This window comes from Dinghuibacter sp. (assembly GCF_035492835.1).
Classification (GTDB): domain Bacteria; phylum Bacteroidota; class Bacteroidia; order Chitinophagales; family Chitinophagaceae; genus Dinghuibacter.
In genome coordinates this window covers 1-56,062 of the sequence record NZ_DATJIY010000219.1, presented here as the reverse complement: position 1 = coordinate 56,062, position 56,062 = coordinate 1, and the positions used below count along the sequence as shown (strand labels likewise).

Below are 56,062 nucleotides of genomic sequence, written 5' to 3'. Positions count from 1 at the left end.
CAGCACAATATCGTCCCACCTACCATCAACCACTTCACGGATGATCCGGAGCTGGACAGTCGCTTTAATTTTACCTTCAATAAAGCCCAGGAACGGACGGTCAACGCCGCGCTGAGCAATACCTTCGGTTTTGGAGGACATAATGCGTCGGTGATTGTCAAAAAATTCGTAGATTAAACGTGTGAAGTTCCCTCTACTACGGCACATATTTCCTGCACGGTCGGCTTTTGAAAAGAATCTGCGTAATGTATTGGGTTTCAGCCCCCGTCATCTCGCCCTGTATAAAACGGCGCTGAGCCACCGCTCTATTAAGGAGGGCAGCGATCAGAACAACGAGCGATTGGAGTTCCTGGGGGACGCCGTTCTCAGCACCGTCGTCGGTGACTTCCTGTTTAAAAAGTATCCCTATAAGGGGGAAGGCTTCCTGACGGAAATGCGGTCCAAGATGGTGAACCGTTCGATCCTGAACGAGGTGGCCCTGAAAATGGGGCTCAAGAAGATCACGCTCTATAACAAGCACGACAATTCACTCAAGATTTCCCAGATATTCGGGAATACCCTGGAGGCCCTGATCGGGGCCATCTACCTGGACCTCGGGTACCAAAGCACCAAGCGCTGGATCATGAAGCGGGTCATCCTCCCTTATTTCTTTTTGGACGAGCTCGAAAACCTCGAGATCAACCATAAGAACAAGCTCTATGGTTGGGCCTCCAAAAATGGCAAGGTCCTCGAATTCGAGACAGTAGACGAGCGTTTCGAGAACGGCCGCCGGTTATTCACCGTAGCCGCCGTAGTCGATGGGGCCGTCATTTCCGAAGGAAAGGGCTACAATAAAAAGGATGCCAGCCAGATCGCCGCCCAGGTGGCGGTGGAGAAGCTGGGATTGGCGGACAAGGTTGAGTAAGGTTGCGTACGCTTTGGAGCTCACTCCTGCGGGAAGTCCATCAATTTCGACGGTGGCAGGTCGAGCCCTTCCGCGAGCTTTCGGAGCGTCGTCAGTGTCAGGTTAGCCTTATTGTGAACGATCTTGTTGATCTTGCCCAGACTGACGCCGCTGAGCGTCGCGAGTCTGCGTTGACCAACCCCCTTTTCTTCCATCAGGCTTACCAGGTGCACTGCAAACTTCCCCAGCCAGATTAAATCTTTTTCCTCCATGAGATCGATTTGGATGGAAGGTTATTCTTTTTTAGAAAAAAAGTGTACCCCGATCTATGTACACGTTGCAAATCGTTTTACCTTTATGCGAGGTAAAAAAGGGTTGCATCATGGCTGCTATTACTCCCGGAGACCTTTCCATAGACATAGAGCTGGCCAAACGTATAAAGGCCAGGGACCTACAAGCCTACCGGGTGCTGATCGACCGGTACTATCCCTTTATATACACCGTTGCCTATGCCCTTCACCGGGACGATGACGTAGCCAATCAATACGTCATGGATGTATTGTCCCATGCGTGGAATCACGCAGACGCCCTCCGTTTCAAGGGATCGCTCCGGCCGTATTTTTTCCAGCTGATCTATGCGAAGTATCAGCGCTATCTATCCTTTTTTCCCACGGTAAAAGAAATCATATGAAACCTGCATTTCAGAAGGACCCCGAAGCCGTATTGACGGGCTTTTTCGGGAGCTATACCCTTTCGGAGGCCCGGCTGTTGCTTTGGGAGATGGCATCACAGGCGTTGTGCGCCTCCGACGACGAGCTGGGCGAATTCAGCCGTAAGGAATTGCTCGCGGGGTACGAGGCGCTGGATCTGCTGCTCGAGGCGGCGCATTGTGTGAGTGGGATCTATAACTGATCTACGCGGACCCATTGCATGCCTGCGGCGATGGCGGATTGGACGCCGGCGTCGCCGTCTTCGAAGACCATACAGCGGGCGGGATCGACGCCTAGCTCATGGGCGGCCTTGAGGAATGGATCGGGGGCGGGTTTGCCGTGTTCCGTTTCGCCGGCGCATACCATGACTTCCACGAGACCGGTTATGCCGAGGATGCCCAGGGTGCGCGTGACGGTGGCCCTGCGGCCCCCTGAAACAACGCCTATCCGAACTTTACCGGCGTGATCGATCAGGTGGCGGAGCACGAAGTCGACCGGCTTGGTTTCGTGTATATACTTGTCGTAGTACAACTGGGATTTCATGGAGGCGAACTGGGCTGGGTCCAGTGTTTTGCCATAGCGATGGGCGATTTCGGTGCAGACCCTTACGGTGGGCCAGCCGGCCAGCTCGTCGATAATAGCGCCGTCCAGGTCTATATCGAAATGGGTCCGCGCCACCTCCACATATGAAGCGGTATGGGCCTTCATGTTGTCGGCCAGGGTGCCGTCACAGTCGTATAAAAAGGCCTGAAAATCCCCGCTGGTCAGGGAGCAGAGCTTGTCGTAACGGGTAACGGGGGACAAGGCGGAAACGTCCATATCTCAAATTTGAAAGCGCAAAGATACGAAACTCTAGGTCGACGCCCCGGCCTTTTCCGTATCGGGTGTCGCGTCGGTATTGGCCGCCGCGGCAGCCTTTTCGACATCCCGGATTACCAGCTCCGACAATTTCCTGAAGTCTATTCCCGTCAGCTGCGCAAGGTTCAGCACGTCGCGGTAAGCCAGCGTATCCGGCTTCAGGACCTTTTTGGTAAAGCGTTCGTAATTGAGGTGCAGGTCGGCTGCCACGACGGAACGCGGGATGATGTTGAATATTTCAGCGAACGAATTCAGGTCGCCTGCCTGCCAGACGCTCCGGACATACTTGTAGCGATGGTCGATTTCTTGCATTAGAGAAAATTTAAGAGAAAACAAAATTAGCCTTTGTATATATAAAAAATGAAATTATTTATTTAGTAAAATGTATGTTTGTGTGGAAGAATATAGGAACATATTCCAACAGGAAATTTGCCGTTCATTGCGCGAAAATTCACGCACCTGCTGCGCTGGCGGACTTTTGATTGTTCAAAGAAAGTGTTGGGGAGATCAGGCGGATGGAGCCGGGTCGATGCCCTTTATGGCAAGTTCGATCAACGCGGGGATCGGTATTCCTGTCAAATCGGATAACCCTACCATGTCAACCAATAGAAATTGATCCGGTCGACTCATTCTTCTGATAAAACTGTTATAGTGTAAACCAAGATCGGCGGCAACCACCGATTTGGGAACGATTTCAAAGATTTTGGAGAAGGATTTCAGGTCTCCAGACATCCATATGCTTTTAACATGCTGGTATCTAACATCTTGTTTCATTGAAGTGTGGGATAATAAGTGAAGTAAACCCTTGCTCGTATGTAGATCGGACAGCACAAATTTAGTTAAAAAATGAAGTTATTTACACATAAAATCGTCGGTTTGTAGTGGGTGATATTGGATCGATTACTTAACATTGTATATAAACGGATTTCAAGGTATGCTATCATTTAGGCGAAAAAGCAAAGATGCCAGGTACGTGCATGTAAGGTTTGCATGGCAGGCAGGTGAATTCAAACATCTGCTACAGATAACGGACTTCGTGCCAAAGACCGTGCTGGGGAGGGACATGCGTATTTCGGGAAATAAGATCGTCAAGCTATTGGAGGATCCAAGCTTGTTGAGTCTGGCAGATTGTATCCGGTTAGCCGAATTGACCGAGGTACCCCTGTACGAACTGATAGCCGTAGGGGTCGATGATATTGGATCTTGAGCGGTAGATTATACCTCCGCCAGGTATTTATGAACGAAACTGATGGCCATCGAGCCTTCGCCGACGGCGGAGGCCACGCGGTTCATCGCGCCGGCGCGGACGTCCCCCGCGGCAAAGATGCCGGGGCAGCTGGTTTCCAGGAGATATGGGTCGCGGTTTTGCTTCCATATTTTCCGGAACGAATCATAGGCGGCAAGGTCCCGGCCGGTTTCGATGAATTCTTTGTCATTCTTGATGATGTCCAGCTGTATCCAGTCCGTGAAGGGCTTGGCGCCGATGAAGATGTAGAGCGCGGCGGCATCGAAGGTTTTTTGCTCGTTCGTTTTCAGGTTTTGCAACACGAGGCGCTCCAGGCAGCCGTTGCCCTGGGCTTCCTCGACTTCGGTGCAGGGCATCACTTCGATGTTTTCGGTGGCGGCTATCTGGTTGATCAGATAAGCGGACATGGTGGCGGTCAGGTCTTCGCGGCGGATGACGATATAGACCTTTTGGGCGTATTTTGACAGGTACATGGCGGCCTGGCCCGCCGAATTTCCACCGCCGATGATAAACACCTCTTTCCCTTTGCAGGCGGCGGCTTCGGTGGTGGCGGCGCCATAGTAGATGCCCGCGCCGGTGAAGTTTTCGACACCTTTTACCTCCAGGCGGCGGTAATCCACCCCGGTGGTGATGACGATGGCCCGGCTGTTGATGGCCGGCCTGTCATCAAGGACGATAGTTTTGTATCCGTCCTGCTGGCGGATTTCCTTGACCTCGCTGGGCGAAAGGAATTCGGCACCCAAACGGGTGGCCTGGCTGATCGCGCGACGGGTCAGGTCGGCGCCGCTCAGACCCGCCGGAAAACCAAGGTAGTTCTCGATCCTCGAGCTGGTCCCCGCCTGGCCTCCGGGCGCCCGGCGTTCGATCAGCAGGGTCTTCAACCCTTCGGACGACCCGTACACGGCGGCGGCCAGACCCGCGGGACCGGCGCCGATGATGACCACGTCATATATTTCGTTTTTGACCTGGCTGTTCAACCCGATCTTGTCGGCTATTTGCCGGACGGTGGGGCGGGCAATAAATTGACCATCCTCGAAGAGGATCAACGGGAGATCGGTTGTCGTCAGGTTGTTCATCTCCAGTTTTTTCTTGGCCTCCTGGTTGGTCTCTACATCAAACCAGGCGTAGGGGATGAGGTTACCCGCCAGGTAGTCCTTGATCTCATGAGACTTGGGGGAGAACTGATAACCGACCAGCTTGATGCCCCTGAATCTGGGTTTGTAGTGGCTTTGCCAGTCATCCAACAGGTCGTCGATGACCGGGTACAATTTTTCCTCCGGGGGATTCCAGGGCTTTGTCAGGTAGTAGTCCAGCTGGACGTTGTTGATCGCCTTGATGGCGGCCTGGGTGTCGGAATAGGCCGTCAGCAGCACGCGCTTGGCGTCCGGGTAGAACTTCATCGCCTCGTGGAGGAAGTCCACGCCCTCCATTTCGGGCATGCGTTGGTCGACCAGGAAAAGGGCGACTACGTCGCTCGCGTTCTGGAGCTCGACCAGGGCCTCCAGCGCCTCTTTTGCGGAGGAAGTGCTGATGATCTTGTAGTCCTGGTTGTATTTCGTCTTCAGGTCCCGGCCTATGGCGCGTAGGACCTGGGGGTCGTCGTCGATGGAAAAGATGATGGGTTTTGTCATAGATTAAGCATTAATGGGGAAACAAACTGTAAAGGCCGTATGTCCGGGTGCGGAGTCTACTTTTATCCAACCGTTGTGCATCTTGACGATGCGAAGGACTACTTCCAGTCCCATACCGGTGCCTTTGCCTATTTCCTTGGTGGTAAAAAAAGGATCGAATATGCGGGACTTGATGTCATCCGGTATGCCGGGTCCGTCGTCGATCACGCTCACCAGGACGTTGTCCTTGACCCTTTGGGTCTTGATGGTCAGGTTTCCCTTGTGGGACGATTCCATGGCGTCCAGGGCGTTGTCGATAAGGTTGGTCCAGACCTGGTTGAGCTCGCCGATGAGGGCTTTGACGGGCGGCAGCGTCGGGTCGAATTCCTCGTGCAGGGTGATGTTCCCCTTTTTGACCTTGTACCCAAGCATGGTGAGCGTATTGCGAATCCCGACGTGAATATCCGCGAATTGCTTGTCGGGCGCCTGGTCCATATGGGTGTATGTTTTGACCGAGGCTACGAGGTCGGCGATGCGCCTGGCGGACTCGGCGATGTCCTGTACCATGCGATCGGTTACCAGCAGGTTGTTGATCCAGCCGAATACGGCGGGCAGGTATTCCCTGGGAATATGGGCGTTGAACGAACGGATGTCTTCGGTCTCAAAGCCGAATTCCACGAGGTTCTCCACCAGCTCGTACTGGCCGTGCACACCCAGCTCCTCCAGGATGTCTTCGATGTCGTTTTCTTTTTCGCTGCGTTGCTTGAGGCTCAGGGTCACGGTTTTCCGATCGTTGAGGATGCGGAAAAGCTCGTTGGACACCGCGTCCACCTGCTCCGGCTCCATCCGTACGGAGATGACCGATTTGAAGTCTTCCGGCTGCAGCTTCAGGTGCTTGAGCAGCGAGTCGGAGTCCCGGACGATCGCGGAGGCCGGGTTGTTGAGCTCGTGCGCCATCCCGGCGGATAGCTTGCCGAGGGCCAGCATCTTTTCGTTTTGCTGCTGGAGCGCGGTAAACGTCCGCACCCGGTTGGTCATGACGTGCACCAGCGCCTGTGTCAGCTCGAATTGGGAACGGATCAGGTCGTTCATGTGCTCGGAGGGGAAGGTCATCAGCTGCGTGTCACCGACGATCACGGCGTACCCGGACGCCATCTTCCCGCGGGAGTAGGGAAGGTAGCCCGTTATGTCCCCGGGTAGGAAGGTGCCGATCTCCTGTTTGATACCGCCGATGGGCATAAAGACCTTGAGGGAGCCGCTGATGACGAGGTGCGTGCCTGGGAGGGGTTTCCCGGGCTCGCTCAACAGCTCGCCGTCCGGCAGCATGCGGCACTCGCTGCGGTCGATCATCCATTGCAGCTGGTCTTCCGGGACGTCCTTGAGGGCGTCAAAGGTTTTTAGGAGGGAGGGGGTGCAGGGGATCATGTGGGCGAAATTACTTAAAGTAACCTTTTGCCGTTTGGGCGGTAGTTACGATTATGAACAATATCGCGTTATTTTTTGGTTGGTGGATGGCGGCGTTCCCTGCGGCGCTTGCCGGCCCGGGGGAGCCGGCGCCGGCTTTCACAATGAAAGACCTGGACGGCCGGGCGGTTTCCCTATCGGACTACCGAGGTAGGGTGGTCGTCATCGACTTTTGGGCTACCTGGTGCGTACCCTGCCGGGAGGCGTTGCCCGGGATCCGGCTGGCGGTGGAAAAGTATAAGGCCGACACGTCGGTCGTTTTCCTGTTTGTGGATACGCGGGAAAAGGTTTCTGACCCGAGCGGTCTTATTCGTCAATTTTTGTCGGAGAACAACTATCCGTTCAGGGTTCTGCTCGATCCTCACGGGAACCCGTATTATCAGCAGTTTGGCATGGCGGGAATACCTACCCAATTTGTCATCGACGGGCGCGGTGCGGTGCGGTTCAAGCACGAGGGATATGACCCGCGGCTGACGGACCAACAGGCGGCCAAGGCATTGGTTGGGATGATCGAGGCTAGTCGGCTGCCAGAAAGGCCTTGATGCCTTTTTGGACTTCTGGGACGCTAAAGCCTGGCGCCAGGTGACCGGAGGGGTTGTCTATGACTATCAGTTGGGCGTGAACCAGTTTGGAGAATTCCATGGCGGGGTGCGGATTAACGAGGTGGTCCTGGAGGGAGGAGATAATCAGCATTTTGCCTTTTATCCTTTTTGCTGCTGCGTCGAGCCCGCCATAAGGCTTGCCGATGTCGTGGCCGATGACGGCGTCGATCTGTGTAAGCTGGTCGTTCCAGTCGACGCGGTTGTTGTTCTCTACGTTTTTCATCCAGTCGTCATAGTTGGTTGTTAACCGGTCCGTGGGTGTCGTGATGCCCAGGTCCATCAGCATATTGGCGGCGACGATGTTCGGGTTTTTTGTATAGCGCCCGTGGTTGAAGGCGCTGTCGTTTTCGACGATCCGCTTGAAGAGGTGGTAGAGCATCAGGTCATAGGCCGTTGGTTTGGGGCTGCCGACGATGGGGATCAGCCGGTCGGTGAAATCCGGATAGCTGACAGCCCATTGGAAGGTCTGGATACCGCCCATGGAGATACCGATGATGGCGAAGGCTTTTTCTATTTTTAATTGTTGGGCTAGCCGGTGCTCGCTTTCGACCATGTCCTTTATGGAGATTTGTGGGAAATCCGGACCGTGCTGCGTTTCGCTGTTCGACGGCGAGCTCGATACGCCGTCGCCCAGGGCGTCGATGATGATCAGGCAGAAACGGGTGGTGTCTATGACGAGCCACGGGTTTGTGTATTCGATGCTTTTGGCGGTGCCGCCGTACCAGCTGGGGAAGAGGATGGCGTTGGTGCGTTGTTCGTTCAGCTTTCCGTGGATGCGATAGCCCAGGTGGCAGGATTGCAGGGTTTGGCCGGAGGTTAGAGGGAGGTCGCCCAGCTGGGCGGTGTGTTGCTGGGCGCTGGCGCTTTGGGTGAGGAGGAGGAAGAGGATGAGGCGGTTCATAGGGTGAATATAAGGCGGTTAGCGTCTTCCCAGGCGACAAATAATGAAAGCGCCAGGAGCACGACGTTGATGGCCAGGAATAGCTGCCGGGACGAACAAGTTCGCCCAGTCTGCTGCGAAATAAAAAACGCGACCGACTACGTCGGCCGCGCTACGGCATTTTGGGCTGGCGGAGAGGGAGGGATTCGAACCCTCGATAGGATTTCTCCTATACACACTTTCCAGGCGTGCCAATTCAACCACTCTTGCACCTCTCCTTTGGGAAGGGGGCAAAGGTAGGGGTTTTGGGGTTATATGGCGAATATTTTTTGGGCGTTGGCGGTGGTTGTGGAGGCGATGGTGGCGGCGGGAAGGTTGTAGATGGTAGCGAGCTGGTCGATGACGTAGCGGAGGTAGGCGGGCTCGTTTCGTTTGCCGCGGAAGGGGACGGGGGTCAGGTAGGGGGCGTCGGTTTCGAGGACGAGGTGCTCGAGGGGGATTTGGGTGAGAACGGTGGGGAGGGTCGAGTTCTTGTAGGTGACGACGCCGCCGATGCCGAGGTAGAAGCCGGCGTCTATGATGGCGCGGGCGGATTCGTAGGTGTCGCCAAAGCAATGGAAGATGCCGCGGAGGCCTCGGGCGGTGTATTCCCGGACGACGCGGAGGGTCTCGGGCATCGCGTTGCGGGTGTGGATGACGATGGGGAGGCGGTGGGTGAGGGCGAGCTCGATCTGGGCGCGGAAGGCTTCGTATTGCTGGGTTTCGTAGGTGCGGTCCCAATAGAAGTCGAGACCTATTTCGCCGACGGCGGCAAAGGGGCGGCGGGCGAGCCAACCTTCGACGATGTCGAGCTCGGCCTGGTATTCCGCGTTGACGGAGGTGGGGTGCAGACCCATCATGGGGATGCAGATACCGGGGTATTGGGCTTCGAGGGTCAGCATGTCGTCGATGACGGTGCTGTCGATGCCGGGGAGGTAGAACTTTTGTACGCCTTCGGTTTGGGCGCGGGCAATGACCTGGGCGCGGTCGGAGGTGAACTGCTTACCGTATATGTGGGTGTGCGTGTCTACAATGGATACCATGGCGGGGCAAAGGTAAGCGAAAACGGGGGCGGTGGGGAGAAGCTGGACAATTTTGGCAGCGGCGCAACGTTTTATACAAAACAAAAAAACCTACTAATCTGAATCTTTATGAAGAAAACGCTTTTTAAGGCTCCCCTCGTATTGCTTGCCTGCAGCGGTCTGATCTGGGCGGCTTGTACCAAAAATTCGGCTAACAACAAGCCGGCGAATGTCTCCAATACCACGACGTCGGCCCAGGCGGACGCCAGCGCCGACCAGGCGTTTAACGGGGTTACGGCCAACGTTATGACGCTAAACGTAAACGGCGAAGCGCTGGGGTCGGTCAACGATTCGACCAGCTCTTTTAGCCAGGCAATCGGCAAGGCGCACATCGCGGGCGTGACCACCTTCGGTCCCGGCGGCGATACGAGCTCGCTGTCCATCAGCGTGACGCCGACTACGCCCGGCGTTTTCCCCAAAACAGTCACGATCAGCTTCGGGAACGGGTTTACCGATCTATGGGGCAATGTATATACGGGTTCGATTTCGATGGTGTTTACGGGGCCGCTGTCGGTCGCCGGCAATTCGGCAACGACGACATTTACCAACTATTCGGTGAATAGCATCGGGCTGAGCGGTACGCACGTAATCACCAATGCGAGTGCGGGTAACAAAATCGCCTTCAACATCCAGATCGAGAACGCCAAGATCACGGTCGGCACATTCTGGGTTACCTGGAGCGCCAACCACACCTGGACGATGACAGCCGGCGCCTCGACGCCCTGGTATCCGTTTGATGATACCTACTCGGTAACGGGTCAGGGCGGGGGAAGCACCTCCACCAATTTCACCTGGACGTCCACCATACAGACCGCGTTAACCAAGGCATATATCTGCCCCTGGTTTGAGGCTGGAACGGTCCAGGTCGTGACGAATTACGGCACCGGCGTTTTGGACTTCGGTTCGGGAACCTGTGATAATCAAGCTACTGTAACGGTTGGGGATAGCACCAGAACGATCACTTTGGGTCGTTAACTGATTGTTATTTTTAAATTTAGTTTGGTAATTCGAAAATCCGCAGTAATTTAGTACAGTTTTCATAGGGTACGGATTAAAAACGGGCCAGGGTATCTACCCAGGCCCTTCTTTTTTCCAAGACCAACCCAATTACCTGACCCTAATATTGTTATATACTTATTTTTTCCATCATATAACCGTTTTCCGTGAGGTATTGAAGCACCCTCGGGAGGGCAAAGGTTACATGCGGGAAGGCTTTTTCACTATCGTGAAAGACGATGATCGCCCCCGGTTTTACGGCGTGAATCACATTCGAAACACATTTTTCCCCAGAAATTTTCCGGTCGAAATCGCCGCTTAGGACGGTCCACATGATGGGCGTCATTTGGAGCGCGGGCTTGGACAATTGCGCCAGCTGGAACCTGGTGATCCTGCCGTATGGCGGGCGGAACAGATGGGAGTCGACGAGCTTGGCGGTCTTAAGTATGTCGTCGAAGTATTGCTTGTCGGGGGTCTTCCAGCCATTGAGGTGGTTGTACGTGTGATTGGCGGTGCGATGTCCTTCCGCAAGAATACGGTTGTAGAGTTCCGGATATTGGGTTACGTTCTTGCCGATGCAAAAGAACGTGGCCCTGGCTTTGTATCGCCTGAGCTGTTCGAGGATGAACGGAGTGGCCTCGGGATGCGGTCCGTCGTCGAAGGTGAGGTATATCTTTTTTTCCTTGCCGGGCATCCGCCAGACACAATCCGGATAGACCTGGCGGAGGAGCCAGGATGCGGTAGTCAAATACAACATGACATAAAGGTAATGATATACCTTTGCGCCATGAGTTCTGCGCAAAAAGTAAGGGTACGATTCGCGCCCAGCCCCACGGGGGGCTTGCACCTGGGTGGCGTCCGCACGGTTTTATTCAACTATCTCTTTGCCCGCCGGCATGGCGGGGATTTCGTTTTGCGCATCGAAGACACGGATCAAACGCGGTTCGTGGAGGGCGCGGAAGAATACATTCAGCGCTGTCTGGAATGGTGCGGGCTGGAGCCGGACGAAAGCCCGTTCAAGGGCGGTCCCTACGGACCCTACCGGCAAAGCGAACGGAAGCCGATGTACCGGGAATTCGCTTTGCTGCTGGTGGAATCGGGGAAAGCTTACTATGCTTTCGATACGCCGGAAGAGCTGGAATATATGCGATCGAGCCTTAAGACGGCCGAAAACCCCAATCCCCAATACGACCACCGGCTGCGGATGCAAATGCGCAATTCCCTTTCTTTGCCCCAAGAGGAGGTCGACCGGTTGATTCAAGGGGGCGCCCCGTATGTCATTCGTATCCGGATGCCTGAGGGCGAGACCATCGGGTTTAGGGATATGATCCGCGGCGAGGTTACGTTTCAGACGGGGCAGGTGGACGACAAGGTCCTACTGAAGGCGGACGGGATGCCTACCTATCATCTGGCGGTGGTCGTGGACGATTACCACATGAAAATAACCCATGCTTTCCGGGGCGAAGAATGGTTGCCCTCGGCGCCGGTGCATCTGCTGTTGTGGAAGTACCTGGGATGGGAGGAAAGCATGCCGCAATGGGCACACCTTCCCCTGATCCTGAAACCGGACGGGAATGGGAAGTTGAGCAAACGCGACGGAGACCGGTTGGGTTTCCCGGTTTTTGCGATGGACTGGAAAGATCCGAAAACCGGGGAGCTGACAAAGGGCTTCAAGGAGCTCGGGTTCCTGCCGGAGTCCTTTGTGAATATGCTGGCGATGCTGGGGTGGAATGATGGGACGGAGCAGGAGATATTTACGCTTGACGACCTGGTGGCCCGCTTCGACATGGACCGCGTGCACAAGGGCGGGGCGAAGTTTAATTTTGATAAGGCGAAGTGGTTCAATCATGAGTGGATAAAGTTTTATCCGGCAGAGGGGTTGTATGAGCTCGTGGAGCCGTTGTTTGCGGCGAAAGGGGTGGTTTCTGCGAGCGCGGGCTCCAGGGGCGCGGTGACGCGGGAACGGATCGTCGATGTGATCCGCCTCGTGAAGGAGCGCTGTACCTTCCTCACGGACTTCTGGGACCAGAGCTACTTCTTCTTCGAGGACCCGGTGGAATACGATATGGTTGCGGTGGGGCCGAAGTGGAATGAAAAGAATAAGGCGTTCTTCGAGGCGTTGTCCGCGGATATCAAACAGCTGGTCGACTTCGACGCGGCTTTGCTGGAGACCAACTTCAAGGCGCTGGCCACCGCGCATGGGATCAAGGCGGGGGAGCTGCAGATGCTTTTCAGGGTGATGCTGGTGGGGGGGAAGTTCGGGCCGTCGCTGTTCGGGATTGCGGCGTTCCTGGGGAAGGAGAAGACGGCCCACCGGATCGACAAGGCCGTGGCGGTGTTTGGATGAAGCACGCGGGAGAATAAAAATTGCTTTCTATGTATACTACGCTTCTGACGGAGGTAAGGGACGGTATTTGTATCATTACGATCAACCGGCCGGACAAGCTCAACGCCCTCAACCGGACGGTGATGGCGGAGCTGGACCAGGCGGTGGCCGCGCTGATCGCGGACCCGGCGGTCCGGGGCGCCGTCATTACGGGGGCGGGGCCCAAAGCCTTTGTGGCGGGAGCCGACATCAGTGAGTTCGTGGGGTTGTCGGTAGAGGAAGGGAAGGCGCTCGCCAAAAAAGGACAGGACATATTTGCCCGCATCGAACAATCGCCTAAGCCTATCGTGGCGGCGGTTAATGGGTTCGCCCTGGGGGGCGGATGCGAGCTGGCCATGGCCTGCCACTTCCGGATCGCCTCCGACCTGGCAAAGTTCGGTCAACCCGAGGTGAACCTGGGGTTGATCCCGGGCTACGGCGGGACGCAGCGGCTCACCCGGCTGATCGGGAAGGGCAGGGCGACCGAGCTGATCATTACCGGGGCGACGATAGACGCGACCCGGGCGTCGCAGTATGGTCTCGTGAATGATGTCGTGAGCCCGGAGGCCCTGTTGGAAAAGACGTTATCCATTCTTCAGGTGGCGTGCGGCAAGGCGCCCCTGGCCGTCGCCCATAGCATCGCGGCGATCAACGCATCCTACGAGCCGGGGGGATTCGCCGCGGAGATCGAGGGGTTCGGGGCTTGTTTCGGGACGGAGGACATGATCGAGGGGACGGCGGCGTTCCTCGAGAAGCGCAAGGCGCATTTCCAGGGGAAATAGGGCGCAGCCCATGGCAGGGTCGCGGCCGTCGGTGGCAGGCGGAGGCCGGCTGCCCCGGAGGCACCAACGATCGTTAGCTTGCCCGGCGGGAACCCGCGCTGGGCCTTCCTTTTTAGATAGTTCACAAAAATGGTGGGTTTTTGTTTGAAAAAATCAACGAAGGCGCTATATTTGTGAAGTCTACTTAAATGGTAGGGATATGAAGCGTCATAATAAACACATGATGGAGTGCTGTTGTTCCCCTTGTAACCGGGGACGGGGCGTTTGCATGCTTACGGATCATTAGTCAAAAAAACTGATTATACAACGTGCAAAGGCCTTCGGAAATACCGAAGGTCTTTGTTTTTCGGCGGCAAATTCTTTAGGAATTTAATTCGCCGCCGAAAAATATCAATGATGGGCCTTCGGCCGGCGGGCCCGTGGTCCGCCATAAAACAAAAACCAGCGTTATGCAGAGTTTCAGGACTGAACTGGAAAACCCGATCGTCGAAAAAGACATTATCGACCTGGAGAAAAAGATCAAGCTCTTCCGGGACGGGAAGATTCCCGATGAGAAATTCCGGAGCCTCCGATTGGCTAGGGGTATTTACGGACAACGTCAGCCGGGCGTGCAGATGATCCGCATCAAGCTTCCCTTCGGGAAGATGACGTGGGCGCAATGGAAGCGGATCTCGGACATATCCGACGAATATGCGACCGGGAACCTGCACCTCACGACCCGCCAGGACATCCAGATCCACTTTGTGAGCCTCGACCGGACGCCCGAGCTTTGGGCCAAGCTGGAGGAGGAGTCCATAACGATACGCGAGGCGTGTGGGAATACGGTGCGCAACATCACGGCCTCCGACCAGGCCGGGATCGACCCGCTGGAGCCCTTCGACGTGACGCCTTATGCGCACGCGGCCTTCACCTATTTCCTGCGCAATCCGGTTTGCCAGGACATGGGTCGCAAGTTCAAGATCGCGTTTTCTTCGAGCGAAAAAGATACCGCCTTTACTTTCATCCACGATATCGGCGTCATTCCCAAGGTGCGCTACGAGCAGGGCAAAGAGATCCGCGGATTCAAGGTCCTGTTGGCCGGGGGGCTCGGGGCGCAGCCGATGCTGGCCTATGTGGCGCACGAGTTCCTCGAGGCCGACCTGCTGATCCCCTACATCGAAAACGTGCTCCGGGTATTTGACCGGCATGGCGAACGGGCCAGCCGGCACAAGGCGCGGTTGAAATTCCTGCTCCAAAAGATCGGGCTGGAGGAATTCAACCGGCTGGTGGAGGAGGAACGCGTGGCGCTCAAGAATCACCGGGTGCACGTCGACGCGGATGTGTGGCCGGCGCCGGAATTGCCCGCCCTCTATACCCCCATACCCGCCTATTCCATCAAAAACCCGCTCCAGTACGAGCTATGGAAGCAGACCAATGTTTTCGAGCAGAAACAAGAGGGGTACTTCGGCGCTTATGTTCGCGTGAGCCTGGGGGACCTGCCGTCCGAGACCGCCCGCCAGCTGGCGGACCGCCTGAAATTGGTGGCGGCGGACGACGTCCGGGTAACGGTCAACCAAGGCTTGCTTTTCCGGTATATCCGGCCCCAGCACCTGCCCTATTTCTTCAGCGTGCTGGAGAGCTATGGGTTGGGCGCGCCCGGTTTCGACAGCGTAGCCGACGTGACGGCCTGTCCAGGCACCGACACGTGCAACCTGGCGATCTCCAGCAGCACCGGCATCGCGGCGGCGCTGGAACAGGTCGTGGACGAGGAGTTCCCGGAACTGCTCCACAATACCGACATCAAGATCAAGATCAGCGGATGTATGAACTCCTGCGGCCAGCATAGTATGGCAGGGATCGGTTTCCATGGGTCTTCGCTGAAGAGCGGGGGCAATGTGGTGCCGGCGCTCCAGGTGTGCCTGGGCGGTGGTGTCGTAGGGGACGGCGTTGGCCGTATTTCCGACAAGGTGATCAAGATACCCAGCCGCAGGGGGCCCCAGGCGCTCCGGGTGCTGCTGACGGACTACGATGCCAACAAGGAGCCCAAGGAGCGTTACCACGAGTACTTCGATCGCCGCGGGAACAAATATTTCTACGAGCTGTTGAAACCGCTGGCCGACCTGTCCGGTATCCGGGATGAAGAGCTCGTAGACTGGGGCAGGCAGGAGAAGTTCGCCACCGCCATCGGCGTGGGGGAATGCGCCGGCGTCGTGATCGACCTGGTGCAGACGCTGCTCTTCGAGGCCGAAGAAAAACTCGACTGGGCCGCGCAGGCCTTCGAGGAAGGAGCCTATGCGGACGGTATCTATCACGTCTACTCGTCCTTTATACAGGGGGCAAAGGGGTTGCTGCTGGGCCAGCAGATTGCCTGCAATACCCAGACCGGTATCCTCCGCGACTTCGACAAGCACTTTACCGCCGAGGGACGGTTCGACCTTTTCCCCAACCTGAGCGACGTAACGCTGCAGATCAACAAGAACGAACCGGCCGCTGACTTCGCTTGGGCGTATTTACTGCAGGCGAGGGATTTTTATCACTGGGCGACGGAATTCCGAAAGGCGCAAAAAGCGCAGGAATCCGAACCCGCTCTTCAAAGCCAATAATCATGTCTACGACCCCCAAACTGACCCTCGTGGGCGCGGGTCCCGGGGACCCTTCCCTCATCACCGTGAAAGGGCTGGAGGCCATTAAAAACGCCAGGGTGATCCTATATGATGCCCTGGTGAACCCGGAGCTGCTGAAACACGCTTCAAAGGGATGCCTGATCCGTTTTGTCGGGAAGCGTTCGGGGGTGCACCTCTATACGCAGAAAGAGATCAACCTGATGATCCTGAAGTACGTTTTTTCGCTGGGGCACGTGGTACGGTTGAAGGGCGGTGATCCGTTCGTCTTCGGGCGCGGTCAGGAAGAGATCGCCTACGCCCAGAAGTACCGGATCGACACCGAGGTCATCCCGGGGATCAGCAGCGCCATCGGCATCCCGGGGATCAACCACATCCCGGTGACCGCCAGGGGCGTCAGCGAGGGTTTTTGGGTCATAACCGGGACAACCGAAGCACGCAAGCTTTCCAGCGACCTGGAGTTTGCCATCCAGGCCGGCACCACCCTGGTGATCCTCATGGGTATGGGGCAGCTGTCCAAGATCGCCGAGCGGTTCACCGCCTTTGGAAAGGAGGGCACGCCCGCGGCCGTGATACAGAACGGAAGCCTGCCCGACCAGCACATACGCGTGGCCACGATCGGCGAGCTCCCGGATATAGCGCAGGCGGAGGGCTTGAAAAACCCGGCGGTCATCGTGATCGGGGAGGTCGTGCGCTTTTATGAGGCCCACCAGCTATCTTTGCTGGCTGGGGGCCTGCGGGTCGCGGTATGAGCAACAACCTTTTTCCCATCTTCGTAAAGCTCGATCAGGTCGGGACCCTGCTGGTGGGCGGGGGGAAGGTGGGTTTGGAAAAAGCAAACGCCGTACTCGCCAACGACCCTTCAGCCAGGCTTACCGTCGTGGCTTCCGCGGTCTCGCCGGATTTGCAGGCGCTGCTGGCGGCGCACCCTCAGGTATCCGTTTTTGAAAGGCCGTTTGCGCCGGAAGACCTTGACGGGAAGCAGCTCGTTATATGCGCCACGGGGGATGCGACAGTCAACGAGGTGATTCGCGGGGAGTGCCGGCGGCGCGGCATCCTGCTGAATGTCGCGGATACACCGGACCTTTGCGACTTTTACCTGTCGTCGGTCGTGCGCAAGGGCAACCTGAAAATCGCCATCTCCACCAACGGGAAGTCACCCACCATGGCCAAACGGCTGCGGGAGCTGTTTTCAGAGATCTTTCCCGACGAAACCGACGACCTTTTGTTACGCCTGAACGCCCTCCGGGATCGCATGAAGGGCGACCTGCCGGAGAAGATACGGCAGCTCGACAACCTCACCCGCTCGCTTTTGGAGTCCAGGAACACTTCGGATGATTTGCCTTAACTTAGCGCTCGCAAATCAGTTCACTTATGGAATACCGCATCGAGAAGGACACCATGGGGGAAGTCAAGGTTCCCGCCCATGCCTACTATGGAGCCCAGACCCAACGCAGCATCGACAATTTCAAGATCGCCCAGGACATCAACCGGATGCCAAAGGAGATCATCCGCGCTTTCGCCTATCTGAAGAAGGCGGCGGCGCTCGCCAACGTCGATGCGGGCGTGCTTTCCGCGGAGAAAAAGGACGTGATAGCCGCCGTCTGCGACGAGATACTGGCGGGTAAGCTGGACGAGTTCTTCCCGCTGGTGGTCTGGCAAACGGGCAGCGGTACCCAAAGCAACATGAACGTCAACGAGGTGATCGCCTACCGCGGGCACGTGCTGCACGGGGGTAAGCTGGAGGACAAGGAAAAGTTCCTCGCGCCCAACGACGACGTCAACAAATCCCAGTCTTCCAACGATACCTTCCCGACCGCGATGCACATAGCGGCCTACAAGATGCTGGTGGAAACGACCATACCTGGCATCGAAAAACTCCGCGACACGCTGGCGGCAAAGAGCAAGCAGTACATGCACGTGGTGAAGATCGGGCGCACCCACTTTATGGACGCCACCCCCCTCACGCTCGGCCAGGAATTCAGCGGGTACGTGTCCCAGCTGGACCACGGGCTGCGGGCGATCAAGAATACCCTTCCACACCTTTCCGAGCTCGCCCTGGGCGGCACTGCCGTCGGGACCGGCATCAATACCCCCGAGGGCTATGCGGTCAACGTTGCCCGTCATATCGCCGAACAAACGGGGCTGCCCCTCGTGACGGCGGAGAACAAATTCGAATCGCTGGCCGCCCACGACGCCATCGTCGAGGCGCACGGGGCGCTCAAGACCGTTGCGGTCAGCCTGATGAAAATCGCCAACGACGTACGGATGCTCAGTTCGGGCCCCAGGGCGGGGATCGGTGAAATACACATACCCGATAACGAGCCGGGATCGTCCATCATGCCCGGGAAGGTGAACCCCACACAGTGCGAGGCCTTGACCATGATCGCCGCCCAGGTGCTGGGGAACGATGTGGCGATCAACGTCGGGGGCGCCACGGGCCACTTCGAGCTGAACGTCTTCAAGCCGATGATGATCTATAACTTCCTGCACAGCGCGCGTCTGATCGGGGACGGATGCGTCAGCTTCAACGATAAGTGCGCCGTGGGTATCGAGCCCATCGAAGCCAATATCCAGGCTCACGTCAACAACTCGCTGATGCTCGTCACGGCCCTCAATACCAGGATCGGATACTACAAGGCCGCCGAGATCGCGCAAAAGGCCCACAAGGAGGGTAAAACGCTCAAGGAGATGGCCGTCTCATTAGGATACCTTACCCCGGAAGAGTTCGACCAATGGGTCGTACCGTCAAAAATGGTTGGACAGTTGCCTAGCTAACCATATTTGATAATGTCGGCGAATTTGCGGAAATTTAATGAGCCGTTGCTAACACGCCTACTACGCTAATTAAACTGGCCGAGTTTTTAATCCGTACCCTAGCGGGTGGTTTGCATCTCGTCTACCTTTGCGCTGGATTTTTCTTCGTGCCGGTGCCTTTTGAAGAACTTCTTCTGACAGACCAGGATGGCAATCACGCCAACCGAAATGCATGCGTCAGCAATATTGAAGATGGGTTGAAAGAACGTGAACCGGGTGCCTCCCCAAAAGGGTATCCAGCCGGGCAGCAGCTTGTTGTTCACGATCGGGAAATACAGCATGTCAACCACGCTGCCATGCAGGAAACCTGCGTACCCGTGACCCGTAAAGGCCTGTGAGAAGGTATCGCGTGTGCTTTCCGTAAATATGAGCCCGTAAAAAAGACTGTCGATGAGGTTGCCCATGGCGCCCGCGTAGATCAGCGCGGCACAGACGATAAAACCGGGGTGGTATTTTTCCCGTACGATGCGCACCAGGTAGAAGCTGCCGAACACGACGGCCGCCAGCCGGAAGAGGGTGAGCGCGAGCTTGGCCCAGCTGCCGTCGCCAAAAGTGGCGCCGTAGGCCATGCCTTCGTTTTCGATAAAGTACAAACGGAACCAGGGGCGGATAACGAAGTGTTCGTCATACAGGTGAAAGTGCGTCTTTACATAGAATTTCAGCGCCTGGTCGGCTGCCAATAGCAATATAATGATGCCAAATACGTGTTTGAGCTTCACAAGAACCGGTTTTCGTCAAAGATAATGTTATTGTTCAAAATATATCCTGCGTACCCGCTGGCTGACGCCTGTCAGGATTTCGTAGGGAATGGTTCCGGCCCACCCCGCGACCTGGGAGACGGAAAGCCCCGCTCCGAAAACGACAACTTCGTCACCCTCTTCGACACCCCCTATTCCCGTGACATCCAGCATACACATGTCCATGGCAATGGCGCCGATGGTAGGCGCGAGCCGGCCCCTGACGAGCATGCGGCCCACGCCATTGCCCAACCGTCTTGGATAACCATCGGCATATCCTATACGGACGGTGGCAATTAAAGACGGACGGTCGATGGTTCCCCGGCGGTTGTAGCCCACGGTTTCCCCGGGCTCCAGGCGGTGTAGCTGGGCGATATTTGTTTTTAGGGTGGAAACTTCTTCTAATGGGAGCGTCCCCGTCCCGTCGACGCCGTACAGACCGATGCCCAGGCGCACCATATCGAACTGGAACTCAGGATGACGGAGCGCGCCGGCGGTATTGTCGATGTGTTGCAGGAAGGGATAGGGGAGCGCGGCGCGCAAAACGGCGCAGCCTTCAATGAAGCGCCCGGCCTGCAGACGGGTAAAGGTGTCTTCGGAAGGGTCCTCGCTGGCGGCCAGGTGGCTGAAGACGCTCCTGACCTCGACGGCGGGGTCCGTTTGTAACGTCTTCGCCAGGGTTGCGATTTCGACCGGCATGAAGCCCAACCGGTGCATGCCGGTATCGAGCTTTATGTGTACGGGGTATCGCTGTATGCCTTCCTCTTCCAGGTAGTCCCGGAAGGTTTTTAGCACGGAGAACGAAAAGATTTCAGGTTCGAGGTGGTGGCGGACCAGGGTCTCATAGGCGCTGGTCTCCGGGTTCATGACCATGATGGGCATGGTGATGCCCGAGTCCCGCAGGTGCACGCCTTCGTCGGCATAGGCGACGGCCAGGTAATCTACCTTATGGAATTGGAGGAGGTTCGCTATTTCATAGCTTCCGCTGCCGTAAGAGAACGCCTTGACCATGGCCATGATCCGGGTTTGCGGGCTAAGCCGTTGCCTGTGCGCCTGGAGGTTCCGGGCCATGGCGTCGAGGTCGATCTCCAATACGGTCTGATGGGCCTGGAGCTCCAGCAACCGGCTGATGCGCTCGAAGGCGAAGGCGCGGGCGCCCTTGAGGAGGATGGTTTCGTCATGGAAACCCGGGGCGGATTTCAGGAATTCTTCGGTGTCATTGTAGAAGTGCGTGTCTTTGATGCCGTCGAACAGCCGTTGCGCGTTTTTGATGCGCGGGCCGATGCCGATGAACCGGTCGACCTTGCGGTTTTTGAAGGCTTGCGAGATCTTTTTATAGACTTCCGTTTCGGGCAGCCCGGTCTCCAGCAGGTCGGAAAGGATGACCGTTTTGCGCGGATGCTGGTGTTGTTGGGAAAGAAAGTCGAGGGCGATGTATAATGAATCCAGGTCGGCGCTATAGCTGTCGTTGATCAGGGTGCACTGGTGCTGGGCCTGCTTGAGCTCCAGGCGCATGGCCACGGGCTGGAGACGGGCCATGCCGCGGTCGGGGACCTGCATGAGCAGTAACAGGGACCAGCAGTGGATGGCGTTTTCGATGGAGGCTTCGTCGGTGAAGGGGATTTCCGTGGTTACTATTTGGTTTTCATAGATGCCTTCTATCGTTGTTTTACCGTTGATCGCTTTGATGTTTGTCAAATGGAGCGTGGCTTTTGGGTTCTTGCGGCTCCAGGAGAATTTTTTCGCCGTTACCGTGTCGACCTGTATGTTCGGGTCGTCTTCGTTATAGATCAACCAGTCGGCGTGTATAAATAGCTTAAGCTTTTCTTTTAGCTTTTCTTCCCGGTTTTGGAAGCCTTCGTCGTGCGCGGCGCCTATATTCGTCAAGATGCCATATGTTGGCCGGATGATGGGCTCGAGCCGTTCCATTTCACCGGGGAGCGAAATCCCCGCCTCGAAAATGCCCAGGGTATCTTCGGGGCGGATCTGCCAGACGGACAGCGGCACGCCTATCTGGGAATTATAGCTGCGTGGGCTGCGAACGATGGTATAGCGGTCGTGGAGCAATTGATAGAGCCATTCCTTTACAATGGTTTTGCCGTTGGAGCCCGTGATCCCCACAACGGGCAGGTGGAATTGCGCCCGGTGCGCCGCTGCGAGGGTCCCAAGGGCTTTTAGGGTGTTATCGACTTTCAGGATGCCCGCGCCGGGGACTGAGCGTTCGCTAATATCGCGGGACACCACGAACTGCCGGACGCCTGCCTTGTAGGCGTCGGCGATAAAATCGTGGCCATCTCTTTTAGCGGTCTGTATGGCAAAAAAGAGGCTGCTCTCCGGGTGGATGACCCGCCGGCTGTCCTGGATAAGGTAAAGGACCCTGGTGGGCACGCCCCCTGCCAGTATTTCCCCCCCGGTGATTTGTGCTACCCGGTACAGGTCGTAGGTCATGTCGGGCGCTTTTTGATGGACAAAAGGATCGACCCGCCAAGACAGGCCCCGATCACCAACAGGGACGCCCATTCGGGCAGGTGCAGGGGGATCATGCCGGCGAGCATCTTGGCCCCGATGAATACCAGGACGGCGGCGACGCCCTGTTGCAGGTAGCGGAAGCGGTCGACCGCGCCTTTCAGCAGGAAGAAAAGCGAACGAAGTCCCATCACCGCAAAGATATTGGAACCATAGGCAACCAGCGGGATGGTCGATATGGCCAGGATGGCGGGGATGGAGTCGAGGGCGAATACGACGTCGGTGAGGGCCAGGGTTACAACGATGAGGGCGAAGGGGTTCTTGATGAGCTTTTTCAGTACCCTGTTGATTTTGCCGTCGCCGGTGTTTTGTTCATGCCCTTTTGTCGTGAACATCTTCACGCCGGTGTAGACTAAAAAGGCGCCGAAGATATAGAGTACCCAATGGGCCTTCTGTATCAGGGCAAGTCCGCCGGCGATGAAACCGATCCGGAAAACGATCGCCAGGATGATGCCCGCGGTAAGGGCGCGGGGCGTGTCCTTTTCGGAGACCTGGAAAAAGCGGAAGAGGAGGACGAAGACAAATATATTGTCGATGCTCAGCGACCATTCGGTGAGGTAGGCGGTGGCGTACTGCAGGGCGGCCACGCTGCCAAGCCTGCTCCAGACATAGACGCCAAAAGCCAGCGCCAGCAAGACCCACAACAGGGTCAGCAGCAGGGCGCGGCGGATACTCATCGCTGGTATATTTGTTTGCGGACCTGTTGATAGACAACCCCCGCCAAAAGTACGATCAGCAGGGGAACGACGATATTGATGACCTGCCACTGTACGCGTTCCTCATCCACCTTTTGCCGGTCGAGGTTGCGCAAGACGAGTTGTTTGTCCCTGGTTTCGAGCACGCCGGAGGAATCGGTGAGGTACTGCATGCAGTTCAGGAAGAAATCCTTGTTGGCGTACTCGTCCTGTGTATACGGGTTGGTGCCCATCGGCAGCGGGCCGTTCTGCTGACTTACCGCGTTCAGGATGATATCCCCGTCGGAGACGACGATCATTTTGGCGGGACCTACGCCCTCCGGGACGAAGGGTTGTCCAGCAGCCTGCAGGGCGTCGCGGAAGGCTGAAGGGAGCCGGTTTTCGTAGAAAGAATGGAAACGTCCTTCCAGGAGGACGCCTGCGGTAATATATTTCCGGGTATACTGGGCGGGATCGGTGACCTTGACGTTGTCCCAGCTGACGATTGCCGGCGTGGACAGTATCCGGGCATAGTCCGAGCTGGTCAGCAGGATCGTTTTCTGTATACCCGCGGCCTTGACGGTGTCGATAGAGTTGACGAACTGCCCCAAAACCGGATCGAGGTTCCTGGAGATCGGGTGGTTGTCGGTGGGTTCCAAGAGCGGGAAATAGGGCCAGGGAACGAGCTGCATCTGCGGTTTACCGCCAACCGTTCCGACCGCTAGCGGCATCTGGTCGCAGTGCATGTCCTGCACCAGGTCGACGTTGATCCGCACACCGTAGTGGAAAAGCTGGTCGCCGAGGTTGAGACCCCGGTCGAAGGCGACGAACTGGTTTACCTGGCGGAGGCTGTCCAGCTCCGCATACAGGTTGTCGATAAACCAGATCACGCTACCCCCGTGCATGACGAATTGGTCGATCTTCAGTTTGTCCGGTTCGGTAAAGGCCTGTAGCGGTTTGGCGATGACCAGGGCGCTATAGGAATCCGGTATGTACGGGACCCGGTAGAGGGTGAGGGTATCTACGATATAGTTGCGGGCGAGCGTCGTGATCGCGTCGTAGCTCGTCAGGTCCATGGGTTCGCCGTTGCCCAGCAGGTAGGCGACGTGGGGTACGCGTTTGCGGGACATCATATGGATGGCGCTCGCGAATTTGAACTCCAGCAAGGACTCGGCATTGTTGATCTTACTCTCCGCGTCCTCCCCCTTGTCGCTGGACAGGTCCACGGGCATCGCCTGTTCCCCGTAGTGAACCACGGCCGCGGGAAAAATGGTCCGCTGGCTGGATTCTTCACCCGGCTTTGCGCTGACGGTAAGGGTATAGGGTTTGAGACCCATGGACGCCAGGCTGTCGTATACCTTTGCCTGGAGGGAATCCGGGAGGCCCTCGCCGGGCTTTATAAAGCGAAAGGATAGTTTGCCGTCCGCCTCGTCCTGCATTTCCCTTAGAAGGTCGCTCGTGGCGTTTTGCAGGTTGTGGAAAACGGCGGGGAATTCCCCTTTCAGGTAAACTTCCACAAAGACGGGGGTATCCAGGTTTTTTAATATGCGGCGGGTTGGCCCGGACAAGGAAAAACGCTTCTCCTGCGTCAGGTCGACCCGGAAGTGGAGCTTGGACCCCAATATATTAAGGACGACCAGCCCGGCCAGGAGAATCAACCAGTTATAACGGGTGCTCGTTTTTCGGGTGTTCATTTTTTCAACAATCGGCGTTGGGTCAGGAAAAGGAAAAACACGATCAGACTGGCAAAATATAACACGTCCCGACTGTCCAGGACGCCCTTGGAAATGCTTTGGTAGTGAAAGTCGATGCCCAGCATCTGGAGGTAGTAGTCGGCGCCGCCGGAAAATCCGGGTAGCTTGCTGAGCGAGTTGAACCCGCTATAGAGGATAAAACAGCCAAAAGCGCTGCTCAGAAAGGCTACGATGGCGTTTGTGGTAAAACTGCTGCACCAGGTTCCGACGGCCGTAAACGCGGCGCAAAGCAGTCCGAGGCCGATATAAGAACCGGTGATCCCGCCCGTGTCCAGGGAGGCATTCCCGGCTTCCAGCGCCTTGATCGTGATAATATACGTGAGGGTCGGCACCAGGGCAAGGATCACGACCGCCAGGGCGGACACGTATTTGCCGGTCACGATCTGTACCCCGCTCAGGGGGCGGGTCTTTAGGATCTCGATGGTGCCCGACCGCCACTCGTCGGCAAAAAGCCGCATGGTGATGGCCGGAATCAGCAAAAGGAGCACCCAGGGAGCCAGGGAAAAGTAGTTGTCCAGGGAGGCGTATCCGTAGTCCAGAATGTTCGAGTCTCGGAATACAAACAGCATCAGTCCGTTGAGGAGCAGGAAGACTATAATGGCAACATAGCCTGTCAGCCCGCTGAAAAACTGGCGCAGGTCTTTCTTACAAACCGACCACATATAGACAAAAATAACGGAGACCGCCAAATCGGCCGGTTTTTTTTTACCGGTTAACTTTTTTTTATTTTTTTTGCTGCCCGTGCAGCAATTTTTCAAAAGTGCCTGTCTTTTAACTTATACTACATCACGTTTACTTTTGTTGCTTATATTGTTATTTTGATTTTTCCGAAACCAACTGCAGAGAATCCCCCGTATGGGGGATTTTTTTTGGGTCCTACCCGCCGGGAAAAAAAGTGCTATTTCTGGGGGAAATGCGGGGGATTATGCGATATTTAGGGCAACAAAAGGACGCATAAGGCGTTTTTTTAAGGGTTTGGGCGGGTTGGAGCGCCGGCCTGCCGGGTTTTAGGCCTGGCAGGGAGGTTTAGCCAAGGCTTCCCAAAACTAGGTGTTGATGAAAGAAGGCCTTCCGATTATCGGAGGGCTTTTTTATTGGCGGTGGGCTTGCTGCCCGGCGCGGAGACGGGTGACGGCCTGAGAGAGGTGGGTGATCGTGTAATCGATTTCTTCGGGGGTGGTGAAGCGACCGAGGCTGAGGCGGAGGGAGGCGTGGGCGAGGTTGTCGGGGAGGCCCATGGCCTTTAGGACATAGGAGGGCTCGATGCTGGCAGATGTGCAGGCGGAGCCGGAGGAAAGGGCTATTTCCTTGGAAACGGAGAGCATCAGCGACTGGCTCTCAATGTATCGGAAAGAAATGTTGGTGACGTGCGGGAGGCGATGGGCGGGGTCGCCGTTGAGGTGGGTTTCGCCGAGGGAAAGAAGGGCGGTTTCGAGTCGGTCGCGGAGGGCGATAAGTCGGGGGGCTTCGGTGTCGAGTGATGTCCGGCAGATGTCCGCGGCTTTGCCAAAGCCCACGATACCGGGGACGTTCAATGTGCCGCTGCGCATGTTGCGTTCATGACCGCCGCCGTCCATTTGGGGCGTGAGGGAAACGCGGGGGTTTTTGCGGCGGATATAAAGGGCGCCGGCCCCCTTTGGTCCATACAGCTTATGGGCGCTGCAGGCCAGCAGGTCGATGCCGTCGGCCTGGACGTCGACGGGTATCTTGCCGACGGCTTGCGTGGCGTCACAAAAAAAGAGGACGCCGTGTTTTTTTGCGATGGCGCCGACGTCGCGGATGGGATGCAGTACGCCGGTCTCGTTGTTGGCGTACATGAGCGCGATGAGGATGGTGTTTGGGCGGATGGCGGCCTCCACTGCGACCGGGTCGACGCGGCCATCGGAACCGACCGGGAGCCAGGTGACCTCTCCTCCCATTTTTTCAATGTGCTTACAGGTATCGAGGACGGCTTTGTGCTCTGTCTGACACGTGATGATGTGATTGCCCTTGGCGGTATACCGGTCAAAAATGCCCTTCAGGGCGAGGTTGCCGGCTTCGGTCGCGCCGGATGTAAATACGATTTCTTTGGGCTCCGCGCCGATGAGGGAGGCTACTTGTTCCCGAGCCAGCTCAACGGCTTCTTCCGCCGCCCACCCAAAGGCATGGGAACGGCTCGCGGCGTTTCCATATACTTCCGTGAAAAAAGGGAGCATGGCTTCCACTACGCGAGGATCGCATGGCGTGGTGGCGTTGTAGTCCAAATAAACGGGCAATCGGAGCATAGGTAATGTCCTTACGCGAAGGTAAGGCATATACCCGGGGCTCCGATTGCTATTTTGCGCGGTCTTGTTAGTCGAGGTCGGCGTGGGCGGGGCAATCGACGCGCAGGGTCTTTACGGTCAACTTTTTCTTGAATGCCTCGCAATAGTGCGTATTGTTCATGTTGCCTTTGTAGTTGCGGCAGTGAAAACACATCCTCTCCACGGCCAGCACTTCCTCTTCAAGGAGCTGACGAGACAGGCGCATCAGGGTCACCAGCAGCGTCTCCCTGTCTTTCGGGGAAAGATGGCCAAGGGCGGAGTCCAGCGCGCCGGTGAAGTTGGCGACGTGAGAGGCAATCTTTTCACCCTTTGCCGTAAGGGAAACGGTGACGCTGCGCGCGTCCTCCACGTCCGTTTTTTTGCGAACGAGTCCTTTCTGCTCCAATGTTTTCAGCGAATCGCTGATCGTGGCTTTCGTCATGTTGAACTCCCGGGCCATGTAAGCTACCTTCCGGAGGTCTTCTTCCTGGTGATAACGGACGAACAACAGCAGCTGTATCTGAATGGGGCTAAGACCGTATTCTTTGCCGGAGTCCCAAAGCATTACCCTGAAAACTTCAGAGACCTTTTCCAGGGACACGATGATTTTGCTGTTCACATTAGCATTCTGGTGAACGGGATCAAAAGCTGAAGACATAAGAAGTAGGATTCGAAAGTGAATAATTATTGATTGAGCCTTTAAGCATAGCTACTGAATTAATAATAACAGTTCATTAATTTGTCCCAACCCATCGTTAGTCAGGATAATTAACTAAATGTTTTACATGGTTAAAAAAGGAACGGTATTGGCGTCTGGATCTTTTCAGCAGGATAGGAAAATGCTCGATCCCCCAGCGGCTTGTAGTAGCGGGTTCTAAAAGAAAAATGAAGATACAGGTATTTTTACTATTGTACCAAGAGCCGTGAGGAATCATTTGTTAACGGGTCGTAAAGGGATTAACGACTTTCCAATTAGGATTCCAAGACATTTTCCATGGCTATGCCTCTCGAGCCCTTGATCAATATGGTGGCGTGATCCAGAGCCTGTTGCTTTAACCAATCGCGTGCCTGCGTCGTATCCGGAAGATAGGTGTAAGCGTGAGTAACGTGCGCAAAGTCGCCGCCAACAAGAGCTACAGCCTTCCAAGGGTAGCGGCTGATCAGGTCGACAAGGGATTGATGTTCCGACACGCTTTCGGGTCCGAGCTCTCTCATGCCGCCGAGCATGAGAACCTTATCGGGGGCATCCATGCGGGCGAAGTTCTCGATAGCGGCCGACATGCTGGATGGGTTGGCGTTGTAGGCGTCGAGGATGATGTGGTTGGTACCCCGCTCGATCATCTGCGAGCGACTGTTCGTGGGTGTATAAGCCTCAATAGCCTGGCGAATATCGTCATCGCTGACCTTGAACCACGCGCCCACGGTGACCGCGGCCAACACATTGGGTAGGTTGTAATCCCCGACCAGCCGGGTTTTCAGCAGAGGCAGCCGGGCGCCGTGGGTAATGTTGACCGCAAGGAATTCTCGGTTATCCGCCACCGTTCCCGTTATGTATTCCCCTCCCCGGGTCCCGTAGGTAACCCTGTGGGCTATCCCCTCGCTCATGTTCCGCAAATAGTCGTAGTCCCACATCACAAATGCCGTCCCCCCGGTCGATCGCAGATGATCGAACAATTCCCCCTTCCCCTTCCGGACCCCTTCCAGGCTCCCGAAACCTTCGAGGTGGGCTTTCCCCGTATTGGTAATGAGCCCGTATGTCGGGAGCGCGTAGGTACAATACCCCGCGATTTCCCCGATATGATTGGCCCCCATCTCGATGACCGCCATCTGCGCATCCTCCCTTATGCCCAGCAACGTCAGGGGGACGCCGATATGGTTGTTGAGGTTCCCCTGCGTGGTGTAGGTCTTGTACGTCGTAGACAGCACGGCGCTGATCAGCTCCTTTGTCGTCGTCTTGCCGTTGCTGCCGGTAATCGCCAGGACGAGGATGTCCAATTGCTGCCTATGGTATCTGGCCAGTTGCTGGAGCGTTTGTAACACGTCGTCGACTTTGATGAGTTTCTTGTTCGGTTCGCTTATCTCATCCACCACCGCATAGGCCGCTCCTTGGTCGAGGGCGCTTTTTGCCAGTTTGTTGGCATTGAAGTTCGGGCCCTTCAAGGCGAAGAACAGGTCGCCCGCCTTCAGCTTCCGCGTGTCCGTCTGGACGTCCGGGTGCGCCTTATATATATCGTACAATTCTTCGATGGTCATACGGCGAATATACGTCACCGTTGTGGTTCGCCGGTTCGTTGCGGCCCGGCTTGCGTCAGTGTTGCCTGGGGGCCCGCCCTGGCGGCGGACCGGTCTCCGCCGGTAGAAAAGCCGGCTGCGACCGCTCCGCCCCCAGGGCTGGCAGGCCGGCCCGAGGGGTGTTTTGCGCCCGTGTTTTGCGGAGCACCCACGGGCGCAAACCAGCCCCGAGGACCGGCCGGGCGCGAAAGGCGCAGGAAAGCGCAGGAAAGCGCCGGAAAGCGCGCGGAAAAAAGAAAGCCGCCCGGTGAGGGCGGCTTGTATGACATGCAGTTGCTTATAAAAATTACATCTTCCGGCTATTCTGCCTGCGCTTGTCGAACCAGTTACCGGTCCGGCTACCGTTGCCTTCCTGGGAGCCGTAGCGCGTCATGGCGCAACGGAAACCCACGGTGCAATCGCTGTGGTCTTCGTCGAGGAAGCGGCGGGTACCGGGGGAGAGCCAGTAGGCGCGGTCGTTCCAGCTGCCGCCCTTGATGACGCGGCTGTGGTCGTTGACGAGGGTGGTCTTACCATAGTCGTATACAACCGCGGAGCTGGAGTCACCGTCGAGCTCGTTGATCACATTACCGCGTTGGTAGTTGCGGCGGCTGAGGCTTTCGGAATCGGTTACGTCCACCATCTTGATACGGCCGAGGGAGTCACGCTCGGGCTTGCCGGTCGACATGTCGACTTTCTGCCATTTGTTACCGCGGTAGGGGTTGAAGTCGTCCATATCCTCGGAGGAGAGGGGGCGATAGACGTCCGCGCACCATTCGCTGACGTTACCGGCCATGTTATAGAGGCCAAAGCCGTTCGGCAGGAAGGACTTGACGGGGGCGGTGATGGGAGCGCGGTCGTTGAGGCCACCGGCGACACCCATGTTGTCACCGGAACCGCGTTTGAAGTTGGCCAGGAACTCACCCTGCATGCTGCCATGACGGGTATAACGGAGACCGTTTACGTTTTCGGACCAGGGATATACTTGTTTGTTGGCGATGAGTTCTTCACCGCGCTTGCCTTTTTCCTTTTTACGGGGTTCGGGGTTCTGGTTTACATAACCATAGGCGGCAAATTCCCATTCCGCTTCGGTCGGGAGGCGGTAGTCCGGGAGAATGATGCCGTCTTCGAAGGAAATATTGGTGGGCGTCTGCTTGGTGACGGGGTCCCGGTATTGCTTCATGTTCTTGCCGGGGGTTGCCTGGTATTCGCCGAGCAAATAGGCCTTGGTGTTGAAGTTTTCCTGACCGCCGCCCTGCATTTGCTTTTGCAGCTCGGCCTTTTGGTTGGTGATGCCTTTTTCAAAAAGGATTTCTTCGTTGACCCGGTCCGTGCGCCACAGACAAAAGTCGTGGGCTTGCTTCCAGGTCACCCCTACGACCGGATAGAAGTTATAGGCGGGGTGGCGGAAGTAGTATTCTACATAAGGCTCGTTAAAGGCCAGGGCACTGCGCCAGCAGAGGGTATCGGGCAGGGCGTGGTTGTAAACGGCGGTATCTTCCTGGAAAACACGGCTTACCCAGTAGAGGTATTCACGATAGTGAACGTTAGCGACTTCGGTTTCGTCCATGTAGAAGGAGGCTACCGTTACACGGCGGGGTACGTTGTTCCAGTCGCCCATTACGTCTTCCTGTGTGGCGCCCATCGTGAAGGTACCACCTTGTACGAAAACGAGACCCGGACCAGTTGCCTGTTCCTTGGCCTGAGCCACCCTGAAGCCGTTACCCTTGGGATCGTTGTAAGTCCAGCCGGTTACAGAGGATTTGTTGTCCTTCTTAGAGCTACATGATACAATGAAGAAGGAGACGGATAAAAGCAAAACAGCGTTTTGCCTGAGCAGTTTTTGCATGTCGCTAGGATTTAGCATTGGATTTAACGAAGGTTTTTCAACAATATTGTATCGGATTTAACCCAAATTTAGGAGTTTTCCCAATATGGGCTAAGAGCGAATATAGTGCAAATAAACCGTATTCGTTAAGATTCTTTGGATAAATAACGGTTAAGAGTACGGAATTGTTGCGATAGGGGCGAGAATTAGCGAAGTTGGCGCCAAAGCGCTAATTTTCCCGCAGGGCGCTTTGGCGCCAACGCATACTGCATGAAAAAATTGATCCTTGGACTCGGGGCCGCGTGGCTGCTGGTGGTATGTCCGGCCCGCGCGCAGCGGGTATACAGGGATCATTCGATCTTGTCTTCGGGGACCTGGTACAAGCTGGGCGTCACGGCCCCGGGCGTTTACAGGATCGACGCCTCCCTGCTTCAGAAAATGGGGATGGCGGGTTTGCCCCCCGCCGCCTACCGGTTGTTTGGGAATGGCGGGTCGATGGTCCCGGAGGACAACAAGACGCCCCGCCCGGACGACCTCCAGGAAGTCGCGATACAGGCGGGGGACGGCGGCAGCCTCCTCTTCTATGCAGCAGGGCCGCATACCTGGACGGTGGACTCGGTAAGCCGGACGTTTCACCACCAGAAAAACCTGTATACGGACACGGCCTACTATTTCCTGAGCGCGACGGTGGGCGGATCCGGGCTGAGGATCGGCACCCAGGTGGCGACCGCCGGGCCGACGGAGCAGGTGACGGTCTACCAGGACCACGTCTATCATGAGCTGGACAGCCTGAACTTCCTGGCGAGCGGCAAGGCCTGGTACGGGGAGGAGATGGCGGACATGCCCGGGAGCACTACCCGGCTGGACTTCAATCCCGTCGTGCCGGGGCTGGCAGGGGGCGGGACGATATTCCTGACGACGGACGTGCTGGCCAGGAGTATCGGCACCCCCGGCGTCGTTACCGTCCGGGTGGACGATTCGCTGCTCCAGACGCTGACCATACAGCCAACGACCAACGGCGCGTACGACATCTTTGCCTACGAGACCTCGCAGCAGAGCCTCGTCCCGGCGAACCCCGACAGCCTCCACCTGCGGCTGGATTTTTCGTCCCAGGCCCTCGACGCCCAGGCGTGGCTGGGGTGGTGGGAGATGATCCTCCCCCGGAAGCTGGACTTCGAAGGCGCCGGGCAGTTCGGTTTCCGGGACTGGAACAGCGTGGGAGCGCGACAGGTGGCGGGGTTTACGATAACCGGGGCCACCCCCGGGGACGAGGTCTGGGATGTGACCAATCCCCAGGCGCCGGTGCAGATGCAGACAGCGGTGAGCGGGGCGCAGATGACTTTTACGGCATCGGCCGACCGGTTAAGGGAGTACGTCGCTTTTACGGAAAACGGGACGCTCGTGCCGGCCGTGATAGGTTCGGTATCCAATCAAGACCTGCACGGGACCGGGCCGGCCGACCTCCTGGTGGTGACCCACCCGTCCCTTCTCCCCCAGGCGCAGCGGCTGGCGGCCTTCCACCAGACGCACGATAGCCTCAGGGTGCAGGTTGTCACGACCACGCAGGTTTTCGACGAATTTTCCTCGGGTTCGCCCGACCCGACGGCCATCCGGGATTTTGCCAAGATGTATTACGACCGGGCGGGCGCAGACTCCACCAAGCGCCCGCGGTACCTGCTCCTGTTCGGGGATGCCAGCTATGACTATAAACACCGCATCCCCGGCAATGACAACCTGGTCCCCTGCTATGAGAGCGTCAACAGCCTGGACCCGTTGAACACATATACGTCGGACGACTTTTTTGGTTTTCTCCGGGACGCGGACAATATCAACGACCCTACCCAGACGCCCCTGCTGGATATGGGGATCGGGCGTATCCCGGCCGGCGTCCCGGCGGACGCGCAACACGGCGTGGACAAGGTCGTCGCTTACAACACGTCACAGACGCTGGGCGCCTGGCGCACCGAGATGACTTTCGTGGCCGACGACGGGGACCAGAACCTCCACCTGCAGGACGCGGAAAGCATCTCCGGGACGGTCGGCGTGGTAGCGCCACAGGACCACCTCGACAAGATATACCTGGACGCCTATCCCGAACAGGCGGGATCCGGGGGCGGCCGGTACCCCGAGGTAGTGACGGCGATCAATGAGGAAATGTATACAGGAACGCTGGTGATGAACTATAACGGTCATGGCGGCAATACCCGTTTGTCCAACGAGGACATCCTGGACGCTACTACAGTGAGCGCCTGGGCCAACGGCAGTCACCTACCGCTGCTCATCACGGCCACGTGCAACTTCGCGCCGTATGACGACCCGCAGGTCCAGTCCCTGGGTGAGCGCGTGGTGCTACAACCCCAGACGGGCGCGATCGCGCTGATGACGACGACCCGGGATGTATTTGCCTTTTCCAACCTCATCATGAACACCAACTATATGCAGGCGGCGCTGCAAACCACACAAGGGGGGCGCTGGCCGTCGTTGGGGGACGCGGTCCGGCTGGGTAAGAACAATACCTACCTGACCTATGCGGACGTGGTGAACAACCGCAAGTTTACGCTGATCGGGGACCCGGCGCTTACACTGGCCTTGCCGAAGGTCCAGCCGGCAGCCCTGACGGCCGGCGGCCGGCCGGTACGACAGGATACGCTCAAGGCCCTGAATAAATACACCATGACGGGCCAGCTGGCCCCGTCTTTTAACGGCACCGCGTATATAACGGTGTACGACAAACCGGCGGCCACCAAAACCCGGGGGAATAATGCGGGCAGCCTGGTGACGACTTTTACCCAGCTCAGCAGCATCCTCTACAAAGGCAAGGCGACTGTGACCGGCGGGAAGTTCCAGGCTACTTTCGTTGTGCCCAAGGACATCGACTATACCCTGGGTTATGGGAAGGTGATGTACTACGCCGAAAACGGAACGACCGACGTATGCGGGGCGGACTCCGTCCTGGTTGGCGGCACAGGATCGGCGATTTCCAACGACCATACGGGACCCGTCATCAAGGCCTACCTGAACGACGACCAGTTCGTCAACGGCTCGATCACCAATCAAACCCCCACACTCCTGCTCAACCTGTTCGATTCCAGCGGGATCAATACCACCGGAACCGGGATCGGGCACGACCTGACGGCCATATTGGATGGGAACGGCTCCAACCCATATGTCTTAAACCGGTTTTATGAAGCGGCGGCAAACAGCTACCAGAGCGGCACGGTGCAGTTTCCACTGCCTACCCTGACCCCCGGGTTCCATACGCTGTTGATTAAGGTATGGGATGTGGCCGACAACGTGTCAGAGGTGACGCTGGCGTTTGTGGTCGAGGGGGACTCAAAACTGGTGTTGTCCCACGTCCTGAATTACCCCAATCCCTTTACCACCCATACCCAGATCTGGTTCGAGCACAATCAGCCAGGCCAGCCGCTGGAAGTAATGGTTCGCATCCTAACGATCACGGGAAAAATAATAAAGACCATCAGGAAAACAATAATATCGACCGGCAACCGTTCTTCCTCTGATTTGGACTGGGATGGCCGGGACGAGTTTGGAAATAAACTCGGCAAAGGAGTATATTTGTTCGAGTTGCAAGTCCGGACGGCTAACGGCCAGACGGCCAATGCCATCAACAAGATGGTGCTTTTGTAAATGGATAACATAATGACTGCGAATGCTTTCCTCAATTGATACTACTTTTATGAAGAATTTAATTTTACGCTCTTAAAAAATCCATGTACTTGATGAACCATAGAGTAATCAACCTGAAACTAATTGCCGTCTCCCTGATTTGTGTGTTTGCAGGTTCCGGGGTATTTGCCCAGAATGGACAGTTGCCCGTAGTGACCACGGCCGTTCCGATGCTTCGTATTTCCGCCGACGCCCGCTCGGGTGGGATGGGAGATGCCAATCTCGCCACCGCTCCGGACGTCAACAGCATCTTTACCAATCAGTCCAAGATGCCCTTTATGGAAAAAAAGGCGGGTCTTGGGTTTACCTATTCCCCCTGGTTGAAAGACATCGGCGTCAATGACGTATACCTGTTGTCCGCGGCCGGTTATTACAAGCTGGGCGATGACGCGGCGATCACTACGTCGCTCCGTTATTTCAACCTCGGCACCATCCAATTCGTGGACTATTCGGGTACGCCGCTGGCTTCGCAAAGCCCCCGCGAATTCGCATGGGACGCCGGCTATTCGCGCAAGCTGTCCGACAGGATGAGCCTGGGCGTTGCGCTCCGGTACATCAACTCCAAACTGGCGACAGGGGATGTGAACAATTCCGGTGTGAACTATAAGGCAGGGACCTCCGTGGCCGGCGACATCACCTGGTACTACAACGGGGTGCACGAAGAGTCCGGCGGCTGGTCGTTTGCAGCGGCCGTTACCAACCTCGGCAACAAGATCGCGTACACCAACGACGCCTCGGCGAAGGACTATATCCCCGCCAACCTCGGTCTCGGCGCAGCTTATACCAAGATATTCGACGAATACAATAAGATCACATTCGCGTTTGACGTGAACAAGCTCCTGGTACCCACGCCGCCGTCGGACTTTACCGATTCATCCCTGACGGCTTACCGTAGCAAGGGTATCGTCAAGAGCTGGTTCAGCTCCTTTGGCGACGCCGGCGGCTTTGGCAACGAACTGAAGCTGCTTCAAATGTCCCTGGGCGCGGAATACTGGTACAACAGCCAGTTTGCGCTCCGCGCCGGTTACTATTACGAAGACCGCAGCCAGGGTGACCTGAAATATGTGTCCATGGGTATCGGTCTGAAGTATCAGGGTTTTGGCCTTAACTTCTCTTACCTGGTCCCTTCCGGTTCCGGTACTACCCGCAACCCGCTATCCAACACGATCCGTTTTGGTATCTTGTTTGACCTGGGGCCGAAAACGGACAACGGGAGCGCCGGGGCGTCCAACTAGACATCGTTTTTCCGTATAAAAAGGGCCCGTTTCGGGCCCTTTTTCGTTATCATTGCAGCCAAATGAGAATAGGCTACGGCATAGACTTTCATCAACTCGTCGCCGGTCGCGATCTTTGGCTGGGCGGTGTAAAGATACCTTCCGAAAAGGGCGCCCTGGGACACAGCGACGCGGACGTGCTGTTGCACGCGATCTGCGACGCCTTGCTGGGAGCGGCGGCCCTCGGGGACATCGGGACCCATTTCCCGGACACCAAGGCCGAATTCGAGGGCATCGATTCTAAGATCCTGCTTGCCCGGAGTATCGAACTGGTGCGCCAGGCGGGGTATGCGCCGGTGAATGTGGACAGCACGCTTTGTCTGGAGAAACCCAAGATCAAACCTTATGTGCCGGAGATGCAGGCGGTGATTGCCCGGATACTCGGACTTCAGGTGGGGGACGTATCGGTCAAGGCGACGACCACGGAGAAGATGGGATTCGTGGGGAGGGAAGAGGGGTTGGTGGCGCACGCGGTGGTATTGCTGGAGCGCCGCTGAAATTTCGACGGAGCGCCAATGGCGCAAATACCTATTTTTGCACCCATGTCGAGCGTACACATAAAGATCATCAACAAGTCGGCGAACCCTTTGCCGGCCTATGCCACCAGCGGTTCTTCGGGGATGGACCTGAGGGCCGACCTGACCGAAGCCGTGGTGCTGCAGCCCCTGGAGCGGACGCTGATTCCCACGGGGCTGTATATGGAGATTCCCGAAGGGTACGAGGCCCAGGTCAGACCCCGCAGCGGGTTGGCCATCAAACAGGGGCTGACTTGTCTGAATACGCCCGGGACGATCGACGCCGACTACCGCGGGGAGATCAAGATCATCCTGGTCAACCTGTCGGGCGAGCCCCAAACGGTGACGCCGGGTGACAGGATCGCGCAAATGGTGATCCAGAAGGTCGAACAGGCGGTGTGGCTCGAGGTAGAGGCCATAGGAGATACGGTACGCGGGGCCGGCGGTTTTGGCCATACGGGGCATAAATAATCAACTACTTTTCATGCGTTCATTCGTGGTTTTTGGGCTGGTGGCGATAGCGGCGGGGGCGATTGGGTCCTGCCGGTCCACCAAGAAGATACAGCAGGTCATCAATAAAAAAGACACCACGTCGCTGGTGATCGTTCACCGGGATGTACAGCCACCGGCGCCGGATTCGGTGAACCTGCTGAACAAGATCGTCGGGGGGATGTACGCGCATCATATCGATTTCAATACGTTTTCCGCAAAGGTCCGGGTAGACTATAGTAATGACCAGGGGCACCAGCCCGACTTCACGGCGGTGATCCACATGAAGCGGGACAGCATTATCTGGGTGGATATTTCCGGTCCCCTCGGTATCGGGGGGTTCCGGGTGCTGATCACACCCGACACCTTGCGGTTTATGGACAAGCTGGCCAATACCTACTCGGTGCGGCCGCTGTCTTATCTGCAGGATGTCGCCCAGCTGCCGCTTGACCTGCACACGCTGCAGGACTTGCTGGTGGGGAACCTGGTGTTCTTCGACAGCACGCGCATCACGTCCTACCGCCAGGGCAACAACTCCGTCTTCCTGTTGAGCGTGGGGCAGCTGTACAAAAACCTGGTGATCCTCTCGGGAGGCGACTATCGTATCACCCACGCGAAGCTGGACGACGTCGACCCTACGCGTAACCGTACGGCGGACCTGACTTATGACGACTACGTCGGGCAGGGAGGGTTCCTGTTCCCCACGACGCGCAGCATCATCCTGTCGGAGAAGACACGGGTGGATATAGAGCTCAATTTTAAGCAGTTTGAGTTTAACGTGCCGCTCACCTATCCCTACAATGTCCCGAAGAAGTACAAGCGCAAGTAGCACGGCCCGCAATTTTCAGGCGGTTTATACCGTTTAAATTAGTTAAATTGCGGTATGCGCAGACTATCCCTCGCCCTTTTCATCTTCTGTATCTGGCGGAGCGTACCGGCTCTTGGACAGCAGTCCAGGACCGAGCTGGAGAAGCAACGGCAAGACATACAGCGGCAGCTCGAAGAGGTCAACGCTACGTACAACGAGGTCAAGAAGAATAAGAAGGAAAGCCTGGGACAGCTGAACCTGGTGCAGCAGAAGATCCGCCTCCGCAACCGGGAAATAGAGAACATCAATGCCCAGATAAGGGCCGTGGACGACAGCCTGTTTTTTATCAACCGCGAAATATACCGCCTCCGGGCCGACCTGGACACGCTAAAGGCAAATTATGCCAAGAGCCTGATCTATGCGTACAAGAACCGCAGCAGCTACGACTTCCTGAACTTCATTTTTTCGGCGACGAGCTTCAACGACGCGGTGCGCCGGGTCGAATACCTCAAGTCCTACCGCCAGAACCGGGAGCAACAGGTGGCGGAGATCATCAAGACCGAAGGGCTGATTACCCACAAAGCCCGGGATTTCGCCAGTACGAAAGTGGCCAAGAACGAGGTGTTGAGCAACGACAGCAAGGCCCGCTCCAAGCTCGAAGAAGAGAAGCGGGAGAAGGACGAGGTCGTATCCGGTCTGAAGTCGAGGGAAAGGGAGCTGGCGGGGACGATCGCCGCGAAGAAACGGGACCTGGGTCAGCTGCAGCTCGCGATCAAGACGGCCATCCGGCACGAGATCGAGCTTGCCAAAAAGGCCGAGGCGGCAAAGGCCGCGAGGGTCGCCGCCGCCGCGCCCACCCAACCCGCAACGACCCCGTCCGGACGCCGGGTGGTCGTTACGCCGAACGGGGCGCCGGCCGGCGGAACGGAAACCAAGACCGTCCACACCGAAGTATTGTTGAATTCGGAAGAGGACATCAAGCTGGCCAGCAACCTCGAAAGCAACCGCGGCCGCCTGCCCTGGCCGGTAAGCAAGGGATACGTGGTCGCGCACTATGGAAAGAACCTGATCGAAGGGACCAAGCTCGACTACTTCAATACGGGGATCACCATCGGGACGGACGTCGGCGCGCAGGTTAAGGCCGTGTTCGACGGGGAAGTGTCATCGATCCCGGATGTCGAAGGGCAGTCGGCGGTTATCCTCAAGCACGGGAACTACTTCACTTCATACGCCAACCTGGCGACGGTCTCGGTCAATAAGGGAGATAAGGTTCACACCGGGCAGGTGATCGGCACCGCGGCCCAGGGGGATTCGGGTGGCGGGCAGATCGACTTCATCATGATGAGGGACCTGACGCCGCAGAACCCGGAGCCGTGGTTGCGGCCGAGCGCGCGCTAGCCCGCCGCAGCTCAAATGAATTTCTCGTAAAGCGCCTCGTACTGGGGCACAATCTGGTGGATATCGAATTTTTTGGCCTGGGCTTTGGCCTTCGCGCTCATTTCCTTGAGCAGCGGCTCGTTGGTGAGGATGTTTATGGCGTGGCCGCTCATGCCTTCCACGTCGCCTACTTTCCCCATAAAACCGGTTTCCCCCTGGATAACGATCTCCGGCAACCCACCGACGTCGGTGGATATAACGGGAACGCCGGCGGCCATGGCTTCCAGCGCGGACAAGCCAAAGCTCTCGTATTCGGAGGGCAGGATAAACAGGTCGGAGATGGCGAGGATGTCTTCCATCTGCTCCTGCTTGCCTACAAAACGGATGTCGTCGCAATAACCGGTTTCGCGGCATAAGGTCTCGGCCATGTGCCGCTCGGGTCCGTCGCCCACCATCAGCAGCTTGGCCGGCAGCGCACGCCGGACTTCGGCGAAGATGCGGACCACGTCTTCGACGCGCTTGATCTTGCGAAAATTGGACGCGTGGAGCAGGATCTTTTCGTTGCCTGGTGCGATGACCTGGCGAAAGGCGTCTATGGGTTTGCGCTGGAAGCGCTTTACGTCTACGAAGTTGTGGATGACGTGGACGGGTTTTTCGATCGAAAAGGTCTTGAGGGTCTCCTCCCTGAGGTTTTCGGATACCGCGGTGATGGCGTCGGACTCGTTGATCGAAAAGGCTACCACGGGCCCGTAGGTCTTGTCCTTGCCCACCAGCGTAATATCGGTTCCGTGGAGGGTGGTAATGAACGGAATTTTCCTCCCCTCGGTTTTTTCCAGGATCTTTTGCGCGAGGTAGGCCGAAGACGCGTGCGGGATCGCGTAGTGCACGTGGAGCAGGTCCAGGTTGTTGTTGAGCGTGACGTCCACCAGGGTGGAGGCCAGGGCCGACTCGTAAGGCGGATAGTCAAAGAGCGGATAGGTAGGGACCCGGACCTCGTGGTAAAAAATGTTGGCGTTAAACCCCCCCAGGCGCACCGGCTCCCGGTAGGTGACAAAGTGGACGAAGTGTCCCTTGTCGGCAAGGGCCTTGCCCAACTCTGTGGCCAGCACGCCGCTTCCTCCGAAAGTCGGATAACAGACTATCCCGATTCTCATTTGAATTTCACTTTAGCGGGCATGAAGTTAGGGAGATTTAATTAGCTTAGCACAGCCATTGGTGTATTATGAGAAGACTCATTCTTGTATTAGCGTTCCCGGTTTCCGGGGCATTCGCCCAAAAGGGGTATCTCCAGGATTCAATAATCATCCGCCGCATGGCAGACTTCACCCTTACCAAAGGAGGCGCCTATGACGATCTGCTGACACTTTGCAAGGGAGCGCCAGCCCGGTTGTCCGGTTCGGCCAATGCCGCGCGGGCGGTGGAGATCACGGCCGCCATGCTTAAGGGTGCCGGTGCGGATACGGTATACCTTCAGCCTTGCATGGTGCCGCACTGGGTCAGGGGACCCAAGGAAGAGGCGTACTACACGTTCGCGGGCAAAAAGGTGCCGCTGCACGTTTGCGCGCTGGGGGGGTCGGTGGCAACGCCCAGGACGGGAATAACCGCCCCCGTGATCGAGGTCCGGTCCTTTGAGGAGCTGGACAGGCTGGGCAAGAAGGGCATTCAGGGCCGTATCGTTTTTCTAAACTATCCCATGAACCAGACCCTCGTTAACACCTTTGCGGCCTATGGGGATGCGGTCCGTTACCGGGTGCTCGGCCCGAGCCAGGCCGCAAAGTATGGGGCAGTGGGTTTTGTGCTGCGGACCTTGTCCACGTCGCTAAACGACTACCCGCATACCGGTACGACGCATTATGATACTACCTTGCCCAGGATCCCGGCCTTTGCGGTCAGCACCAATGATGCCGAAGAGCTGAGCCGGAATCTGCGGATGAAAATGGTCGTCACCCTGTTTATGAAGGCGAGCTGCCGAACGCTTCCAGATACGGTTTCTTATAACGTCATCGGTGAAATCCGTGGCAACGAGCATCCGGATGAGATCGTTACGGTGGGGGGACATCTTGACTCGTGGGACCTGGCTGAAGGCGCGCAGGACGATGGGGCGGGTATCGTACAAAGTATTCAGGTGATTCGCACGCTCCATGCACTGGGCATACGACCGGCCCGCACCGTGAGGGCGGTGATGTTTATGAATGAAGAGAACGGCGGCCGCGGCGGCGAGGCGTATGCCGCGCGCGCCGCTACCGACGGGTTGCAATACATCTTTGGTTTGGAAAGCGACAACGGCGGGTTTACGCCCCGTGGCTTTTCTATCGGGGCCGAGGGCGCCCGGTTCAAGGAGTTTACCGACTGGGGTACGCTCTTCCAGCCCTATGGGGTATATGAATGGCATGTCGGCGGCGGCGGTGCCGATGTCGAACCGCTGGTCAGGGTCAAGGCCGTCGTCGGGGAAATACTGCCTGACTCCCAGCGCTATTTTGACTTTCACCATGCGGGCAATGATTTGTTCGAGAACGTGAACCGGCGGGAGCTGTTGCTGGGCGCTGTAAATATGACGGCTTTAATTTATCTTGTAAGTAAGTACGGCATCTAATAAAAACCACACCCACATGAAGAAGATTGTCACCTGGCTTACGATCATCATTGTTGTCCTCATCGTCGTGTTTTTCTACTTCCGCTTCTACTACGCCTATGGCTCGGGGGTAACCGCCGGCCAGCTCAATTTCGTGGTGCGCCGGGGCGTACTCTTCAAGACATACGAAGGCAGGATGATCCAATCGGGTTTTGCGTCCAAGCAGGCCGGTGCGCTCCAGTCCAATGTGTTCAATTTTTCGGTCGTGGATGACGCGGTAGCGCAGAAGCTCATGCTGTCCGGCTCCAAAGACGTGGAGGTGCACTATAAGGAATACTTCGGCGGGATACCCTGGCGCGGGGACAGCCGGTTTGTCGTCGATTCCATCATCTCGATCGCCCCGGGTGGGGGCGCCACGCCGTTTCCGCAATAACGCTTTGGTTGCCGAAGGCGGGTCAAACGCCCAGCAAAAAGATCACGGGCACCTTATGGAGCTCGGGCGCGGGCGCGTCCTTCCAGGCCGATACGGGCAGCGTACGGATGTATTCCGTGGGCCCGGTGAGGTCGCGCGCAACGCATAGGCGCGTGGTCGGACGACAGGTCTTCAACAAGGCCTCGAAAAGACCGCCGTTGCGGTATGGCGTTTCAATGAATAGCTGGGTACAGGTGGTGGCGAGCGCTTCCGATTCGAGGCGGCGGATCGCCTGGAGGCGGTCGGCGGTGTCGATGGGAAGGTAGCCGTTGAAGCGGAAGAGCTGGCCGTTGAGACCGCTGGCCATCAGCGCCAGCAGGATGGAGCTGGGGCCGACCAGGGGCTTGACGGGGACGCCGGCGGCCTGGGCGGCGGCAACGAGGAGCTGGCCAGGGTCGGCCACGCCGGGACAGCCCGCCTCGCTGAGGATGCCGATGGTGAGGCCGGCAGCCAGGTCCTCTTGGAATCCGGTAAGGACGGGCTCTTCGGCCTTGTGGATGGCGACCCACTTATAGTCGTCGATGACTATGTCGCGGGATAGTTTTTTGAGGTAGCGGCGCGCCGTGCGCTCGTTCTCGACGTAAAAAGCGGCGCAGCGGAGCACGGCGGGGAGGACATAGGCGGGTATGGCGTCGAGCGCGTCCTCGGCCAGGACCGTGGGGATCAGGTATACCTCGCTCATAAGGATTCCTGTTTGACGGGATAAAGGCTGAGGGCAGCCGCCACCAGGGCGTAGGTAGGCGCCACGATCCAGCCCAGCACGAGGACCAGGTGCATAGCATAAAAGACGATGCCGTTGCCTATCGCGAGCCCGCGGCGTTCGCCTATGAAGTCGATGCTTTGCGCGCGGGTGAGCTGGTGGTGGGCGCAGCTGTGGTCCAGCATGGAGAAGCCATAGTAATAGCACTCGATGATAAAGGCAACGAGGGGCGTGATCCAGCCGACGAGCGGGATGAACGAGACCAGGAGCAGGGTGAAGGTATACACCGTCTGCCAAAGGGCGTTACGCACGGCGAGCGCTATCCCCCTGCCCATTTCCGGGGCCAGCTCCCGGAAGCTGAAACGGTATTCCGTCTCCGTCATGATAGCTTCGGTGCGTTGGCTAAGGTAGGCGAACAGGGGCGACCCGATGATCAGGATCAGGTATTTGAAAAGGGAAAAATAAAACAGCAACAGGACCAGCCGCAGGATCAGGTCGTCAAACAGGACGAAAAAGTTGAGCCAGGTCGAGTGCATACTTTCCAGCCAGCGGGGTATGCCGAGCAGGGTGGTGAACCAGTGGATGGCCTCGTTGGAGGACTGCAGGAAAAACCAGAACCCCGCAAAGAACAGGATCGCATACAGGACGCCCGGAATAATGATCCATTTCCATAATTTGTGCCGGCGTATAAACTGGTGCGCCTTGTAATAGGATTGAAAGGATATGATGAGTTCCTTGAGCAAGTTTTCTTTGAATTTTCAGGACCGAAAATAACCCATTTAGACGGATGCAACGGATAAAAAAACTACCGCGCGCGTTTTACGAGCGATCAGACGTGACGCTGATTGCGCGGGAGCTGATAGGAAAGATACTGGTCACTCGTTTTCCGGATGGGTATACCAGTGGCCGCATCGTGGAGACGGAGGCGTACGCGGGTGTTATCGACAGGGCTTCGCATGCATTTGGCGGAAGGCGCACGGGTCGCACCGAGGTCATGTTCGGTCGCGGGGGCACGGCCTATGTCTACCTGTGCTATGGTATACACCATTTGTTCAACGTCGTAACACACGAGGCGGATACGCCTCATGCCGTACTGATCCGGGGAATAGAGCCCCTGGAGGGAATGGACGTCATGCTCCGGCGAACGGGGAAGCGCACCGGGGACAAGACGCTTGGACGTGGTCCGGGGAACGTATCCACCGCCCTGGGGATACATACTTCGCAGAGTGGGCTGAGCCTGCTGGGGAACGAGATTTACATTGCAGATGACGGGCGCGGGTACCCTGAAGCGGATATTGAAGCATCCGCACGAATCGGGGTGGATTATGCGGGTAATGATGCCTTATTACCCTATCGATTTTCGGTTAGAGGGCACGCTCACGTTAGCAAGCCGCCGCGTTAGAATTTCGGGCAGTTCAGGTGTCGCTTGTTGGGGTCGGAAGGCTTCTTGATGTAGATCAGCGAGACTTCGATGCCCCCGCGGCTGTTGGAGGCCGTTTTCAGCGGAGAAATATTGGTGTCGTATGACAGGCCGATCTGCAGACCGGAGAATTCCATGGACACATACGGCAGGATCGCGTCGCCGAAACGCACCCATGCCCCTACATACACATTGGTCGGGTTGATGAACCAATCGTCGTTGGCGTTCAGCGCGATGGCCGCCCCTGCCACGTTTTCACTGGCGCCGGCCTGCGATTGGTGAAGGGCGCTTACATAGACGGAGGCGTTGTCGGCAATCGGGAAGTGGCCGCCGGCATGGACCGTCCAACGCATCGGCAGGAGGTAGTTGGCGTCGTCGAAACTCTCCTTGGGGCGGTTGATGTGGTAGAGCGAGCCGCCGATGTAAAAGTTGTTCCGGTCGCTGGTGGAGCCGTTATAGAGGATCCCGGTGTTGAAGTCGAAGTAGTGCAGCTGGAAGACCCGGTTGGCAAAGGGGTCATTGGACGGAACCGACCAGGTGCCGTCGGGGGCGAGCTCGTCCCCCAGGTTGACCTTGGTGCCGTCGAGCCGGCTGCTGGCGTAAGTACCCTGGAAACCGATGGACAGCTGGTGATAGCCGTCTTCGTCCAGACCCTTATGATAGGCGGTGGACAGCGAAAAATAATTCTGGTTCAGGACGCCATCGGCCTGTTGGTCGGTGAGGCCCAGTACGCCGATGCCCCAGTCGTCGTTGTCGGGCAAACGGTTGGCGAGTATGCGCGTATCCGCGGAAATCGTGGCGGTCGTAAAGGCGTTGTTGATGGTGGGCCACTGGTTACGGTAGTTGCCCGCGATGCGGTACAACCCGTCGAATTTACCGGTAAGCGCCGGGTTGAGGGTGAGCGGAGAGGAAAAAAACTGTGAGAAATGCGGGTCCTGAGCACGGAGGACAGTGCAAAACCCCAATATTAGTGGTAAAAGTGTCAGCCATTTTTTCATCAGTCAGGATTTTCATTGGATTACGGTGGATAATGGTCCGCCCGAGGCCATCCGCATAAAACGTTAAATGCCGTCCAGTATTATAAATGTAAGAAAAATTTACATTTGGACCTTTACCCCAAACGCCAGGTCGCCGGCGTCCCCCAATCCAGGTACGATATAGCCCTTTGCTGTCAGTTCGTCATCTATGTCGCCACACCAGACCTGAACCTGCGGATGGTTCCGGAGGACATATTCGATCCCCACGGTGCAGGCAATGGCGGCAACCACATGGATCTCAGCCGGATGCCCCTCGTCTTTGAGGAACTGGAGCGCCTTTACGAGGGAGGCCCCGGTGGCCAGCATGGGATCCGAAACGATCAGGACCCGGTTTTCCAGGGAAGGGCAGCTGACGTAGTCCAGGCTGATCTCGAACGTACCGTCCCGGTGGTGCTTCCGGTAGGCCGAAATAAAGGCGTTGTCCGCCTTGTCGAAATAGTTCAATAAACCCTGGTGGAGGGGCAGACCAGCCCGGAGGATGGTAGCCAGGACGGGCTGTTCCTTCAGGACCTTCGCCTGTGCCGTGCCCATGGGCGTTTGAACATCCACGACCTCGTGCGCCAGCGTTTTGCTGATTTCATAGGCGAATACTTCTCCCAGCCGTTCCAGGTTCCGGCGAAAACGCATCCTATCGGTTTGGACGTCCACGCTGCGGAGCTCGGCGATCCAATTGGTGACCAGGGAATGAGCGGTGCTGAGATTGACTACTGCCATAAGTGTAAATGTGCGAAATTGCAGTGGACAAAACTATACTATTTGTATGATATACCGGGTTTTGGGGCTTATGAGCGGGAGTTCGTTGGATGGGCTGGACGTGGCGTTCGTGCATTTGCAGTCAGGCGCCGGTAAATGGGGATATACGATCGAGATTGCGGAAACCATACCGTATTCCGCGGAGTGGCGGGCGCGGCTGGAAGGGGCGGCGACGCTGCCTTTGCGGGAATACCTCGTCCTGGACCAGGAATACGGGCACTATCTGGGCCGGCAGGTCAACGACTTTATCGCTTCGGCCGGGCTGGAATTCCAGGTACAGCTGGTGGCGTCGCACGGACATACCGTGTTTCACGATCCCGTCGCGGGTATGACGGCCCAACTGGGGAGCGGCGCCGCCATCGCCGCCGAAACGGGTCTGCAGACGGTGAGCGATCTCCGGACGCTGGACGTGGCGTTGGGAGGACAGGGAGCGCCGATCGTGCCGATAGGGGAAAGGTGGCTGTTCCCGGGGTATGCGTATTTTTTGAACCTGGGCGGTATCGCCAATATTTCGGCCGCGGCCGCGGGTATCGCCTTTGACGTGTGTCCGGCGAACCGGGTACTGAACCTCCTGGCCACGCGGGCAGGTAAGGCGTATGATGAGGAGGGGTCGCTGGCGTCGTCAGGGGAGGTGGTCCCTTCGGTGCTGGAGGCGCTGAACGGATTGGTCTATTACCGGCAACCACCGCCCAAGTCGCTGGACAATAGCTTCGGAACGCAAACCGTCCTGGGGTTGCTGGGTTCCTGTTCACCGGAAGATGGGCTCAGGACTTATGTAGAGCATATCGCTGTACAGGTTGCCGCGGCACTCCCGGGCCGTTCCGGCGGGGAGATGCTGGTGACCGGTGGCGGAGCCCATAACGTGTTTTTGATCGACCGGCTACGGGAGCGGCTGGCATCGTTGGGGGTCACCGTCGTGGTCCCTGATGCGGCGGTCGTGGATTTCAAGGAGGCGCTGGTGATGGCGTTGTTCGGGGTGTTGCGTCTCAGACAGGAGGAAAATACATTAGCCACGGTCACAGGCGCCTCCCGCGACAGTATCGGGGGGGCGCTGTGGAACGGGCAGGAGGGTTGATATGAACTTTCAACAACTGGAATATATCGTGGCCGTGGACACCTACAGGCACTTCGCCACCGCGGCGGAAAAGTGCTTCGTGACACAGCCGACGCTCAGTATGATGATCCACAAGCTGGAAGAGGAGCTGGGGGCGAAGATATTCGACCGGAGCCGTCAGCCGGTGGTGACCACGGAGCTGGGCAAGCCCATCGTGGAGCAGGCACGGGTCATCCTCAAGGAAACCACCCATCTCCGGGAGCTCGTCAGGGAACGGCAGGGGACGATCGCCGGGGAATTGAAAGTAGGGATCATCCCCACGCTGGCGCCCTATCTGTTGCCGTTGTTCATCAAATCTTTTCTGAAAAAATATCCGCTGGTGCGCCTGGTGATAACCGAGCTTCGGACAGAGTCGATCGTCGAGCAGCTGAAGAGCGGCGCCCTGGACGTCGGCATATTGGTGACGCCCCTGGGCGATGCGCAACTGACCGAGCTCCCGCTGTTTTATGAAGAGTTCGTGGTGTATACCGCCAAGAACGAGGCCATCTGGGAGAAAAAATACGTGCTGGCCGAAGACATCGACGTCAGACACCTTTGGCTGATGGAAGAGGGGCACTGTATGCGGTCCCAGATCCTGAACCTCTGCGAGCTCCGCAAACAGATGTCCGATCACGATAACTTCCACTATGAGGCGGGAAGTATTGAGACCCTGATAAAAATGGTGGAGGCCAACGCCGGGGTGACGATCCTTCCCGAACTCGCCGCGCGCGACCTGGGCGCCCGGCAGCAGAAAAACCTCCGCTACTTCCGGCAACCCGCGCCGGTACGGGAGGTCAGTCTGGTGATCCACCGTCACTATGTCCGTCGCAAACTGGTGGAAATGCTAAAGACGGAAATCCTCCGCTTCATACCGGAGGGGATGCGGGAGCCGAAAAAGAGGGAAGTGGTGCAGATCGGCTAGTGTTTTTTGCGCCAGCAATTATCGAAGTGATCGTCCACCATGCCCGATGCCTGCATAAAGGCGTAACAGATCGTCGATCCGATGAACTTGAAGCCCCTTTTTTTGAGGTCCTTGCTCATGGCGTCAGAAATAGCCGTTTTAGCGGGCACCTGTCCCGGCGCCCGGGGATGGTTGACGATGGGTTTGCCGCCGACGAACTGCCATATATAGGCGTCGAAGCTGCCGAATTCGGCTTGTACCGCAAGGAAGGCTTTGGCGTTGAGTACCGTGCCTTCCACCTTGAGACGGTTGCGGATGATGCCGGGGTTCTGCAGGATCTTTTCCACCCTGGCCGGGGTATACCTCGCTATTTTTACGGGGTCCCATCCGTCGAAGGCCTTCCGGTAGTTTTCCCTTTTGGTTAATACGGTGTACCAGCTCAGACCGGCCTGGGCGCCTTCGAGGTTGAGCAGCTCGAAGAGCTTTTGGTCGTCGTGCAGGGGCACACCCCATTCTTCGTCGTGGTAGGCGCGGTAGAGGTCGTCTTTTTCGGACCAGAAGCAGCGGATTTTACCGGTGGGCATATTACAGTAATTTGAAGGTGTCTCCATCGAAAAGACCCCTGTCGCTGAGTTTCAGGTGCGGGATGACGAGCAGGGCCATGAAGGAAAGCGTCATAAAGGGAGCGGACAGCCGGCTGCCGGCCGTTTTGGCCATGCGGTCGATGTCGGTATAGGCCCGGGCGACCTCGTATCCATCCGCCGGGCTCATCAGGCCGGCTACCGGCAGGGGTAGCAGGCGGCTTTCGCCCGGAACGACGCAGCTGACACCGCCCTTGGCCTCCAGCAGGAGGCCGATGGCCTCGGCCAGCTGCTCGTCGTCCGTACCGACCGCGATGACGTTGTGGCTGTCGTGGGCGACGGAGGAAGCGATGGCGCCCTGCCGCAGCCCGAAGTTACGGACGAAGGCCTTGGCGACCGGCGCGTCCTTCTGATAACGGTTGACCACGACTATTTTGAGGATGTCCTTATCGGGATTGCTTTCCAGGAAACCATCGCGGACGCGCAGGTCGGTGATCGGGACGACCAGGGGATTGGTGATCAATTGTCCGTCGAGGGCTTCGATAACCCGTACCTGCTCGAAATTTTCGGGCTCGTTTTCGCCCCACTTCTGGAGCGGATAGCGAAGATCGGCGGGGCCAATCGTCCGGGTTACGAACTTGTTGAGCGGCGGGGCGGCCACCGGCCGGATGAGGGAACGGTCACCGTCGCTGACGCGTTCCCCGCGGATATAGGTGGCCAGGACGTTGAAATGCTCCAGGTCTTCCAGGAGCACGAAATCGGCGGAATCCCCTTCCTGCAGCAGGCCGACGTCGAGCCGGTAGTGCCGGACGGGATTGATACAGGCGGCCTTTAGCACATGGAACAACGGCATGCCGGCGGCAACGGCCCTGGCGCAGAGTTGATCGATGTGCCCCTCGACGAGGCTGTCGGGGTGCTTGTCGTCGCTGCAGAACATGATTTTATCGGAGTGATCCTTTAATAGACCGACCAGGGCGTCGAAGTTCCGGGCGGCGCTGCCTTCCCGGATGAGGATGTGCATGCCTTGGCTAAGCTTGTCCAGCGCTTCTTCCATCGTAAAGCATTCGTGATCGGTACTGATGCCCGCGGCGATGTAGGCGCGCGCGGCTTCGCCCCGAAGACCGGGCGCGTGACCATCCACGGGCTTGCCCAGTCGTCGGGCGGATGCGATTTTGGCCAGTACGTCGGGGTCGCCGGCCAGTACACCGGGGAAGTTCATCATTTCACTCAGGTACCCGATTTCCGGCCGCTGGAGCAGCTGGTCCACGTCCGCCGGGGTAAGGGTGGCGCCGGCGGTTTCGAAAACGGTGGCCGGGACGCAGCTGGGCGCCCCGAAGCAAAAATGAAAGGGCACCTGGGCGCCGCCCGCGATCATATAGTTTACACCTTCAAGACCACACACATTGGCAATTTCATGGGGATCGCTTACCGTGGCCACGGTCCCGTGCACCACCGCCAGCCGGGCGAACTCGCTGGGGACCAGCATGGAGCTTTCGATATGGACGTGGGCGTCGATAAATCCGGGGCAGAGATAGGGCTCCGAGGCGCCGGATGCCGTGTCGGGCAGGAACTCAACCTTTTGTATCCTGCCCGCGTGAACCGTTACTTCGGCCCGGACTATGGCCGCCCCAGGGATGTCGACCAGCCGTCCCCTGATGGTGTATTCATTTTTCATGCGGTGAAGATAAGCCCTAGTGTAACATTTACGTGGACGGGTGTACTAATTGGAGGAATGTTTTATAATATTGTAATGAACTAACGAAAAACATATGCAAGTAAGCAAATGGGTCGCGGTAACCCTTACGGTGTTCCTCCTGGGCGGAAAGGTCTTCGCCCAAAGCGTAGACGACATCATTTCAAAGAATATAGACGCCATGGGCGGCAAGGCTAAACTGGCAGCGCTCAATACGCTGTATGAAGAAACCTCGAGCTCGATCATGGGTAACGACCTGCCCGCAAAGGTCTGGGCGGTCAACAACGAAGGTTTCCGGATGGAAATGGACATCATGGGTCAGCAGATGATCCAGGTGGCCAACAAGGAAAAAGGGTGGGCGGTCAATCCCATGACGGGCAATACCGATCCCCAGCCGATGGACACCGACGCCATGAAGGCGATCACGCGCCGGATGACGCTGGCCGGACCCCTGTTCAACTACAAGGAAAAGGGATATACGGCGACGTTGGATGGGAAGGAAACGGTCAACGGCAAGGATACCTACAAGGTCAAATTGTCCAAACCGGGGGAGCCAGACGCTACCTACTATATCGACGCCGCCACCTACTACGTGGACAAGGCGTCGACTACGGCGTATGTCAACGGCACCACCACCCAGCAGGATATCGTCTATACCGGGTACAATAAGACGCCCGAGGGGTACGTCTTCGCCAGCGGGTATACGCTGGAGCTGCCCCAGGGAGAATTGGTCACCACGGTCAATAAGGTGGTGGTCAACCAGCCCATCGACGCCGCAAAGTTTCAAAAACCGTAATATGCAGATCACTAAACGTATCATCCTTGCCGCCGCTCTCAGCCTTATCGGCGCAGGCTCGTTCGCACAGGATGTGAACGACATCATCAACAAGAATATCGAGGCTATGGGCGGTAAGGATAAATTGACCAAACTGGTGTCCGTGTACGAAGAAAACACGACCTCGGTCATGGGCAACGACCTTAACTCCAAGGTTTGGGTCATCAACGGCCAGGGCTTGCGCGCCGAGGTCGAGGTGATGGGTTCGACCATCATCACCGTCATGACCAAGGACACCGGCTGGATGGTCAACCCGCTGACCGGTAACACCGACCCCCAACCGATCCCAACGGACCAGCTGAAGCAATCGGCGGCCAGGATGGACCTCCGGGGGCAGTTCCTGGACTATAAAGGCAATGGCTATACCGCAACCCTCGTGGGTAAGGAGCAGGTTGCCGGGAAGGATAATTTCAAGGTGAAGCTGTCCAAACAAGGGGAGGGCGACATGGTATTCTTTATCGACGCGGCAACCTACTACGTCAGCAAGCTGGTTACCACCAACAGCGTCAACGGTTCCGACGTGACCAGCGAAATCGCTTTCGCGGATTATAAAAAGACGCCAGATGGGTATGTATTTCCTTTCACGACAACGGTGACGAATGCCGCGGCCGGGGGGGAGATCAAGAATGTGGTAACGAAGGTGGTGCCGAACCAGACCATCGATCCGAAGATTTTCCAAAAGCCCTAGGGCTTCATAGCTTTTTTGCAAGTTGGCCCCCCGGTTCGGGGGGCCGGGGCCTCCGGACACGGAGGCCTTTTTATGCGTCCTCGTCCAGGAGGTCGGGGCGGCGGGTGCGGGTGCGCGACAGGGACTGTTCGTGACGCCATTCGTCCACCTTTTTGGGGTCGCCGCTGAGGAGCACTTCCGGTACCTTCCAGCCGCGGAAGTCGGCGGGGCGGGTGTATACGGGGGGCGCCAGCAGGTCGTCCTGGAAAGAGTCGAAAAGGGCGGACGTCTCGTCGTTGAGGACGCCCGGCAGGAGTCGGCCGATGGCATCGGTCAGCACGGCGGCGGCGAGCTCCCCCCCGCTGAGGACGTAATCGCCGATGGATATTTCCCGGGTCACGAAGTGTTCCCGGACCCGGTCGTCTATCCCTTTATAGTGGCCGCAGATCATCAGCAGGTTCTGTTTGAGGGAAAGCTGGTTGACGATGCGCTGGTTGAGGCGCTCCCCGTCCGGGGTGAGATAAATGACCTCATCGTAGGTCGTCCCGGCGCTCAGGCTCTCGATGGCGTTCACCAGGGGCTCGCACATCATCACCATGCCGGCACCGCCGCCAAACTGGTAGTCGTCCACCTGGCCATACTTGTTGACGGCCCAGGTCCGGAGCCCGTGGGTATGGACTTCCAGGAGACCCTTGTCCTTCGCCCTTTTCATGATCGAATGGTTCAGCGGGCTTTCCAGTAATTCCGGGAGAACCGAAAGGATGTCGATGCGCATAGGCGCAAAGGTAAGACGCTAGTCCGGGTCTTCCATAAACCCTTCGATGTCCCGGCGCTGCTTCTTGGTGGGGCGGCCGATCTTGGACTGGCGCTTGCCGGTATGGAAGGAGGTCGGCTGGAAGGCTTTCAGGCGCTCCAGCTCTTCCGGCGGCGTGAGGTCCTGGTAGAACTGGCTGGCTTCGGCAAATTGTTTGCGTTGTTCGAGCAGCCCCGTTACCTTGATAACCCACTTACGGCCCTCGGTCCGGACTTCGTACTCATCACCCACCGCGACGGTGCGCGAGGCCTTGACGGCGGCGCCCTGCAATTTGACGCGACCCGCGTCGATGGCGGCGCTGGCCTGGCTCCGCGTTTTGAACAGCCGGATGGCCCACAGGTATTTGTCGATCCGCAATTTTTCCTTGTCCATGGGGGAGGCTATTTCTGGGCTTTCATCTCCGCGAAATACTGGTGGAACCAGGGTATGGTCTCGATCCCTTTATAGTAATTGGCCAGGTCGAATTTTTCGTTGGGCGAATGGAGGTTGTCGCTGTCCAGGCCAAAACCCAGGAGTACGACCTTTACCTGGAGGGTCTTTTCAAACAGCGCGGTGATGGGGATGCTACCGCCGCCGCGCATCGGTATCGGCGTTTTGCCGAAGGTGGTTTCCATGGCTTTGGAGGCGGCTTTGTATTCTATGGAGTCGACGGGCGTTATATAAGGATCCCCACCGTGGTGCTCGTGCGCTTCCACGGTGACGTACGGGGGCGCGATCTTCCGGAGGTGGTTGAGCAACAACTCGGTGATCTTTGCGCTCTTCTGGTCGGGTACGAGCCGGCACGAAATCTTTGCATAGGCCTTCGACGGCAGTACTGTCTTGGCGCCTTCGCCCGTATACCCGCCCCACATGCCGTTTACCTCGAGAGTAGGGCGTATGCCGGTGCGCTCGTTGGTAGAGTAGCCTTCCTCACCCCAAAGCGCGGCTACGCCCAGGTCCGTCTTGTAGGCCGCCTCGTCGAAGGGCGCCCTGGCCAGCTCGGCGCGCTCGGCGCCCGGGAGCTCTTTCACGTCCTCGTAGAACCCGGGGATGTTGACCCGTCCGTGCGCGTCGTGCATGGACGCGATCATTTCCGCCAGCGTGGTGACGGGGTTGCCGATAGCGCCGCCGTATACCCCACTGTGCAGGTCGCGGTTCGGCCCGGTAACGGTCACCTCGATATAGGAGAGTCCCCGGAGCCCAACGTCGATGGAAGGCGTTTCCAGGGAAAGCATGGACGTATCGCTGATCAGGACGACGTCGCAGGCCAGCAGCGGGGCGCGGTTTTCGACGAACTTGCCGAGGTTGGGCGAGCCGACCTCCTCTTCACCTTCGATGATGAACTTGACGTTGCAGGTCAGCGTGCCGGTGCGTACCATGGTTTCGAACGCCTTGATGTGCATATGCACCTGGCCCTTGTCGTCGGCGCTACCGCGGGCGTACAGCCTGCCGTCTTTGACGACGGGTTCGAAGGGCCCGCTATGCCAGAGCTCGAGCGGGTCCGGGGGTTGTACGTCATAGTGACCGTATACCAGGATGGTGGGTTTTGCGGGGTCGATGATCTTTTCGCCGTATACGATCGGGTGTCCATCGGTGGCAAAGATTGTAGCCTTGTCCGCCCCAGCTTCCAGGAGCGCGGCACGCACCGCTTCCGCGCAGGTCTTCATGTCCGGTTTGTGCTCGCTGCGAGCGCTGACGCTCGGTATCCTGAGCAGGGTCATCAGCTCCCCGAGGAAGCGGTCCTTGTTTTTGTCCTGGTAGTCCTTCCAGACTTGCATAGTCGCTACGTTTTACGAGCTGCTAAGATAGGGCTTATTCTGCCTTTGCTGAATTGCCTGCTGTTGACGAGCATCACTCCCGCCAGGATGACCGCCAGGCCGATGGACTGCCCGGCGCTCAGGGGCTCGGAGGCGATGGCCCAGCCGAGAAAAACGGCGACGACCGGGTTGATGTACGCATAAGTGCCCACCCGGGCGGCCGGCCATACGCCCAGTACGTAAATATAGCTGAGATAGCCGACGAGGGAACCGAAGATGATCAGGTAGACGAGACCTCCCCAGGAACGGGCTGAAACCTGGTGCCAGTCGACGTGGGCCCAGTCGCCGGTAAAGCAGCTGACGACGAGCAGTACCACCCCGGCGGATAGCATTTGCAGGGCGGCCTTCATGCTGGTGGTGCCGGGCACCGGGTTGCTCTTTGAATAAATGGAACCCACGGCCCAGGCGATGGATCCGATCATCAACACGATAAAGGACGTCCGCTGGGCGGCGTTTCGCAGCGAAAAGTTCACCGAGCCTCCCCCGGCGGTTACCAGGAAGACGACGCCCGCAAAACCCAGGAGCAATCCGACGATCACCCTGGGATCGGAAAAGGAGTCCTTCCAATGCCCCCGGTCGATGAGGACCATCCAGAGCGGTACGGCGGCTACGATGATGGCAGTGAGACCGCTGGCCAGGTTGACTTCCGCCCAGGACACCCCGCCGTTCCCGAAGAAGAGCAGGAGTACCCCGGTGATAGCGCTTTGCGCGAATGTTTTTAAGGGTGGAAGCTTCTCACCCCTGGCCAGGCGCCAGCCCAGCAGGAGGACGCCCGCGACGATAAAACGCATCCCCACCATCAAAAGGGGAGGGATGGTCTTTACGGCCATCGAAATGGCCAGGTAGGTGGAACCCCAGATGACACAGACCGCCAGGTAGGCGGCCAAAGGAGCCCAGGAGGGCTGCGTTGTTTCGTTTTTCATGGCTGAGAGGGGATTACAAGGTGGTTTTTTTCTTTTATCGTTTGGAGGACGATGGTCGTTTTTGTGCCGGTTACGCCATCGACCTTGCCCAATTTCTCACGCATGAGGACCAGCAGCGCCTGCGCGTCCGCCGTCCTTATTTTCGCCAGGAGACAGTCTTCCCCCGCTACGATATGCAGCTCCTGTATTTCCGGGACCTTTTCCAGCATGTCCGCGATGTGGGTATCCCCCGGCGGGGTGCTCGTCTTTATCGATACGTAGGCCAGCAGTTTCCTATCCACTGCCTGTGGGTTCACCTGGGTGTTGTATGCTTCGATAACCCCTTTTGACTCGAGTTTTCTGACGCGCTCCAGCACCGCGCTCGGCGCCATCCCCAGTTCCTTGGCCAGGGCGGCATTGGACATGCGGGCGTCCGGTTGGAGGAGGGTGAGGATCTGGAGGTCGATGTTATCTAGGTTGTGCATAATTCCGTGGATTGTTCGGCTAAATTATATATTTTCCGAATAATCGTCAAAATTTGCGTTGATTTCGGTTTGGTTCCCGTTCTGCGTCCCCGTTCTGCGTCCTAAGCGCGTAGGCCGTGTGGGAGGGGTGATGTGCCTCTTTTATCCCGTTTTGCTGTGAGTCACAGCAAAACGGGATAAAAGAG

Annotated in this window: 55 protein-coding genes and 1 tRNA gene (1 of these 56 cut by a window edge); 25 read left to right on the top strand and 31 right to left on the bottom strand. The window is 57.4% G+C overall.

The features are described 5' to 3' along the window. Together fabF and rnc are read left to right on the top strand one after the other, a co-directional pair. Nucleotides 1-177 carry the end of a beta-ketoacyl-ACP synthase II gene (fabF, locus tag VL547_RS20475; protein ID WP_325581447.1) on the top strand. Its footprint begins 1,077 nt before the window's first position, so only the last 177 of its 1,254 coding nucleotides appear in the window; its start codon lies off the left edge, out of view; its stop codon occupies nt 175-177. A 4-nt stretch (nt 178-181) separates the two neighbouring features. Beyond that, a complete protein-coding gene (gene rnc / locus VL547_RS20470) occupies nt 182-904 on the top strand; it encodes a ribonuclease III (protein ID WP_325581445.1) in 723 nt (240 codons plus the stop codon). 20 nt (nt 905-924) lie between these two features. Here rnc and VL547_RS20465 read toward each other — a convergent pair whose 3' ends face one another. Further along, nucleotides 925-1,155, bottom strand: coding sequence for a helix-turn-helix transcriptional regulator (locus tag VL547_RS20465; protein ID WP_325581443.1), 231 nt, complete (start codon nt 1,153-1,155; stop codon nt 925-927). Between the two features lie 110 nt (nt 1,156-1,265). On the opposite strand from VL547_RS20465, the gene VL547_RS20460 reads away from it, so the two are divergent. After that, nucleotides 1,266-1,574: a hypothetical protein gene (locus tag VL547_RS20460; RefSeq protein ID WP_325581441.1), complete on the top strand. Its 309-nt coding sequence runs from the start codon at nt 1,266-1,268 to the stop codon at nt 1,572-1,574. Continuing rightward, nucleotides 1,571-1,795 carry a hypothetical protein gene (locus VL547_RS20455; protein ID WP_325581439.1) on the top strand — a complete coding sequence of 75 codons (225 nt, stop codon included), beginning with the start codon at nt 1,571-1,573 and terminating at the stop codon, nt 1,793-1,795. Before VL547_RS20460 ends, VL547_RS20455 begins: the two co-directional genes overlap by 4 nt. On the opposite strand, the gene VL547_RS20450 is transcribed toward VL547_RS20455, so the two are convergent. The 5 genes from VL547_RS20450 to VL547_RS20430 all read right to left on the bottom strand — a co-directional run bounded on the left by VL547_RS20450 (nt 1,786) and on the right by VL547_RS20430 (nt 6,732). Next, the gene (locus VL547_RS20450) at nt 1,786-2,412 is read right to left on the bottom strand and encodes an HAD-IA family hydrolase (RefSeq protein WP_325581437.1); all 627 of its coding nucleotides are present in this window, start codon (nt 2,410-2,412) and stop codon (nt 1,786-1,788) included. The genes VL547_RS20455 and VL547_RS20450 overlap by 10 nt on opposite strands. A gap of 33 nt (nt 2,413-2,445) precedes the next feature. Continuing rightward, nucleotides 2,446-2,763: a hypothetical protein gene (locus VL547_RS20445; protein WP_325581433.1), complete on the bottom strand. Its 318-nt coding sequence runs from the start codon at nt 2,761-2,763 to the stop codon at nt 2,446-2,448. 195 nt (nt 2,764-2,958) lie between these two features. After that, a complete protein-coding gene (locus VL547_RS20440) occupies nt 2,959-3,183 on the bottom strand; it encodes a hypothetical protein (protein ID WP_325581431.1) in 225 nt (74 codons plus the stop codon). A gap of 483 nt (nt 3,184-3,666) precedes the next feature. After that, nucleotides 3,667-5,328 (bottom strand): FAD-dependent oxidoreductase, encoded by a 1,662-nt coding sequence (locus VL547_RS20435; protein ID WP_325581429.1) that lies wholly within the window; start codon nt 5,326-5,328, stop codon nt 3,667-3,669. 3 nt (nt 5,329-5,331) lie between these two features. Beyond that, nucleotides 5,332-6,732, bottom strand: a complete 1,401-nt coding sequence (locus VL547_RS20430; RefSeq protein WP_325581427.1) for an ATP-binding protein — start codon at nt 6,730-6,732, stop codon at nt 5,332-5,334. Between the two features lie 53 nt (nt 6,733-6,785). On the opposite strand from VL547_RS20430, the gene VL547_RS20425 reads away from it, so the two are divergent. Continuing rightward, nucleotides 6,786-7,313 (top strand): TlpA disulfide reductase family protein, encoded by a 528-nt coding sequence (locus VL547_RS20425; protein WP_325581425.1) that lies wholly within the window; start codon nt 6,786-6,788, stop codon nt 7,311-7,313. Here VL547_RS20425 and VL547_RS20420 read toward each other — a convergent pair. The 3 genes from VL547_RS20420 to VL547_RS20410 form a co-directional block, all read right to left on the bottom strand. Continuing rightward, nucleotides 7,288-8,274 (bottom strand): alpha/beta fold hydrolase, encoded by a 987-nt coding sequence (locus tag VL547_RS20420; RefSeq protein ID WP_325581423.1) that lies wholly within the window; start codon nt 8,272-8,274, stop codon nt 7,288-7,290. The genes VL547_RS20425 and VL547_RS20420 overlap by 26 nt on opposite strands. 167 nt (nt 8,275-8,441) lie before the next feature. Continuing rightward, nucleotides 8,442-8,531: transfer RNA gene (locus VL547_RS20415), tRNA-Ser, on the bottom strand. Between the two features lie 33 nt (nt 8,532-8,564). After that, the gene (locus tag VL547_RS20410; RefSeq protein WP_325581421.1) at nt 8,565-9,335 is read right to left on the bottom strand and encodes a TatD family hydrolase; all 771 of its coding nucleotides are present in this window, start codon (nt 9,333-9,335) and stop codon (nt 8,565-8,567) included. 108 nt (nt 9,336-9,443) lie between these two features. Here VL547_RS20410 and VL547_RS20405 point away from each other — a divergent pair, with 108 nt between their 5' ends. Continuing rightward, the gene (locus VL547_RS20405; protein WP_325581419.1) at nt 9,444-10,349 is read left to right on the top strand and encodes a hypothetical protein; all 906 of its coding nucleotides are present in this window, start codon (nt 9,444-9,446) and stop codon (nt 10,347-10,349) included. Nucleotides 10,350-10,500: 151 nt separating this feature from the next. Here the strand turns inward: VL547_RS20405 and VL547_RS20400 are convergent, their stop codons facing one another. After that, nucleotides 10,501-11,127 (bottom strand): polysaccharide deacetylase family protein, encoded by a 627-nt coding sequence (locus VL547_RS20400; RefSeq protein WP_325581416.1) that lies wholly within the window; start codon nt 11,125-11,127, stop codon nt 10,501-10,503. Nucleotides 11,128-11,157: 30 nt separating this feature from the next. Between VL547_RS20400 and gltX the strand changes: the two genes are divergently transcribed. From gltX to fumC, 6 genes are all read left to right on the top strand, one after another. Further along, nucleotides 11,158-12,717: a glutamate--tRNA ligase gene (gltX, locus tag VL547_RS20395; protein ID WP_325581414.1), complete on the top strand. Its 1,560-nt coding sequence runs from the start codon at nt 11,158-11,160 to the stop codon at nt 12,715-12,717. A 29-nt stretch (nt 12,718-12,746) separates the two neighbouring features. Beyond that, complete coding sequence (locus tag VL547_RS20390; RefSeq protein WP_325581412.1) at nt 12,747-13,517, top strand: enoyl-CoA hydratase/isomerase family protein; 771 nt, start codon at nt 12,747-12,749, stop codon at nt 13,515-13,517. 449 nt (nt 13,518-13,966) lie between these two features. Beyond that, complete coding sequence (locus tag VL547_RS20385; RefSeq protein WP_325581410.1) at nt 13,967-16,099, top strand: nitrite reductase; 2,133 nt, start codon at nt 13,967-13,969, stop codon at nt 16,097-16,099. A 2-nt stretch (nt 16,100-16,101) separates the two neighbouring features. After that, complete coding sequence (cobA, locus tag VL547_RS20380; RefSeq protein ID WP_325581408.1) at nt 16,102-16,869, top strand: uroporphyrinogen-III C-methyltransferase; 768 nt, start codon at nt 16,102-16,104, stop codon at nt 16,867-16,869. Beyond that, on the top strand, nt 16,866-17,465 hold the full coding sequence (locus VL547_RS20375; RefSeq protein ID WP_325581406.1) for a bifunctional precorrin-2 dehydrogenase/sirohydrochlorin ferrochelatase: 600 nt from the start codon (nt 16,866-16,868) through the stop codon (nt 17,463-17,465). The genes cobA and VL547_RS20375 overlap by 4 nt, the downstream gene beginning before the upstream one ends. A 26-nt stretch (nt 17,466-17,491) precedes the next feature. Beyond that, nucleotides 17,492-18,895 carry a class II fumarate hydratase gene (fumC, locus tag VL547_RS20370; RefSeq protein WP_325581404.1) on the top strand — a complete coding sequence of 468 codons (1,404 nt, stop codon included), beginning with the start codon at nt 17,492-17,494 and terminating at the stop codon, nt 18,893-18,895. A 98-nt stretch (nt 18,896-18,993) separates the two neighbouring features. Here fumC and VL547_RS20365 read toward each other — a convergent pair whose 3' ends face one another. The 9 genes from VL547_RS20365 to VL547_RS20325 form a co-directional block, all read right to left on the bottom strand. Next, entirely contained in the window at nt 18,994-19,653 is a 660-nt protein-coding gene (locus VL547_RS20365) for a lipoprotein signal peptidase (protein ID WP_325581402.1), read from the bottom strand. A gap of 27 nt (nt 19,654-19,680) precedes the next feature. Next, entirely contained in the window at nt 19,681-22,119 is a 2,439-nt protein-coding gene (locus tag VL547_RS20360) for a bifunctional UDP-N-acetylmuramoyl-tripeptide:D-alanyl-D-alanine ligase/alanine racemase (protein WP_325581400.1), read from the bottom strand. Beyond that, on the bottom strand, nt 22,116-22,874 hold the full coding sequence (locus tag VL547_RS20355; RefSeq protein WP_325581398.1) for a TerC family protein: 759 nt from the start codon (nt 22,872-22,874) through the stop codon (nt 22,116-22,118). Before VL547_RS20355 ends, VL547_RS20360 begins: the two co-directional genes overlap by 4 nt. After that, complete coding sequence (gldG, locus tag VL547_RS20350; protein WP_325581396.1) at nt 22,871-24,565, bottom strand: gliding motility-associated ABC transporter substrate-binding protein GldG; 1,695 nt, start codon at nt 24,563-24,565, stop codon at nt 22,871-22,873. Before gldG ends, VL547_RS20355 begins: the two co-directional genes overlap by 4 nt. Next, the gene (gldF, locus tag VL547_RS20345) at nt 24,562-25,287 is read right to left on the bottom strand and encodes a gliding motility-associated ABC transporter permease subunit GldF (protein WP_325581394.1); all 726 of its coding nucleotides are present in this window, start codon (nt 25,285-25,287) and stop codon (nt 24,562-24,564) included. Before gldF ends, gldG begins: the two co-directional genes overlap by 4 nt. A gap of 429 nt (nt 25,288-25,716) precedes the next feature. Then, nucleotides 25,717-26,889, bottom strand: a complete 1,173-nt coding sequence (locus tag VL547_RS20340; protein WP_325581392.1) for an IscS subfamily cysteine desulfurase — start codon at nt 26,887-26,889, stop codon at nt 25,717-25,719. A gap of 67 nt (nt 26,890-26,956) precedes the next feature. Continuing rightward, nucleotides 26,957-27,565, bottom strand: a complete 609-nt coding sequence (locus VL547_RS20335; RefSeq protein WP_325581390.1) for a MarR family winged helix-turn-helix transcriptional regulator — start codon at nt 27,563-27,565, stop codon at nt 26,957-26,959. A gap of 314 nt (nt 27,566-27,879) precedes the next feature. Further along, a complete protein-coding gene (locus VL547_RS20330) occupies nt 27,880-29,160 on the bottom strand; it encodes a UDP-N-acetylmuramoyl-tripeptide--D-alanyl-D-alanine ligase (protein WP_325581387.1) in 1,281 nt (426 codons plus the stop codon). 325 nt (nt 29,161-29,485) lie between these two features. Continuing rightward, on the bottom strand, nt 29,486-31,027 hold the full coding sequence (locus VL547_RS20325) for an SUMF1/EgtB/PvdO family nonheme iron enzyme (RefSeq protein WP_325581385.1): 1,542 nt from the start codon (nt 31,025-31,027) through the stop codon (nt 29,486-29,488). Nucleotides 31,028-31,276: 249 nt separating this feature from the next. On the opposite strand from VL547_RS20325, the gene porU reads away from it, so the two are divergent. From porU to VL547_RS20295, 6 genes are all read left to right on the top strand, one after another. After that, on the top strand, nt 31,277-34,654 hold the full coding sequence (porU, locus tag VL547_RS20320; protein WP_325581383.1) for a type IX secretion system sortase PorU: 3,378 nt from the start codon (nt 31,277-31,279) through the stop codon (nt 34,652-34,654). Between the two features lie 92 nt (nt 34,655-34,746). Next, entirely contained in the window at nt 34,747-35,928 is a 1,182-nt protein-coding gene (gene porV / locus VL547_RS20315) for a type IX secretion system outer membrane channel protein PorV (protein ID WP_325581381.1), read from the top strand. Between the two features lie 62 nt (nt 35,929-35,990). Continuing rightward, nucleotides 35,991-36,464, top strand: coding sequence for a 2-C-methyl-D-erythritol 2,4-cyclodiphosphate synthase (gene ispF, locus VL547_RS20310; protein WP_325581379.1), 474 nt, complete (start codon nt 35,991-35,993; stop codon nt 36,462-36,464). Between the two features lie 45 nt (nt 36,465-36,509). Beyond that, entirely contained in the window at nt 36,510-36,953 is a 444-nt protein-coding gene (dut, locus tag VL547_RS20305) for a dUTP diphosphatase (protein WP_325581377.1), read from the top strand. Nucleotides 36,954-36,966: 13 nt separating this feature from the next. Then, a complete protein-coding gene (locus VL547_RS20300) occupies nt 36,967-37,800 on the top strand; it encodes a DUF4292 domain-containing protein (protein WP_325581375.1) in 834 nt (277 codons plus the stop codon). 54 nt (nt 37,801-37,854) lie between these two features. Next, nucleotides 37,855-39,177, top strand: a complete 1,323-nt coding sequence (locus VL547_RS20295) for a murein hydrolase activator EnvC family protein (protein WP_325581373.1) — start codon at nt 37,855-37,857, stop codon at nt 39,175-39,177. An 11-nt stretch (nt 39,178-39,188) separates the two neighbouring features. On the opposite strand, the gene bshA is transcribed toward VL547_RS20295, so the two are convergent. Further along, nucleotides 39,189-40,310, bottom strand: coding sequence for an N-acetyl-alpha-D-glucosaminyl L-malate synthase BshA (gene bshA, locus VL547_RS20290; protein WP_325581369.1), 1,122 nt, complete (start codon nt 40,308-40,310; stop codon nt 39,189-39,191). Between the two features lie 158 nt (nt 40,311-40,468). Here bshA and VL547_RS20285 point away from each other — a divergent pair, with 158 nt between their 5' ends. Then, nucleotides 40,469-41,749, top strand: coding sequence for a M20/M25/M40 family metallo-hydrolase (locus VL547_RS20285; protein WP_325581367.1), 1,281 nt, complete (start codon nt 40,469-40,471; stop codon nt 41,747-41,749). A gap of 16 nt (nt 41,750-41,765) precedes the next feature. Beyond that, the gene (locus tag VL547_RS20280) at nt 41,766-42,161 is read left to right on the top strand and encodes a hypothetical protein (RefSeq protein WP_325581365.1); all 396 of its coding nucleotides are present in this window, start codon (nt 41,766-41,768) and stop codon (nt 42,159-42,161) included. Between the two features lie 22 nt (nt 42,162-42,183). Here the strand turns inward: VL547_RS20280 and VL547_RS20275 are convergent, their stop codons facing one another. Then, nucleotides 42,184-42,882, bottom strand: a complete 699-nt coding sequence (locus tag VL547_RS20275) for an SAM-dependent methyltransferase (RefSeq protein WP_325581364.1) — start codon at nt 42,880-42,882, stop codon at nt 42,184-42,186. Further along, entirely contained in the window at nt 42,879-43,643 is a 765-nt protein-coding gene (locus VL547_RS20270; protein WP_325581362.1) for an EI24 domain-containing protein, read from the bottom strand. Before VL547_RS20270 ends, VL547_RS20275 begins: the two co-directional genes overlap by 4 nt. 44 nt (nt 43,644-43,687) lie before the next feature. On the opposite strand from VL547_RS20270, the gene VL547_RS20265 reads away from it, so the two are divergent. Then, nucleotides 43,688-44,302 carry a DNA-3-methyladenine glycosylase gene (locus VL547_RS20265; protein WP_325581360.1) on the top strand — a complete coding sequence of 205 codons (615 nt, stop codon included), beginning with the start codon at nt 43,688-43,690 and terminating at the stop codon, nt 44,300-44,302. Here VL547_RS20265 and VL547_RS20260 read toward each other — a convergent pair. Beyond that, a complete protein-coding gene (locus tag VL547_RS20260) occupies nt 44,299-45,318 on the bottom strand; it encodes a PorP/SprF family type IX secretion system membrane protein (RefSeq protein ID WP_325581358.1) in 1,020 nt (339 codons plus the stop codon). The two genes, VL547_RS20265 and VL547_RS20260, sit on opposite strands and share 4 nt — an antisense overlap. A gap of 99 nt (nt 45,319-45,417) precedes the next feature. Then, the gene (upp, locus tag VL547_RS20255) at nt 45,418-46,071 is read right to left on the bottom strand and encodes a uracil phosphoribosyltransferase (protein WP_325581356.1); all 654 of its coding nucleotides are present in this window, start codon (nt 46,069-46,071) and stop codon (nt 45,418-45,420) included. Nucleotides 46,072-46,117: 46 nt separating this feature from the next. Between upp and VL547_RS20250 the strand changes: the two genes are divergently transcribed. Both VL547_RS20250 and VL547_RS20245 read left to right on the top strand, forming a co-directional pair. Further along, nucleotides 46,118-47,185, top strand: a complete 1,068-nt coding sequence (locus VL547_RS20250; protein ID WP_325581354.1) for an anhydro-N-acetylmuramic acid kinase — start codon at nt 46,118-46,120, stop codon at nt 47,183-47,185. A gap of 1 nt (nt 47,186) precedes the next feature. Further along, a complete protein-coding gene (locus tag VL547_RS20245) occupies nt 47,187-48,125 on the top strand; it encodes a hydrogen peroxide-inducible genes activator (protein ID WP_325581352.1) in 939 nt (312 codons plus the stop codon). On the opposite strand, the gene VL547_RS20240 is transcribed toward VL547_RS20245, so the two are convergent. Further along, entirely contained in the window at nt 48,122-48,688 is a 567-nt protein-coding gene (locus VL547_RS20240) for a DNA-3-methyladenine glycosylase I (RefSeq protein ID WP_325581349.1), read from the bottom strand. The genes VL547_RS20245 and VL547_RS20240 overlap by 4 nt on opposite strands. A 1-nt stretch (nt 48,689) precedes the next feature. Beyond that, complete coding sequence (ade, locus tag VL547_RS20235) at nt 48,690-50,360, bottom strand: adenine deaminase (protein WP_325581347.1); 1,671 nt, start codon at nt 50,358-50,360, stop codon at nt 48,690-48,692. Between the two features lie 94 nt (nt 50,361-50,454). On the opposite strand from ade, the gene VL547_RS20230 reads away from it, so the two are divergent. After that, nucleotides 50,455-51,174: a hypothetical protein gene (locus VL547_RS20230; RefSeq protein WP_325581345.1), complete on the top strand. Its 720-nt coding sequence runs from the start codon at nt 50,455-50,457 to the stop codon at nt 51,172-51,174. A gap of 1 nt (nt 51,175) precedes the next feature. Further along, the gene (locus VL547_RS20225; protein WP_325581343.1) at nt 51,176-51,901 is read left to right on the top strand and encodes a hypothetical protein; all 726 of its coding nucleotides are present in this window, start codon (nt 51,176-51,178) and stop codon (nt 51,899-51,901) included. A gap of 70 nt (nt 51,902-51,971) precedes the next feature. Here the strand turns inward: VL547_RS20225 and trmD are convergent, their stop codons facing one another. Genes trmD through VL547_RS20200 form a run of 5 tightly spaced genes read right to left on the bottom strand, consistent with a single transcriptional unit; the run spans nt 51,972 to nt 55,877 of the window. Further along, entirely contained in the window at nt 51,972-52,655 is a 684-nt protein-coding gene (gene trmD / locus VL547_RS20220; RefSeq protein WP_325581341.1) for a tRNA (guanosine(37)-N1)-methyltransferase TrmD, read from the bottom strand. Nucleotides 52,656-52,673: 18 nt separating this feature from the next. Continuing rightward, a complete protein-coding gene (locus VL547_RS20215; protein WP_325581339.1) occupies nt 52,674-53,066 on the bottom strand; it encodes an RNA-binding S4 domain-containing protein in 393 nt (130 codons plus the stop codon). 8 nt (nt 53,067-53,074) lie between these two features. Continuing rightward, entirely contained in the window at nt 53,075-54,451 is a 1,377-nt protein-coding gene (locus VL547_RS20210; RefSeq protein WP_325581337.1) for a dipeptidase, read from the bottom strand. 5 nt (nt 54,452-54,456) lie between these two features. Further along, nucleotides 54,457-55,413, bottom strand: coding sequence for an EamA family transporter (locus VL547_RS20205; RefSeq protein WP_325581335.1), 957 nt, complete (start codon nt 55,411-55,413; stop codon nt 54,457-54,459). Next, a complete protein-coding gene (locus VL547_RS20200) occupies nt 55,410-55,877 on the bottom strand; it encodes an Lrp/AsnC family transcriptional regulator (RefSeq protein WP_325581333.1) in 468 nt (155 codons plus the stop codon). Before VL547_RS20200 ends, VL547_RS20205 begins: the two co-directional genes overlap by 4 nt. Nucleotides 55,878-56,062: the final 185 nt, after the last annotated feature.

What these genes read in the sequence shown, in the direction of transcription:
- VL547_RS20325 (WP_325581385.1), bottom strand. Translation starts at nt 31,027, where the DNA reads ATGCAAAAACTGCTCAGGCAAAACGCTGTTTTGCTTTTATCCGTCTCC.
- VL547_RS20245 (WP_325581352.1), top strand. Translation starts at nt 47,187, where the DNA reads ATGAACTTTCAACAACTGGAATATATCGTGGCCGTGGACACCTACAGG.
- VL547_RS20330 (WP_325581387.1), bottom strand. Translation starts at nt 29,160, where the DNA reads ATGACCATCGAAGAATTGTACGATATATATAAGGCGCACCCGGACGTC.
- gldF (WP_325581394.1), bottom strand. Translation starts at nt 25,287, where the DNA reads ATGTGGTCGGTTTGTAAGAAAGACCTGCGCCAGTTTTTCAGCGGGCTG.
- upp (WP_325581356.1), bottom strand. Translation starts at nt 46,071, where the DNA reads ATGGCAGTAGTCAATCTCAGCACCGCTCATTCCCTGGTCACCAATTGG.
- VL547_RS20275 (WP_325581364.1), bottom strand. Translation starts at nt 42,882, where the DNA reads ATGAGCGAGGTATACCTGATCCCCACGGTCCTGGCCGAGGACGCGCTC.
- fumC (WP_325581404.1), top strand. Translation starts at nt 17,492, where the DNA reads ATGGAATACCGCATCGAGAAGGACACCATGGGGGAAGTCAAGGTTCCC.
- VL547_RS20250 (WP_325581354.1), top strand. Translation starts at nt 46,118, where the DNA reads ATGATATACCGGGTTTTGGGGCTTATGAGCGGGAGTTCGTTGGATGGG.
- VL547_RS20215 (WP_325581339.1), bottom strand. Translation starts at nt 53,066, where the DNA reads ATGGACAAGGAAAAATTGCGGATCGACAAATACCTGTGGGCCATCCGG.
- VL547_RS20460 (WP_325581441.1), top strand. Translation starts at nt 1,266, where the DNA reads ATGGCTGCTATTACTCCCGGAGACCTTTCCATAGACATAGAGCTGGCC.
- VL547_RS20385 (WP_325581410.1), top strand. Translation starts at nt 13,967, where the DNA reads ATGCAGAGTTTCAGGACTGAACTGGAAAACCCGATCGTCGAAAAAGAC.
- VL547_RS20405 (WP_325581419.1), top strand. Translation starts at nt 9,444, where the DNA reads ATGAAGAAAACGCTTTTTAAGGCTCCCCTCGTATTGCTTGCCTGCAGC.
- gltX (WP_325581414.1), top strand. Translation starts at nt 11,158, where the DNA reads ATGAGTTCTGCGCAAAAAGTAAGGGTACGATTCGCGCCCAGCCCCACG.
- VL547_RS20425 (WP_325581425.1), top strand. Translation starts at nt 6,786, where the DNA reads ATGAACAATATCGCGTTATTTTTTGGTTGGTGGATGGCGGCGTTCCCT.
- VL547_RS20230 (WP_325581345.1), top strand. Translation starts at nt 50,455, where the DNA reads ATGCAAGTAAGCAAATGGGTCGCGGTAACCCTTACGGTGTTCCTCCTG.
- VL547_RS20445 (WP_325581433.1), bottom strand. Translation starts at nt 2,763, where the DNA reads ATGCAAGAAATCGACCATCGCTACAAGTATGTCCGGAGCGTCTGGCAG.
- VL547_RS20400 (WP_325581416.1), bottom strand. Translation starts at nt 11,127, where the DNA reads ATGTTGTATTTGACTACCGCATCCTGGCTCCTCCGCCAGGTCTATCCG.
- VL547_RS20375 (WP_325581406.1), top strand. Translation starts at nt 16,866, where the DNA reads ATGAGCAACAACCTTTTTCCCATCTTCGTAAAGCTCGATCAGGTCGGG.
- VL547_RS20340 (WP_325581392.1), bottom strand. Translation starts at nt 26,889, where the DNA reads ATGCTCCGATTGCCCGTTTATTTGGACTACAACGCCACCACGCCATGC.
- ispF (WP_325581379.1), top strand. Translation starts at nt 35,991, where the DNA reads ATGAGAATAGGCTACGGCATAGACTTTCATCAACTCGTCGCCGGTCGC.
- trmD (WP_325581341.1), bottom strand. Translation starts at nt 52,655, where the DNA reads ATGCGCATCGACATCCTTTCGGTTCTCCCGGAATTACTGGAAAGCCCG.
- porV (WP_325581381.1), top strand. Translation starts at nt 34,747, where the DNA reads ATGAACCATAGAGTAATCAACCTGAAACTAATTGCCGTCTCCCTGATT.
- VL547_RS20450 (WP_325581437.1), bottom strand. Translation starts at nt 2,412, where the DNA reads ATGGACGTTTCCGCCTTGTCCCCCGTTACCCGTTACGACAAGCTCTGC.
- cobA (WP_325581408.1), top strand. Translation starts at nt 16,102, where the DNA reads ATGTCTACGACCCCCAAACTGACCCTCGTGGGCGCGGGTCCCGGGGAC.
- VL547_RS20265 (WP_325581360.1), top strand. Translation starts at nt 43,688, where the DNA reads ATGCAACGGATAAAAAAACTACCGCGCGCGTTTTACGAGCGATCAGAC.
- VL547_RS20240 (WP_325581349.1), bottom strand. Translation starts at nt 48,688, where the DNA reads ATGCCCACCGGTAAAATCCGCTGCTTCTGGTCCGAAAAAGACGACCTC.
- VL547_RS20260 (WP_325581358.1), bottom strand. Translation starts at nt 45,318, where the DNA reads ATGAAAAAATGGCTGACACTTTTACCACTAATATTGGGGTTTTGCACT.
- VL547_RS20390 (WP_325581412.1), top strand. Translation starts at nt 12,747, where the DNA reads ATGTATACTACGCTTCTGACGGAGGTAAGGGACGGTATTTGTATCATT.
- VL547_RS20285 (WP_325581367.1), top strand. Translation starts at nt 40,469, where the DNA reads ATGGCAGACTTCACCCTTACCAAAGGAGGCGCCTATGACGATCTGCTG.
- VL547_RS20210 (WP_325581337.1), bottom strand. Translation starts at nt 54,451, where the DNA reads ATGCAAGTCTGGAAGGACTACCAGGACAAAAACAAGGACCGCTTCCTC.
- VL547_RS20200 (WP_325581333.1), bottom strand. Translation starts at nt 55,877, where the DNA reads ATGCACAACCTAGATAACATCGACCTCCAGATCCTCACCCTCCTCCAA.
- bshA (WP_325581369.1), bottom strand. Translation starts at nt 40,310, where the DNA reads ATGAGAATCGGGATAGTCTGTTATCCGACTTTCGGAGGAAGCGGCGTG.
- dut (WP_325581377.1), top strand. Translation starts at nt 36,510, where the DNA reads ATGTCGAGCGTACACATAAAGATCATCAACAAGTCGGCGAACCCTTTG.
- VL547_RS20335 (WP_325581390.1), bottom strand. Translation starts at nt 27,565, where the DNA reads ATGTCTTCAGCTTTTGATCCCGTTCACCAGAATGCTAATGTGAACAGC.
- VL547_RS20225 (WP_325581343.1), top strand. Translation starts at nt 51,176, where the DNA reads ATGCAGATCACTAAACGTATCATCCTTGCCGCCGCTCTCAGCCTTATC.
- VL547_RS20420 (WP_325581423.1), bottom strand. Translation starts at nt 8,274, where the DNA reads ATGAACCGCCTCATCCTCTTCCTCCTCCTCACCCAAAGCGCCAGCGCC.
- VL547_RS20295 (WP_325581373.1), top strand. Translation starts at nt 37,855, where the DNA reads ATGCGCAGACTATCCCTCGCCCTTTTCATCTTCTGTATCTGGCGGAGC.
- VL547_RS20300 (WP_325581375.1), top strand. Translation starts at nt 36,967, where the DNA reads ATGCGTTCATTCGTGGTTTTTGGGCTGGTGGCGATAGCGGCGGGGGCG.
- VL547_RS20440 (WP_325581431.1), bottom strand. Translation starts at nt 3,183, where the DNA reads ATGTCTGGAGACCTGAAATCCTTCTCCAAAATCTTTGAAATCGTTCCC.
- VL547_RS20205 (WP_325581335.1), bottom strand. Translation starts at nt 55,413, where the DNA reads ATGAAAAACGAAACAACGCAGCCCTCCTGGGCTCCTTTGGCCGCCTAC.
- VL547_RS20465 (WP_325581443.1), bottom strand. Translation starts at nt 1,155, where the DNA reads ATGGAGGAAAAAGATTTAATCTGGCTGGGGAAGTTTGCAGTGCACCTG.
- porU (WP_325581383.1), top strand. Translation starts at nt 31,277, where the DNA reads ATGAAAAAATTGATCCTTGGACTCGGGGCCGCGTGGCTGCTGGTGGTA.
- gldG (WP_325581396.1), bottom strand. Translation starts at nt 24,565, where the DNA reads ATGAACACCCGAAAAACGAGCACCCGTTATAACTGGTTGATTCTCCTG.
- ade (WP_325581347.1), bottom strand. Translation starts at nt 50,360, where the DNA reads ATGAAAAATGAATACACCATCAGGGGACGGCTGGTCGACATCCCTGGG.
- VL547_RS20410 (WP_325581421.1), bottom strand. Translation starts at nt 9,335, where the DNA reads ATGGTATCCATTGTAGACACGCACACCCACATATACGGTAAGCAGTTC.
- VL547_RS20455 (WP_325581439.1), top strand. Translation starts at nt 1,571, where the DNA reads ATGAAACCTGCATTTCAGAAGGACCCCGAAGCCGTATTGACGGGCTTT.
- VL547_RS20430 (WP_325581427.1), bottom strand. Translation starts at nt 6,732, where the DNA reads ATGATCCCCTGCACCCCCTCCCTCCTAAAAACCTTTGACGCCCTCAAG.
- VL547_RS20355 (WP_325581398.1), bottom strand. Translation starts at nt 22,874, where the DNA reads ATGAGTATCCGCCGCGCCCTGCTGCTGACCCTGTTGTGGGTCTTGCTG.
- VL547_RS20360 (WP_325581400.1), bottom strand. Translation starts at nt 22,119, where the DNA reads ATGACCTACGACCTGTACCGGGTAGCACAAATCACCGGGGGGGAAATA.
- VL547_RS20435 (WP_325581429.1), bottom strand. Translation starts at nt 5,328, where the DNA reads ATGACAAAACCCATCATCTTTTCCATCGACGACGACCCCCAGGTCCTA.
- VL547_RS20280 (WP_325581365.1), top strand. Translation starts at nt 41,766, where the DNA reads ATGAAGAAGATTGTCACCTGGCTTACGATCATCATTGTTGTCCTCATC.